Here is a 57,671-nt window from a genome sequence, read left to right on the forward strand (position 1 = left end):
GCGGGCCGACGACGATGACCGAACGGCCGGAGTAGTCGACTCGCTTGCCCAGCAGGTTCTGGCGGAACCGGCCCTGCTTGCCCTTCAGCATGTCGCTGAGGGACTTCAGGGGACGGTTGCCGGGACCAGTGACCGGACGGCCGCGGCGGCCGTTGTCGAACAGCGCGTCGACGGCCTCCTGGAGCATCCGCTTCTCGTTGTTCACGATGATCTCGGGTGCGCCGAGATCAAGGAGACGCTTGAGACGGTTGTTCCGGTTGATCACGCGACGGTACAGGTCGTTCAGGTCCGAGGTCGCGAACCGGCCACCGTCGAGCTGCACCATCGGGCGCAGGTCCGGCGGAATGACCGGGATGCAGTCCAGAACCATGCCGTTGGGCGAGTTACGCGTGTTCAGGAACGCGGACACGACCTTGAGACGCTTGAGCGCGCGGGCCTTCTTCTGGCCCTTGCCGCTGCGGATCGTCTCACGCAGGTTCTCGGCCTCAAGATCGAGGTCGAAGTTGGTCAGACGCTCCTGGATGGCCTGGGCACCCATGCCGCCCCGGAAGTAACGACCGAAGCGGTCGCGCATCTCGCGGTAGAGCAGCTCGTCGCCCTCAAGGTCCTGGACCTTGAGGTTCTTGAAGCGGCTCCAGACCTCGTCCAGACGGTCCAGCTCACGCTGGGCCCGGTCGCGGAGCTGGCGCATCTCGCGCTCGGCTCCCTCGCGGACCTTGCGGCGCTGGTCGCCCTTGGCGCCGGCGGCCTCCAGCTCGGTCAGGTCGTTCTCGAGCTTCTTCTGCCGGGCCTCGATGTCGGCGTCACGGCGCTGCTCGATGTGCTGCCGCTCGACGGAGATCTTCGCCTCAAGCGAGGGCAGGTCACGCTCACGCATTTCCTTGTCGACATGCGTGATCATGTAGGCCGCGAAGTAGATGACCTTCTCAAGGTCCTTCGGAGCCAGGTCGAGCAGGTATCCCAGGCGGGACGGGACGCCCTTGAAGTACCAGATGTGCGTGACGGGCGCGGCCAGCTCGATGTGGCCCATCCGCTCACGACGCACCTTGGCACGGGTCACCTCGACGCCACAGCGCTCACAGATGATGCCCTTGAAGCGGACGCGCTTGTACTTACCGCAGTAGCACTCCCAGTCCCGGGTCGGACCGAAGATCTTCTCGCAGAAGAGTCCGTCCTTCTCGGGCTTGAGGGTCCGGTAGTTGATGGTCTCGGGCTTCTTGACCTCGCCGTGCGACCACTGGCGGATATCGTCAGCCGTCGCGAGGCCGATCCGAAGCTCGTCGAAGAAGTTGACGTCCAGCACTTGTATTCCCCTCCTCAGCTTCTCGATCAGACCTCTTCGACACTGCTCGGCTCACGCCGAGACAGGTCGATGCCGAGCTCTTCCGCGGCGCGGAAGACGTCCTCGTCGGTGTCACGCATCTCGATGGACATGCCGTCGCTGGAGAGCACCTCGACGTTCAGGCACAGCGACTGCATTTCCTTGATGAGGACCTTGAACGACTCCGGAATACCCGGCTCGGGAATGTTCTCGCCCTTGACGATGGCCTCGTAGACCTTCACCCGGCCGAGAACGTCGTCGGACTTGATGGTCAGCAGCTCCTGCAGGGCGTAGGCGGCGCCGTACGCCTCCAGTGCCCACACCTCCATCTCACCGAAGCGCTGTCCACCGAACTGAGCCTTACCACCGAGCGGCTGCTGGGTGATCATGGAGTACGGACCGGTCGAACGCGCGTGGATCTTGTCGTCGACCAGGTGGAGCAGCTTCAGGATGTAGATGTAGCCGACCGAGATCTCGTGCGGGAACGGCTCGCCGGAGCGGCCGTCGAAGAGCTGGGCCTTCCCGTTCCCACCGACCATGCGCCCGCCGTCCCTGTTGACCAGGGTGCTGTCGAGCAGGCCGACGATCTCTTCCTCGTTGGCACCGTCGAACACCGGGGTGGCCATGTTGGTGCGCGGCTCGACCTCGGCGAAACCCTTGTCGCGCAGCCGCTCGGCCCACGCCTCCTGGACGCCCGAGATGTCCCATCCTCTGGCGGCGATCCATCCGAGGTGGGTCTCCAGGACCTGGCCGACGTTCATACGGCCGGGCACGCCCAGCGGGTTGAGGATGATGTCGACCGGCGTGCCGTCCTCAAGGAACGGCATGTCCTCGACCGGAAGGATCTTGGAGATGACGCCCTTGTTGCCGTGACGTCCGGCCAGCTTGTCCCCGTCGGTGATCTTACGCTTCTGGGCCACGTAGACGCGGACCAGCTCGTTGACACCCGGAGGAAGCTCGTCGCCCTCCTCACGGCTGAACACGCGGACGCCGATGACCTTGCCCTGCTCGCCGTGCGGCACCTTCAGGGAGGTGTCACGGACCTCGCGGGCCTTCTCGCCGAAGATCGCGCGGAGCAGGCGCTCCTCGGGGGTCAGCTCGGTCTCACCCTTGGGCGTGACCTTGCCGACGAGGATGTCACCGGGGACGACCTCGGCGCCGATGCGGATGATGCCGCGCTCGTCGAGGTCGGCCAGGACCTCCTCGGAGACGTTCGGGATGTCCCGGGTGATCTCCTCGGGGCCCAGCTTGGTGTCACGGGCGTCGACCTCGTGCTCCTCGATGTGGATCGAGGACAGGACGTCGTCCTGGACCAGACGCTGGGAGAGGATGATCGCGTCTTCGTAGTTGTGACCCTCCCATGGCATGAACGCCACGAGCAGGTTCTTGCCGAGCGCCATCTCGCCGGTGTCGGTGCAGGGACCGTCGGCGACGACCTGGTTCACCTCGATCCGGTCGCCTTCGGCGACGATCGGCTTCTGGTTGAAGCAGGTGCCCTGGTTGGAGCGCTTGAACTTGGCGACCCGGTAGGTCGTGCGCGTGCCGTCGTCGTTCATCACGGTGACGTAGTCGGCGGAGACCTCCTCGACCACGCCCGCCTTGTCGGCGGTGATGACGTCGCCGGCGTCGGTCGCGGCACGGTACTCCATGCCGGTGCCGACCAGCGGCGCCTCGCTCTTGAGCAGCGGCACCGACTGACGCTGCATGTTGGAGCCCATGAGCGCGCGGTTGGCGTCGTCGTGCTCGAGGAACGGGATCATCGCGGTCGCGACGGACACCATCTGGCGCGCCGACACGTCCATGTAGTCGACCTCGTTGGCCCGCAGGGACTCGAACTCGCCGCCCTTACGGCGGACGAGCACGCGGTCCTCGAGGAACGTGCCATCGTTGCCGATCGGCGTGTTCGCCTGGGCGATGACGTAACGGTCCTCCTCGTCCGCGGTGAGGTATTCGACCTGGTCGGTGACCCGGCCATCGGCGACCTTGCGGTACGGCGTCTCGACGAAGCCGAAGGAGTTGACCCGGCCGAAGGAGGCCAGCGAGCCGATCAGACCGATGTTCGGTCCTTCCGGCGTCTCGATCGGGCACATGCGGCCGTAGTGCGAGGGGTGGACGTCACGGACCTCGAAGCCGGCCCGCTCACGGGACAGACCACCGGGGCCCAGCGCGGACAGACGCCGCTTGTGCGTCAGGCCGGCCAGCGGGTTGGTCTGGTCCATGAACTGCGAGAGCTGGGAGGTTCCGAAGAACTCCTTGATCGACGCGACGACCGGACGGATGTTGATCAGGGTCTGCGGCGTGATCGCCTCGACGTCCTGGGTGGTCATCCGCTCGCGGACGACGCGCTCCATCCGGGCCAGGCCCAGGCGGACCTGGTTCTGGATGAGCTCGCCGACCGTGCGCAGGCGGCGGTTGCCGAAGTGGTCGATGTCGTCGGTCTCGACGACGGTCTCACCGTTCGCACCCGCCATCGAGGTCTCGCCGGCGTGCAGCTTGACGATGTACTCGATCGTGGCGACGATGTCCTCTTCGGTCAACGTCCCCTGCGTGATGTCGCTGTCGACACCGAGCTTCTTGTTAATCTTGTAGCGGCCGACCTTGGCGAGGTCGTAACGCTTGTGGTTGAAGTACAGGTTCTCCAGAAGCGTCTGCGCCGACTCCTTGGTCGGCGGCTCACCGGGACGCAGCTTGCGGTAGATGTCCAGCAGGGCGTCATCCTGGCCGGCCGTGTGATCCTTCTCCAGGGTGGCGCGCATGGACTCGTACTGTCCGAAACGCTCAAGGATCTGGTCGTTGGTCCACCCGAGCGCCTTCAGCAGGACCGTGACGGCCTGCTTGCGCTTGCGGTCGATACGGACGCCGACGCTGTCACGCTTGTCGATCTCAAACTCGAGCCAGGCACCCCGGGAGGGGATCACCTTGCAGCCGTAGAGGTCCTTGTCGGAGGTCTTGTCGACGCTGCGGTCGAAGTAGACACCCGGAGACCGGACCAGCTGGGAGACCACGACACGTTCGGTGCCGTTGATGATGAAAGTGCCCTTGCCGGTCATGAGCGGGAAGTCGCCCATGAAGACGGTCTGGCTCTTGATCTCACCAGTGGTGTTATTGATGAACTCCGCCGTGACGAACATCGGGGCGGAGTAGGTCATGTCCTTGTCTTTGCACTCATCGACTGAGTACTTGGGCGGCTCGAACCGGTGATCGCGGAACGACAGGGACATGGTCCCGGAGAAGTCCTCGATGGGACTGATCTCTTCGAAGATCTCTTCGAGACCCGACTGGGCCGGAACGTCCTTGCGCCCGGCCTGACGAGCCGCCTCGACCCGCCCCTTCCACTTCTCGTTGCCGAGCAACCAGTCGAAGGACTCGGTCTGGAGAGCGAGAAGATCAGGAACTTCGAGCGGCTCCTGAATCCGTGCGAAAGACACACGACGGGGACCAGCGGGTACGGTGGAGGCGTTGCGCGAGGCTGCCAACAGATGTCCTTCCGAGGGCTCGCGGCGGACTGACTACACGCACGCCAGACGACCATGCATCAGAGCACCAAAAGAAGCGGGTCGTCAAAGGGCAGCGCAAAGGGGCAGTGTAGCCGAACGGCACACGCCTGTCCACTTCAGTCTCGCTGCATGCTCCACGTTGGTCGCAGCATCTTCCTTCAGCGCCGAAACGTCAAGCCCGTGACTCGATATTTCGGCCGAGAAACGGCCGTGACACTGGGAGTTTTCCCACCGGGTGACCTGCGACACCATCAGCCCCAAGACGATACCCGCGCCCTGGTGTGGCTAACGCTCAGTCACATGGCAGATCGAACGCTAGCCGAGATCCGGCCGACGATCGACGCTGCCATGGCGGATATACCCAGGGGCACGCCAACCCCAAACGCGTTCTTTGCCAATAATTGGGTAAACCGCCACGCCGACTAGGCCGGCGGAGGGTCTCCGAGCAGAGTGGAGAGCTCCGCCACGAGCCAGCGCGTGTCCTTTTTGACCATGAGCATACGGGCCCGGTTCTGGCTGATCTGGCGCCGGGGCTCCTCCCCCGCGAGAGCCTTCACGGTGTCCGTGTTCATGAACAGCAGCACCTCGATCCGGCCGGACTCCGCCGACTCCACAGCCGCCCCGGCCACCGTCACCTGCCGCACCATGCGCTGCTCCTTGGCCCGCGGCCCCAGGGCCGTGACAAGCTGCCGGTAATGCTCGGTGAGGTCGCCGGTGGTGTATCCCCCGGCCCGTGCGAAATCTTGTTCGATCGTACGGTAGTCGTACGACAGCATGGCGGGGGCGACCAGTCGCGCCGCCGTCAACGCCTCCTGCATGGCGTGCTCGTCTCCACGCAGCCGGTTCAGGTCCGCGAGCATGACCCAGAGGGCGGCCGCGAGCGCGAACGTCACGGCGGTCAGCACCCCGGTCACCAGCAGGGAGACGCGCGTCACTAGACCAACTCCGCCTTCGAGACGAGCCAGACTCCTCCGGCTTTGGTCACTTCCATATTCCATTGGGAGAACTGCTCCCGTGGAGCCTTCTTGCTCCCGTCCTGACGTATCACCGCATCACCCACCACCATCACCCGGGCCGTGTTCCCCACCAGGGAGACAAGCCCGGCGGCACGGAGCGCGCCAGTCTGGAGGATCTTTTCCTTGATCGCGGTCTCTCTGAGCGTCCCGAGGTCGCCGGCGTACTTCGCTCGGGCCGCCCCCGTGGATGTGTCCAGAATGCGCTTGAGGTCCGCATCGACGCTCCAGTGGCTGACCGAGAGCAGAGCCACCGCGTGCGCCCCAGCCGCCCGGACAGCCGCCTCGCGGTCGTCGGCCGCGGCCTGGGCGTCACGCAGATCCCTGCCCACCCAGAAGGCGGCGGCCAGCAGCACCGCGATCAGCACGCCCAGCACCGGTCCTGCGATCCTCATCGGGCGAGGGTGCCGAGCAGCGTTCACCGCCATGCGTTTTCTCCCGTCGCACGGTCCCCGGCACGCCGGCCGGTGACCGCGTGGCGCCGACCGTTCGGGCCCATATGCCCCCGGTCGCCGGATCATAACCCGCCCCGCGGATCACCACAGGAGGCTTTCCGGAACCGTCTGCTCCTCGGTTTCCGGCACGGAGACCTCCGGGAGGCGCCCCCGGTGGGGGCGGGACGCGGATCTGCGGAAAGGCCGGACATGCAGAAAGAGCGGGCCACCGGCACCTGGTGGACCCGCTCTTCCTGGTGAAACGGATTACTTGACGGTGACCGTCGCGCCGGCGGCCTCGAGGGCGGCCTTGGCCTTCTCCGCCTGCTCCTTGTTGACCTTGCCGTCGAAGACGGGCTTCGGAGCGCCGTCCACGAGGTCCTTGGCCTCCTTGAGGCCCAGGCTCGTCAGGGCCCGGATCTCCTTGATGACCTGGATCTTCTTGTCGCCGGCGGCCTCGAGGATGACGTCGAACTCGTCCTGCTCCTCGACCTCTTCGGCGGCAGCGCCACCGGCGGCCGGGGCCGCGGCGACGGCGACCGGCGCGGCGGCCTTGACGTCGAAGGTCTCCTCGAAGAGCTTCACGAAGTCGGACAGCTCAAGGAGGGTCATCTCCTTGAAAGCGTCGAGCAGCTCGTCGGTGCTGAGCTTCGCCATGGTGGTTCCTCCGTATGGATCTAACGAACTAAGAATTGGGACCGCGGTATGTATGCGCTAATCCCCTACGACCGCTTGCGCGGACCTACTCGCCGGCCTCTTCGCGCTTGGCGCGCAGAGCCTCGGCCAGCTGAGCCATGTTGGTGGGCAGCGCGTTGAAGACGGCGGCCGCGTGGCCCTGCTTCGCCTTCAGAGCGCCGGCCAGCTTCGCGAGGAGAACCTCACGCGACTCAAGGTCGGCAAGCTTGCTGATCTCGGCCGGGGTCATCGACTTGCCGTCGACGACGCCACCCTTGATGACCAGGAGGGGATTGGCCTTGGCAAAGTCACGCAGACTCTTGGCAGCCTCGACCACGTCGCCGTTGACGAACGCGATCGCCGACGGACCCGCGAGCAGGTCGTCAAGCTGGTTGATCCCGGCCTCGTTGGCCGCGATCTTGGTCAGCGTGTTCTTCACCACGGCGAACTTCGCATTCTCACCGAGAGAAACGCGCAGCTGCTTGAGCTGAGCGACGGTGAGACCGCGGTACTCGGTCAGAACGGCAGCGCTAGAGCCTTCGAAGCTGCTCTTGAGCTCGGCTACAGCCGTTGCCTTTTCTGCCTTCGCCATGGGCCTCCTTCCAGATGTGCCGCCGGCAAAGGCCCATAAACGCGGACAAGCCCCGGCGCAGGCGCACGGGGCTTACATAGGGCTTAATCCCAATGAAAACTCACATCACACCTACGCGGGCCGTCCACTTATGTGGATCCTTGGGTCACCAAGCCATGAGGCCTGACGACGACCGGCGGTCTTCGGCGTTGACAGCATACGCCCTATCGGGCCGCATGCCAAATCGAGCAGAACGGCCCGTGCCCCCGGCCGGATGGCCGGGGGCACGGGCCGTGGCGGAGGTCAGTTTCCGCCGGCGCCCTTCGGCAGCTCGCCCACCTGCTCAGCGGGCGGAGCGGCGATCTGCACGGGCTCGTTGAAGCCCTTGAAGAACGCCGCCAGGTTGAACGTGGAACCATGCTCGGAGCCGCTCAGCGTCACCTTGCGGGGCAGACTCCCGGCGTCGGACCACAGGTCGAACTTCACATCCTTGACCCGGGAGAGCTGTTTCTGGAGCTGCTCGCGCTTGGCCGGGTCCATCGCCTGCGCGGCCTCGGCCACCGGGAAGGTGCCGCTGTAGTGGGTCGTCTCCACTCCGTCGACCGTCTCGGTGCCGACCGCCTGAACGTCCTTCGACGCCGTCAGCATCTTGACGGTTCCCGCGAGGTCGAACTGCTGGACCTGAGCCATGAAGTCCTTGACCTTGGCCTGCTCACCGGCACCGAGCTCGCTGAGCGACACCCTGGCCCAGGGCTTGGTCACACCCGCGAACGTGTTGAGCATCTCGGACTTCACGTAGACGGTGTCGTCGACCAGGATGGCCCGCGCTCCACCGGGCACGTTCTGCCCACCGAGGGTGATCGTGTCCAGCGTGATGTCGATCGCCAGCTGAGGCTTGCTCTGGTAGAGCATGCTGCCCTGGACCTTGCTCGCGCCCCTCTCCCCGCCGGTGGCGTCGATCATCAGGTCCGCCGAATAGGAGGTGACCTCCCCGGCCCGTTGCGCGCTCTGCTGCACCGCCTCGGCGGCGGCGAGCTTGATGTTTCCGAGGGAACCGGTGCTCTGCGCACCGCATCCCGTGACCGCGAGCAGAGCGGCCGCTCCTAGCGTCAGCGCGGGAGCCAATCGGCGCATCCGTCTCACCCCTTCCTCGTTATCCCCTGATGAACCTGAATGTCCCCCGATGAATCTGCCTACGACCCTACGCGGCGGTCAGCAGGGGCGCGTCCTGCGGAAGAACGAAGAAGGCCTCCACCGAATGGCCATTCGGTGGAGGCCTTCTTGAAAAGACGTCTGGTATCAGGCGTCAAGCTCGGCGGTCATTCCCCGCGTCACGTTCGGGTCGACCGGAATGCCGGGGCCCATGGACGTGGAGAAGACGACCTTCTTGAGGTAACGTCCCTTGGCCGCGGACGGCTTGAGACGCAGCACCTCGTCGATGGCGGCGGCGTAGTTCTCGATGAGCTGACGCTCACCGAACGACACCTTGCCGATGATGAAGTGCAGGTTCGCGTGCCGGTCGACACGGAACTCGATCTTGCCGCCCTTGATGTCGGTGACGGCCTTGCCGACCGCCGGGGTGACGGTGCCGGTCTTGGGGTTCGGCATCAGACCACGCGGACCGAGCACGCGGCCCAGACGGCCGACCTTGCCCATGAGGTCCGGGGTGGCGACGACGGCGTCGAAGTCGAGGCGGCCCTTGGCGACCTCGTCGATGAGCTCGTCGGCACCGACGATGTCGGCACCCGCGGCGCGGGCCTCCTCGGCACGGTCGCCGGTCGCGAAGACCAGGACCCGGGCGGTCTTACCGGTGCCGTGCGGGAGGTTGACGGTGCCACGCACCATCTGGTCCGCCTTGCGGGGGTCGACACCGAGGCGCAGAGCGACCTCGACGGTGGCGTCGAACTTGGTGACCGAGGTGTCCTTGGCCAGCTTGGCCGCCTGGGCCGGGCTGTAGAGGCTCTCGTTGTCGATCTTCTCCGCTGCGTTGCGGAAAGCTTTGCTGCGCTTCACTTGATCACTCCTGTGGATCCGAGTGTTCGTGGTGCGGGCCAGCGCCTGACCCCTCCACTTACTACGAAGGTGTGGTGACGGACACGCTCACTGCCTGCGTCCGCCTCCGGGCCCCTGAGCGGTCACGCGGATCGTGTCTCCGATCCACGCCGCCGCCGTCATGCCCGGCTCGCCGCTGACGGACTAGTCGGCGATCGTGATGCCCATCGACCGGGCGGTGCCGGCGATGATCTTCTCGGCCGCCTCGATGTCGTTGGCGTTGAGGTCCTGCATCTTGGTCTCGGCGATCTGGCGCAGCTGCTCCTTGGTGAGCTTGCCGACCTTGTCCTTCTGCGGGACGGGCGAGCCCTTCGCCACACCGGCAGCCTTCTTGATCAGCTCAGGCGCCGGAGGCGTCTTCGTGACGAAGGTGAAGCTGCGGTCCTCGAAGATGGTGATCTCAACGGGGATGATGTTGCCGCGCTGGGCCTCGGTGGCAGCGTTGTACTGCTTCACGAAGTCCATGATGTTGACGCCGTGCGGACCGAGGGCGGTACCGACCGGCGGAGCGGGCGTGGCCTGGCCAGCGGGAAGCTGGACCTTGACCAGTGCCGCAATCTTCTTCTTAGGAGGCATGGTTCTCTCCGGGTCCTAATCGGGGTGATGCGGCTCCCACGCAGACACGGGGAGCATGTCGGCAGGCCGCGCTTCGCGAAGCACGGCCGCCGAACGACTTAGTTTAAGCGATCCGGTCAGATCTTCGAGACCTGGTTGAACGAGAGCTCAACCGGGGTCTCACGACCGAAGATCGACACCAGCACCTTGAGCTTCTGCGACTCGGCGCTGATCTCGCTGACCGTGGCGGGCAGCGTGGCGAAGGGACCGTCCATGACCGTGACGGACTCGCCCACCTCGAAGTCGACGGTCGCGGCGGAGGCCTTGGCCGTCGACTTCTTGACTTCCTCGGACGGCTCCGGCGCGAGCAGCTTGGCGACCTCGTCGAGGCTCAGCGGGCTCGGCTTGTTCGACAGGCCGACGAAGCCGGTCACGCCGGGCGTGTTGCGCACCGCGGACCAGGACTCGTCGGTGAGATCCATCCGGACCAGCACGTAGCCCGGGAGCACCCGCTCCTTGACGAGCTGACGCTTGCCGCTCTTCACCTCGGTCACGTGGTGAGTGGGCACCTCGACCTGGAAGATGTAGTCCTCCATGTTGAGGGACTGCGTGCGGGTCTCGATGTTCGACTTCACGCGGTTCTCGTAGCCCGCGTAGGAGTGAATGACGTACCACTCGCCGAACTGGCTGCGCAGATGGCGCTTGAACTCCTCGACCGGGTCGACGTCGGGAAGGACGTCACCGTCCTCGTCCACCTCGCCGGCCGGGGCCTCGTCGGATCCGTCAGCGGTGTCGGCCGGGGCCTCGTCGGCCTCGGTTCCGGCGTCGACGTCAGCCTCGGTGGACTCGTCAGGCGAGCCCGCCGCAAAGTCGACGGCCTCTTCCGGCTCGCCCGCCCGCTCTTCGCGGGACTCGCCGACTGGCTGTGAAGACTCGGACACGGTGACTCATTCTCTTTCCGTCGATGGCTGTTGGACTTACAGCAGAACGATACGCCGGATGTCGGCTCAGGCTCCGCTGAAGATCCGCAGCACGCCCTCGGTGAGCACCGCGTCGAGCCCGGCCACGATCCCGACCATGATCAGAACAAAGACCAGGACGATGGTGGTGTAAGAAATAAGATTTTTGCGCGTGGGCCAGATGACCTTGCGCAGCTCAGCGACAACCTGTCGATAAAAGAGGGCGGGAGAAGTGCGTTTCGCCTTCTTCTCACCGCTCGGCTTGTCTGCGGTTTCGCCGCGCGTGTCGATCGCCACAGTCCTCACCTGATCTGTCGTATCCAACGCATGTCTGCGGCGCGCTAGACGCCCTGATGCGCGGACCGCTCCTCGCAGGGCACGAGGGACTCGAACCCCCAACCGCCGGTTTTGGAGACCGGTGCGCTACCAATTGCGCTAGTGCCCTAAGACATGAACCACCATACATCGGTTGGACCGATGTTTGTCCGTGACTCACGGTCTTGACCGCCGATTCACGCATACGGCGAGAAGACCATGCCGGAGTCTACGGGGGAATGGCCTCTACGTCGAACCAGCGGCGGATCGTCCCCCGTACTCCTCTTCAAGGCCGTCTTGCACGGCTTGCTCATAGCCTGTCCACATCCTGGATAAGCGGCGGAAACAACGCCACAGTTCTGTAACCATGGAGGCATGACCCGTCCTCGCATCTCAGCACGCATCTCCGCGATCTCCGAGTCCGCCACGCTCGCCGTGGACGCCAAGGCCAAGGCGATGAAGGCGGCGGGCCGCCCGGTCATCGGCTTCGGCGCCGGCGAGCCGGACTTCCCGACTCCCGACTACATCGTCGATGCGGCGGTCAAGGCGTGCCGGAACCCCAGGTTCCACAAGTACACGCCGGCCGGCGGCCTCCCGGAGCTGAAGCAGGCCATCGCCGACAAGACGCTCCGCGACTCCGGCTACCAGGTCGACGCCGCCCAGGTGCTGGTCACCAACGGCGGCAAGCAGGCCGTCTACGAGGCGTTCGCCACGCTGCTCGACCCGGGTGACGAGGTCCTGGTCGTGGCCCCCTACTGGACGACCTATCCCGAGGCCATCAAGCTGGCCGGCGGCGTCCAGGTCGATGTCGTGACCGACGAGACCACCGGCTATCTGGCCGGTGTCGAGCAGCTCGAAGCGGCCCGCACCGACCGCACCAAGGTCCTGCTGTTCGTCTCGCCGTCCAACCCGACCGGTGCGGTCTACACCCCCGAGCAGGTCGAGGAGATCGGCCGCTGGGCCGCCGAGCACGACCTGTGGGTCGTGACGGACGAGATCTACGAGCACCTCACGTACGGCGACGCGACCTTCGCGAGCATCGCCACCGTCGTCCCCGAGCTGGGCGACAAGGTCGTCGTCCTCAACGGCGTCGCCAAGACCTACGCGATGACCGGCTGGCGGGTGGGCTGGCTGATCGGCCCGAAGGACGTGGTCAAGGCCGCGACCAACATGCAGTCACACGCCACCTCCAACGTCTCCAACGTCGCTCAGGCCGCCGCCCTGGCCGCCGTCAGCGGCGATCTGTCGGCCGTGGCGAAGATGCGTGAGGCCTTCGACCGCCGCCGCCAGACCATGGTGCGGATGCTGAACGAGATCCCGGGCGTGTTGTGCCCGGAGCCGAAGGGCGCGTTCTACGCCTACCCGTCGGTCAAGGAGCTGCTGGGCAAGGACTTCGGCGGCAGGCGCCCGCAGACGTCCGCGGAGCTCGCCGAGCTCATCCTGGAGGAGGCCGAGGTCGCCCTCGTCCCCGGCGAGGCCTTCGGCACCCCGGGCTACTTCCGTCTCTCCTACGCCCTGGGCGACGAGGACCTCGTCGAGGGTGTCAGCCGGGTGGCCAAGTTCCTGGGCGGCACCCGCTAGCCGTGTACACGGCCACCCGCCGTACACATGTGGACAGAGAAGGTCCGGGGCCCCGAGCCCCGGACCTTCTTCCGTGTACGGCACGGCCCGCGGATCTCCATACAGGGCCGCCGGCCTCCGGACGGGCCCATCGGCCTCCGGACAGACAGGTCAGGGGAAGGTCTCCCGGAGCGCGTGTTCCACGGCGGAACTCAGGCTGGCCACGGATCCCAGCTCGGTCAGCCTGTCGAACTTCGCCCTGCCCATGCGGCCGCGCAGTCTCAGCTCGGACGTGCGCAGCAGGCTCGCGAGGAGGAGCGAGCGGCTGGACGGCACTCCGGTGCCGATCCGGGCGGTTTCGGACGCGCCGAGCAGGAAGGCGGCGAGCACGTCGTCCGCGTCGGCCTCGGCGACGATGGCGGCCACCTCCAGGCCCTCCAGCAGGGAGAAGGTGTCCCCGAACAGCCGGGCGCCGCGGAGGGAGTCGCGGACGGACTCGGCGGCCGCGCCGTTGTCGCCAAGGAGGTGCTCGGCCTGGCCCAGGAGGAGGTTCAGGCGGATGAGGGTCCACTCGTCGCCGCAGGAGTCGCAGAGGTCGCGCCCCTCGTGCAGGACGGACACGGCCTGCTGGAGGCTGCCCCCAAGCATCATGGCGGTGGCCACGACCGTGTAGGTGGGCAGGAAGCCGGGGAAGACGTTGCCGTCCGAGCGGTGCCGCGCCCGGGCGTGCTTGATGAGATGCAGGGCCTGGCCCACGTCGCCCCGCAGGACCGCCAGGTGGGCCTGGAACTGACTGACGTAGGCCGTGGCGTGTTCCAGGGAGTCCTCGGCGACGCACTCGGCGAGGGTGCGCTCCGCGCGTTCGAGATCACCGCGCTGGATCGACACCCAGGCGTGCACCCAGAGCGCCTTGATCCGCTCGGGGCCGGGGGTACGTTCCAGGTGCAGGCCACGCTGGAGCATGTCGTTGCCGGGGGCGTGCATGCCGCAGCATGCCCACAGGAACCACAGGTTGCCGACCAGGTCGAGGCCCTTGCGTCGCTCGTCGGGCCTGCGGTAGCAGTATTCGATGGCCTGGCGGATGTTGGCGCATTCGAGCACCAGCCTGCGATACCAGAAGAGTTGCCGGCACTGCCAGCCGGCCTCGGCCTGGGCGGACAGCTCAAGGAAGTGGTCGCGGTGACGCCGCCGCATCTCGCCGGTCTCGCCGAGGAGGTCCAGCCAGACCGCGCCGAACTCGCGGGCGGAGGCGGGCAGGCGGTAGCGGAAGCCGCACTCCCCGTCCTCGCCGACGAGGACGGACTTGTCGAGCAGGCCGAGCAGGGCGTCGAAGACCTGGTCGGCGGCGAGCCCCTCCGCGACGCAGACCTCCTTGGCGGCCTCCAGGTCGAACGTGCCGGAGAAAACCGAGGCCCGTGCCCACAGGATGCGCTCTTGCGGGTCGCACAGCTCGTGGCTCCAGCCGTAGGCGGCCCGCATGGAGCTGTGCCGCCAGGTGCCGGAGGTGGCCGTGAACACGTCGGCGGCGCCGGGGTCGGGATTGGCGGCGGCGAGCTCGATCGCCAGGGGCAGGTTGCCGAGCCGTCCGCACAGCTCCAGCGGGTCCATCTCGTCGAGTCTTCTGTCGGCGAGGGCGGTGAGCAGGTAGACGGCGTCAGCCGGAGGGAGTTCGCCGACCGGGTAGAGACGCTCGTCCGGGAGACCCAGCCGCTGCCTGCTGGTGGCCAGGATCCGCAGTCCCTCGACCGACCGCAGCAGGTCGATCAGGGTGCCCACCGCGCCGATGACCCGGTCGCAGGTGTCCAGGACGATCAGGGTCTGACGTGGGGCCAGCTCCTCGATCAAGGTCTCCAGGGCGGGCACGTCCGGCCGCCGGCGTGCGCCGATCGCGCCGGCGACCGTCTCCGCCAGGGAGGCGAGGTTTCCGGAGGCGTCGGACAGGTCGACGACGTGGACGTCTCCGGGAAACTCGTTTTCGAGGGTCCGGACCAGGCGCAGCGCCAGGCGGGTCTTGCCCACCCCGGCGGTACCGGTCAGGGTGACGTGGCGGGCGCTTTCGAGCAGGGCGGAGACCTCGGCCAGTTCCTTCTCTCTGCCGACGAAGACATCCGCTCTCATTGCAGCCCCAGCCTTGTACTGACTACAGGTGCCCCTACGGTCGCACGGCGGAGCGGTCAACTGAAACCCCGTTTGGCGATTTTCCTGAGTCAAGGCTTGAGTCGAGGACATATGCCGTGGTAGGGGGCATAGCATTTTTCAATTCGTTAAGACGCCGGAACCTAACGAATCCGGAGATCGGAGCCAACGTACCCCGGTTTCACCCCGGTGCGGCCCGTCCGGGTGGGCTGAGCCGTGCCGCGGACGCCGGAGGATCGTCGAGTTGGGACCAACAGTGACCGGGAAGCGCCGGCCGTGCGGCACCATATGGAAATGCCACGTCCCCTCAGCGAACTGCCCAAGGCTCACCTGCATCTGCACTTCACCGGTTCGATGCGGCACTCCACCCTGATCGAGCTCGCCCGGGAGCAGGGTCTGCACCTGCCGGACGCGCTGGAGGAGGATTGGCCGCCCAGGCTCCGGGCGACCGACGAGCGGGGCTGGTTCCGGTTCCAGCGGCTGTACGACATCGCGCGGACGGTCCTGCAGCGGGAGGACGACGTCTACCGGCTGGTGCGGGAGGCCGCCGAAGACGAGGCCGCTGAAGGGTCGCGCTGGCTGGAGATCCAGGTGGACCCGTCCGGGTACGCCCAGCGGTTCGGCGGGCTCACCCCGGCCCTGGAGCTGATGCTCGACGCCGCGCACAAGGCGGCCCGCCATGCGGGGATAGGGATCGCCGTCGTGGTGGCCGCCAACCGGACCCGGCATCCGCTGGACGCCAAGACACTGGCCCGTCTCGCCACGCACTACATGGACCAGGGCGTGGTCGGGTTCGGGCTCTCCAACGACGAGCGCCGTGGCCGGGCCCGTGACTTCGACGGGGCGTTCCGGCTCGCCAAGCGGGCCGGGCTGCTGGCCGTACCGCACGGCGGGGAACTGCTGGGTGCCGACAGCGTGGCCGAGTGCGTGAACGTGCTGGGTGCCGACCGGCTGGGGCACGGCGTGCGGGCGGCCGAGTCGCCGCGGCTGATGGAGCTCCTCGCCGAGCGGCAGATCGCGTGCGAGGTCTGTCCCACCTCCAACGTCGGGCTCGGCGTGGCGGAGAGGGCCGAGGACGTGCCGCTGCGGCGGCTGTTCGACGCCGGGGTGCCGATCGCACTGGGCGCCGACGACCCGTTGCTGTTCGGCGCGCGGTTGCTGCCGCAGTACGAGCTGGCCAGGCAGGTGTACGGCTTCGGCGACGCGGAGCTGGCCGAGCTGGCCAGGCAGTCGATCCGGGTGTCGGCGGCTCCGGAGCAGGTGCGCAGGGACCTGTTCAGGGGGATCGACGACTGGCTGGCCTCAGCGGGCTGAGCCGGCGATCTCCAGCGCCCGCTGGAGATCGCCGGCGCCCTCCAGCCGCAGGCCGACCTGTCCCCGCTGCCAGATGAGGGTGGGGGCGGCCGTGCGTGGGCGGACCGGGAGCTCGCCGCCGCCCGCGCGGGGCAGGTAGCTCAGGCCGTGGCGGGCCGGGATCCACCACCCCGGTGAGGTGCCCAGGACGACCTCCTCCGGCCAGTTCATCCCCAGTTCCTTGCGGAAGACGACCTGGAGCCTGCCGTCATACTCGTCCAGCCTGGCCTCCGGCCAGAGCAGCGACACCACCCGGCCGCCGTCGCTCACCCTGACGTCACGCGGATCGCCCAGCACGGCGGGGACGGAGATCGGGAACGCCACCTGCCGCCGGGCCTGCTCCAGGGTGACCCGGTGTTCTCCCGGGAGCGGCTCGGGCAGCCCGGACGGCAGCGGCCCGGGGCCGCCGATCTCCAGCTCGACCCCCGCGAACCGCAGGACCTCCATGACCGCTGCCCGTCCCACCGGGGTCCCCCCGAGGAGCAGGGCGACGAGGACCGCGACGGCGGAGACGATCGCCCGCCGCCGCAGGCGTACGGCGGGCCTCGGGCCGCCGGGCTCTCCTGACGCCCGCCGTACCGGCACGCGCGGGAGGCCGCCCGGGCGTCGCGTGGACGGTCCGGGCGCGGGGTGACGGTCCGCGGCGGGGAGGGAGTCGAGGCGGGCCCGTACGGCGCGCACCACCTCGGCGGGCGGCGGGGCGGGAATGTCGAGGTCTTCGCCGAGGGCGAGGAGCTGGGCTTCGAGATCGTCAGGCGAGGTCACGGCCCACCCCCTCACGCAGACGGCTCAGCCCGCGGAAGGTCCGCGACTTGACGGTGCCGGCCGGGAGATCGAGCACCTGGGCGGTCTCGGCCTCCGACAGCTGAAGGAAGTACCGGCAGACGACGACCTCACGTTCCCGCTCGGGGAGCGTACGCACCATGTCGAGGAGACGGGCGCGACGGTCGGTGGCGACGGCCACGTCCTCCGGGCCCGCCACCTCGGGGAGGTGCGGCTCGGTCAGTTTGACGGCCAGTTCGGCCCTGCGGCTGCGGGAACGGGTCAGATTGTGGGTCTCGTTGGCCACGATCCGCAGCAGCCAGGGGCGGAACGGCGCCTCCCTGCGGAAGGTGGCCAGGTGGCGGTATGCCTTGACGAACGCCTCCTGGACTACGTCCTCGGACTCGTCCGCGGCGCCGAGCATCACCGCGGTGCGGTGTGCGAGCGCGCTGTAGCGCGTGACCAGCGCCTCGTAGGCGGTCAGGTCACCGGCCAGGGAACGGGCGATCGCCTCGTCGTCGTCCGTCGGGGGCTCCTTCGCGGGTGTCGTAAGAGATTCCACCGCATGGAGGCGCCCCGGGGGAAGTCCCTCACGCGCCGGTTCTCAGCCGAGGGCGTAGGCCACCGCGGAGTCGGGCTCGTCGCGGTGTCCCTCGGCGAAGGCCGTGTCGTAGGTGTCGTCGCCGAGCAGTTGCCGTGCCGTGCGCTCGGCGACCGTCCTCGGCCCCGACATGCTCTCCGAGCCGAATCCCCGCAGCCCGAACATGGCCCGCAGCCGCGCTCCCGCGCCCTGGAGGTGGGCGGCGCGGTAGCCGTCTCCCTGGGCTGCGGCGATCACCGCGAGCTGGTCCACGGCCAGCGCCACACCGGTGGCGTCGCGGAGGCGCCAGGTGACGTCGAGCGACCGCCGGGCCGCCGCCGTGGCCTCGGCCATCCGGCCGAGACCGAGCTGGGCGATGGAGAGCACGTAGTCGCCGCAGGCGCGGGCCCTGTGCTCGCCACGGTCGTCGCGGTCGTCGCGGAGTCGCCGCATCTCCTGGATCAGGGAGACGGCCCTGGCGAACTCACCGCACCAGGTGGCCGCCATCGCCACGGTCACCAGGGCGAGCGGCTCGCCGGCGGTCGTGACGCCGGCTCCGCCGAAGTACCCGCGCGCGGGCTCGATGCCGGGCTCCGCCCTGCCGGTGGGGCCGGTGAGCGTGACCGGCGGTGTCTTCTCCAGGAGTTTCAGCAGTTCCCGTACCTCGCTCTCACGGCCGGTGAAGCCGCTCTTCTCCACGGTGAGGTTCCCGCGCCACCTTGGGACCTGTTCCATTGGTTCGCGCTCCTTCCACTCTCCGGAAATAGCACCCCATCAGGGTCACGGACCGGCTGGCCTCCCTCTTTCCGGGGGGTTTCCTTCTCCCTAAGTGCAAAACTCACCACTGTTTCAAGGCTGAACTTTCCACCGCACGCGGAGAAATTTCCGAATCGCTCCGGTTTGGTCCGTTGGGGCGGGCGGAGGTGGCGGAGGTCGTCACCCGGTCACGGGCTGCGGCCGTGGTCACGGGCTGCGGCCGTGGTCACGGTGGCGGCGGATCAAGGCATCCTCCTCGCCCAGCCGGCGCAGCCACTCCCTGCCGTAGTCGCGGATCGTGTCGAGCATCCGGTAGCGCGATCCCTCGGCGATCAGAATGGACCTGTCCACGAGTTTGAGCAGCGGAAGACCGGTCAGCCGCCCGTCGGCGCAGACCGCCCGCGCGTCTTCGGCGTCGAACCAGCCGTCGAAGACCGACAGCCGCGCCCAGAGCAGGCGCTCCTCCGCGGCGCAGAGCTCATGGCTCCAGCCGACCGCGGTGCGCAGGGTCTGGTGGCGTCCCAGCGGAGTACGGCTCCCGCCGACGAGCAGCCCGAAGCGGTCGTCCAGCCGTTCGGCGATCTGCTGCACCGACAGCGCCCGCAGCCGCCGGGCGGCGAGCTCGATGGCCAGCGGGATGCCGTCCAGCAGCCCGCAGACCTGTGCCACCGCCACCGGATCGAGGGTGAGCCCAGGCACCAGAGCGTGGGCCCGCTCGGTGAACAGCCGGACGGCGTCCGCCCCGGTGTCCCCGGCTCCGGGCACCTCCAGCGGCTCGATCGGCAGGACCCGCTCCCCGGGCAGGCCGAGCGGCTGGCGGCTGGTGGCGAGCACCCGCACGTGCGGGGCCTCAGGCAGCACCCGGCGCAGCAGCGCCGCGCAGGCGTCGACCAGATGGTCACAGGTGTCCAGGACCATCAGCAGCCGTCTGTCCGCGAGGAACTCGGCCAGCACCTCGGACTGGGAGCGCACCGACTGCTCGCGCAGGCCGAGCACCGCGGCGATGTCGTGGCCGATCAGGTCGCCGTTCTGCTCGGCGGAGAGCTCGACGACCCACACCCCGTCAGCGAAGGAGTCCTGGAGCCGGTCGGCCGTCCTGACGGCCAGCCGCGTCTTGCCCACGCCGGCGACCCCGGTGAGCGTCACCAGCGGTGACCGGCCGATCAGCACGGCGATCTCGTCGAGCTCCGCTTGTCGCCCGACGAGGCTGCTCGTCTCCGCCGGGATGTTCCCCCGGCGCGTCCGCGTCTCCGCCACCGTTCCAGCCTCTCCGCGTCAGGGGGCAAGCCAACCACGGAATCGGTAACGGAACGGATGGGGGTCCGCACCCTCGGTTACGGAATCTTCTCCCCCAGCGCATATTTCACAACGATGCCCAGGTCAAGGCCCTGTCCCTCGGCGAAGAGGGTGTCGAATTCTGCACTGCCGAGCGTCTGCACGGTCCGGGCCACGGCCCGGTCCCGGATCGAGGTGAAGATCGTCAAACCGGACCGCGACAGCCCCGAGGAGTCCCTGATGGCCTGGGCGGCGCCCAGCAGCCGTGCCCCCCTGCCCGCGTGTCCCTCCTCCGCCGCCACCCAGGCGATCATCTCGACGCAGGCGACGCTCAGGAGCAGGTCCTCGAAGAGCCGCGCCGAGGCGAGTGCCGCCCTGGCGTGGCGGAGCGCCCCGCGCGTCTCGCCCTTGACGTGCTCGGCCCAGGCCAAGGCGTACTCCATCTGGGCACGGCTCCACTCCTCCCCGTGGGCCTCGCAGAGCGCCTGTCCCTCGGCCAGCGTCTCCATGGTCTCCTCGGGCCTTCCCGCCCCCAGCAGGCCGAGCGCCGCCAGCGTGTAGCAGGGCAGCAGCCCGGACAGCACGCTGCCCTCGGCCATGTGCCAGGCCATGGCCTCGTCCAGCAGCTCGACGGCACGGGGGTAGTCGCGCCGTATGAGGGAGAGCAGGCCCTCCACCTGCACGACGTGGCCGGTGGCGCTCCCCTCGGGATCCTCGGCGCGGCACCGGTCAAGCCGTTGCCTCGCGGCGTCGAGGTCACCCTGGAGCGCGGCCACCCACGCGCAGACCCAGAGCGCCCTGATCCGCTCCGGGCCGCCCCCGGTGTCCATCCGCAGCGCCGTCTCCAGGTAGTGGCGGCCTTCGCGCAGCATGCCGCAGCAGACCCAGAGGAACCACAGGGTCCCCGCCAGGCCCAGACCCGCCCGGGACCACTCGGGATCGGCCAGGCACAGCTCGAAGACCCTGCGGAGGTTGCGCTGCTCGGCGCGCATCCGGCCGTACCACTCCACCTGCCTGCCGGGCCACTCGGCGACGCACCGTCTGGCCAGCTCGAGGTAGTGGTCGCGGTGGCGGCCCCGGACCGCGTCGGCCTCGCCCAGCCGGAACAGCCACTCGGCACCGAACTCCCTGACGGTGTCCAGCATGCGCAGCCGTACCCCGGCGGGGTGCTCCTCCCTCTGCACGAGGGACTTGTCGACCAGCCCGGTCAGCGCTTCGAGCACCTGCCCGGCCGGGAGCGGCCCGCCCGCGCAGACCCACTCGGCCGCCTCCAGGTCGAATCCCGCGGCGAACACCGAGAGCCGCGCCCACAGCAGGCGCTCGGCCGGGGTGCAGAGTTCGTGGCTCCAGCCCATCGCGGTACGGAGCGACCCGTGCCGCACCGGCCCGCCGCTCCCGGTCAGCAGGTGGTAACGGTCGTTCAGGCGCCGGGTGAGCACCGTGGGCGACATGGTGCGCAGCTGTACGGCCGCCATCTCGATCGCCAGCGGGATGCGGTCAAGCCTCTGACAGAGCTCGGCCAGGTCCGCCGCGCCGCCGCGCGCCCCGTGGACCGCGCCTGGATCACCCGCGTCGTCCGTGTCACCCGGCGGGCCCGCGCGGTCACACAGCAGGACCACCGCGTCCTCGACCGGGAGCGGCGGGACGAGGTAGACGTGCTCACCCGGCACACCGAGCGGCTGGCGGCCGGTGACCAGCACCCGGAGGTGGGGCGCAGCGCGCAACAGGGTGTCCACCAGCGAGGCCACCGCTTCCACCAGGTGCTCGCAGGTGTCGAGCACGAGTAGCGACCTGCGCGGGCCCAGCCACTCCGCCAGCACATCCTCCTGCCGGCGGGCGGACTGGTCGGCCAGGCCCATGCTGCCGGCCACGGTCTCCGCCAGGAGGTACGGATCGGTCAGGCAGGCGAGCTCGACGAGCCAGAGGCCGTCGGGAAACTCCTCCGCGGCCTCCTCGACCGCCCGTCTGGCCAGCCGCGTCTTCCCGACGCCGCCCAGCCCGGTGAGCGTGACCAGGCGGGACTCCCGCATCAGACGAGTCACCTGTGCGATCTCCGCGTGCCGGCCGATGAAGGTAGTTTCCATGGGGGTGCCCATGCTAGGCCGCGCCGGGTTGTTTGGGGGGTCTCTCCGGGGGAACGGCCACTAGACTCTGCCTGTCCACAGCCGTGGCCCCGCGGCGTCACGGCTCTCTGTTAGCGATCTGGACGGAACCGCATGTCTGGGTATGACCGTGTAGTGCAACCGGCGGCCGGAGACGAGGCCCTGGAGAACCACCTGGGTGGGGACGAGGCCAAGAACTACCGGCAGTACGAGCTCGACATGGTGGCCCCGCACGTGGGTCGCTCGATGCTGGAGATCGGCTCCGGCCTGGGCCATTTCGCCGAGGCGTTCCTGCCTCGCCTGGACCGGCTGGTGGTCAGCGACTTCGACCCCTACTGCGTGGAGCGGCTCCGCGAGCGCTTCACCGGCCGCGACGAGATCGACGTGCTGCAGTTCGGCCTGCCGACCGACATCCCGATCGGTGAGAAGGTCGACACCGTCGTGATGATGAACGTCCTGGAGCACATCGAGGAGGACGTCGAGGCCCTGCGCTCCCTCGCCAAGGTCACCGTCCCCGGTGGGCGGATCGTCATCTGGGTCCCCGGCTACATGCAGCTCTACGGAGACTTCGACCGCAAGGTCGGCCACGTCACCCGCTACTCCCCCGCCACCCTGCGCAGTACGGTCTCCAAGGCGGGCCTGGACATCGACGTGCTCAAGCCGATCAACTTCCTCGGCGGCATCGCGTGGTGGGCCGCCGTCCGCCGCGGTGGCGTCGGCTACCCCGATCCCCGCCTGGTCAAGATCTACGACCGCACGGTGGTCCCCGCCACCCGCTTCATCGAGCGCTTCGTCCGCCCGCCCTTCGGCCAGACCGTCTTCTGCGTGGCCCGGGTCCCGCGGTAGTCACCTACGCCCGGGGGCGCTCGTGCTGCCCCGCGGGGTGAGCCTGGCCGCCTCGTCCTCGACAGCGGAGACGTGCTCGCCGGCGATCAGGGCGAGGAGGCTGCGGGCGGCATGGGCGCCGTAGGCGGAGATGTCGCGGCTGAGCGCGGTCAGGGGGGGCCGCACGACCTGGGAGAGCGGTGAGTCGTCCCAGGCCACGATGGACAGGTCCGCGGGCACGTCGAACCGCATCTCCTGGGCGACCGACAGTCCGGCCACGGCCATGATGTCGTTGTCGTAGACGATCGCGGTCGGCCGGTCGGGGGAGCTGAGCAGGCGCCGGGTGGCCCGGGCGCCCTCCTCACCGGTGTAGTCGGTGTGCACGATGGTGTGGCCGGGCAGCCGGAGCTCGTCGCACACGGCGGTGAAGGCCTGGTCCCGCAGCACGGTGTGGACCAGTCTGGGCAGCCCCGCGACCCGGGCGATACCGCGGTGGCCGAGCGCCGCGAGGTATTCGACCGTCTCGCGGACGGCCGCGGCGTCGTCGGACCAGACGGGGGTCAGCGAGCCGGACTCCGACGGGTGCCCGACGACGACCGCCGGCATGCCGAGCGCCTCGATCGCGGCCACCCGGGGGTCGGCGAAGCGCAGGTCGACCAGGATCGCACCGTCCACGCGGCCCTCGCCCCACCAGCGCCGGTAGACCTCAATCTCCTGGTCCTGGTCGGCGACCACCTGCAGCATCAGCGCGTAGGACCGGGCGGACAGCTCGCCCTCGATGCCACTGATCAGCTCCATGAAGAACGGTTCCATGCCCAGTATCCGCGCCGGGCGGCACACGGCCAGGCCGACGGTGTGCGCCTGTGCCCCGTTGAGCGCCCTGGCCGCGCTGTTGGGGCGCCAGCCGATCTCCTCCGCGATGACCTTGATGGCGGCACGCGTCGTCTCCGACACCCCGGGGCGGCCGTTCAGCGCGTAGGAGACCGCCACCTTCGAGACCCCCGCCCGGCGGGCGATGTCCGCGATCGTTGGTCGTTTCACGGAGCCCCCTGGCTGAACCGGTTACTTCTCGATCTCGCCTACGCACTTTACTACGCGCCCGCGCCGAGGCGCGTAACCGCAGCTCCCCTCCGACACGTGACAGGAGTGATCTCCACCGGGCCCGGTTAAGGAACGTTCTCGGCGGGACGGTGCCATTGACACCGTTGTCAACAGCACCGTACGGTCTGTTCACTTACTCGGTTAAGCAACCCCTCCCCACCCCTCGGACAGCAGGAGGACACCGTCCTCACACTTCACCAAGCACCAAGGAGAACCCCTTGAGCACCTACCGTCCGCTGCACGACGGCTGGACTCTCACCGCCGTCTCGGAGGACGTCGGGATCGCCGGCGTCGCCGCCACCGTCCCCGGCTGCGTGCACACCGACCTGCTGGCCGCCGGGCTCATCGACGATCCCTACCTGAAGGACAACGAGACCCGGCTCGGCTGGATCGGCCACACCCGCTGGGCCTACGAGACCGTCTTCACCTGGACGGCGGACGGGCACGACCGCACCGACCTGGTCTGCCAGGGTCTCGACACCGCCGCCACGGTCATCCTCAACGGCGTCCAGGTCGCGGTCACGGCCAACCAGCACCGCCGATACCGCTTCCCGGTCCGGCATCTGCTGCGCGAGGGCGACAACACCCTCACCGTGCTCTTCGACTCCCCCTACGCCTACGCCGAGGCGCGGCGGACCGCGCTGGGGGACCGCCCGGGGGCGTACGACGAGCCGTACCAGTTCATCCGGAAGATGGCCTGCAACTTCGGCTGGGACTGGGGGCCCACCCTGGTCACCTCCGGCATCTGGCGGCCGATCGGGCTGGAGAGCTGGAGTGGCGCGCGGCTGGCCGAGGTACGCCCCGTGGTGACCGTGGACGGGCAGGACGGCCGGGTGGAGGCGCACGTCCGGATCGAGCGCGCCACCGAGGAGCCGCTCACGCTGACCGCCGAGGTGGCGGGGCTCTCCACGGAGGTACGGCTCGCCGCCGGACAGCGGGAGGCCGTTCTCACCCTCGCCGTACCCGGACCGGAGCTGTGGTGGCCCCGCGGGTACGGCGGGCAGTCCCGTTACGACCTCACCGTCCGCCTGGGTGAGGAGGAGTGGCGCGGACGGATCGGCTTCCGCACGGTCGACCTGGACCGCGAGGCGTTCACGCTCGCCGTCAACGGGGTGCCGGTGTTCGTCCGCGGTGTCAACTGGATCCCCGACGACTGCTTCCCCGCCCGGGTCACCCGCGACCGCCTGGCCGGGCGTTTCACGCAGGCGACCGGGGCGAACGTCAACCTGCTGCGGGTCTGGGGCGGCGGCCTGTACGAGAGCGACGACTTCTACGACCTGGCCGACGAACTCGGCCTGCTGGTCTGGCAGGACTTCCCCTTCGCCTGCGCCGCCTACCCCGAGGAGGAGCCCTTCCGCTCGGAGGTCACGGCCGAGGCCCGCCAGAACGTGACCAGACTGGCCAGCCATCCCAGCCTGGTGCTGTGGTGCGGCAACAACGAGAACATCGAGGGCCACGCCGACTGGGGCTGGCAGGAGAGACTGGAGGGACGGAGCTGGGGCTCCGGCTTCTACTACGACCTGCTGCCCTCGATCATCGCCGAGCTCGACCCCACCCGCCCCTACGTGCCCGGCAGTCCCTACTCCGGAGCACCCGATCTGCGGCCCAACGACCCGGACGCCGGCACCGTCCACATCTGGGACGTCTGGAACCGCGAGGACTACAGCCGCTACGCCGCCTACACACCCAGGTTCGTCGCCGAGTTCGGATTCCAGGCCCCACCCGCGTACGCCACCCTGCGCCGCGCCATCGGCGGTGAGCCGGCGTCCGACTCCCCGCTCATGCTCCATCACCAGAAGGCGATCGACGGCAACGCCAAGCTGCTGCGCGGCCTCGGCGACCATCTGCCCCAGCCGGAGACCTTCGACGACTGGCACTACCTGACCCAGCTCAACCAGGCCCGGGCGATCGCCTTCGGCATCGAACGGTTCCGGGCGCTGGCGCCGCACTGCATGGGCACGATCGTCTGGCAGCTCAACGACTGCTGGCCGGTCATCTCCTGGGCGGCGGTCGACGGCGACGCCAGGCGTAAACCTCTGTGGTACGCCCTGCGCCGCGTCTACGCCGACCGGCTGCTCACCGTCCAGGACGGCGTGGTCGCGGTGGTCAACGACAGCGACGAGCCGTGGCGGGGCGAGCTGTCCCTGGTACGGCGCGGCCTCGACGGCGAGCCGCTGGCCAAGGAGATCGTCACGGTCGAGGCGGCGGGCCGTACGGTGACGCGGATCCCCCTTCCCACCGGCGTGGCGGCCCCCGCCGATCCCGCGGCCGAACTGCTGGCCGTCCAGCTGGGCGAGCGGCAGGTCATCTCCTTCTTCGAGGAGGACACCCGGGTCGCCTTCCCGGTGGCCGGTTACGACGCCCGTGCCGAACCCGCCCCGGGCGGCTACCGTGTCACCGTGACCGCCACAACCGTTGTGCGTGAACTCGCGCTCTTCCCCGACCGGCTCGACCCGGCCGCCTCCGTCGACGACATGCTCCTCACCCTCCTCCCCGGGCAGAGCGTCACGTTCCACATCGCCACAGACCGGGACCTCGACCCGGCCGCCCTGGTCAGCGCCCCGGTACTGCGGTGCGTCAACGAGGCGCGGCCGTGACCGTGCTGGCCGTGGACATCGGCGGCACCAAGTTCGCCGCCGCCGCCGTCGAGACCGACGGAACCGTACGGGCCCGCGCCGAGGTGGCGCTGCGCGGTCGCGGACCGGCAGAGGAGACCCTGCTGGAGGTGGTCGGCCGGATCACCGCCCAGGTGCCCGCCGGCCGTCTCCACGGCGTCGGGATAGGGTCGGCGGGGCCGCTGGACCCGCGCGCCGGGACGGTCAGCCCGGTCAACATCCCCGGCTGGCGGGACTTCCCGCTGGTCGACGCCCTTGAGCGGATGCTGCCCGGGCGGCCCGTACGGCTGGCCGGCGACGCCCAGTGCATGGCACTGGGCGAGTGGTGGCTCGGACTTCCGGAGGGAAGGCCGTCCAGGGCGATGCTGGGCATGGTCGTCTCCACCGGTGTGGGCGGCGGTCTCGTCCTCGACGGCATGCCGTATCTCGGCCCGACCGGCAACGCCGGGCACATCGGCCATATCGTCGTCGACACGGGCGGCGACCCGTGCCCCTGCGGCGCCGTCGGATGTGTCGAGACCGTGGCCAGCGGCCCGAACATGGTCCGCTGGGCCCGCGCGAACGGCTGGGCAGGCGACGACGCCAAGGCCCTGGCCACGGACGCCCGCTCCGGCGACCCCGTCGCGCGCCAGGCCTTCCAGCGCGCCGCCGGCACGCTGGCCGTCGCCATCCTCACCACGTCCGCGCTGTTCGACCTCGACCACGTCGTCATCGGAGGGGGCGTGGCCGCCGCGGGAGCGATCCTGTTCGACCCGCTCGGGGAGGCGATCGCCGGGAACGCCGGTCTCGCCTTCCTGCGGCGCCTGCGCGTGGCCCCCACCTCCCTCGGGCGCGACGCCGGCCTGCTCGGCGCCGCCGCCCTGGTCCTGCGCCAGGAGCCCGGAGTGGCCGAACCGTCCGTACCGGACCTCGAGGCACCGGGCCGTGTCCTCTCCCAGGGCTGAAGCCCGGGCCTCCAGCTGGAAGGATTCAGATGATCAAGGATGTGGGCGCCGTGCCGACAGTGACGGCATCCGGCCGGGCAACCCGTGTCCGGCTTCTGAGCAACCCCGTCAAGGACTACGCGTGGGGATCCCGTAGCGACCTCGCCGCCCTCACCGGCAGGCCCGTGCCCGCCCCGGGCCCCGAGGCCGAGATGTGGCTCGGCACCCATCCCGCCGGACCTTCGCTGCTCGCCGGGGACGGCCGCTCGCTGGCCGACGTCGTCGGCGCGGACCCGCTCGGACAGCTCGGCCCGGCGACCGTCGCCCGGCACGGCGAGCGCCTGCCGTACCTGATGAAGCTCATCGCCGTCGCTCAGCCGCTGTCCCTCCAGGTGCACCCGTCCGCCGAGCAGGCCGCCGAGGGCCACGCCAGGGGTGTCTACGTCGACCCCTGGCCCAAGCCCGAACTGGTGTGCGCGCTCACACCGTTCACCGCGCTGGCCGGCTTCCGCTCTGCCGGACAGGCCGCGATGCTCCTCGCCCGGCTGTGCGTTCCCGCGCTGGAGGACGTGGTGTCGCTACTGGAGGCGGGCTCCCCCGTGGCGGCCCTGCGCGCGCTTCTCGAAAGGCCCGAGATGGTCGAGCAGGTCGTCTGGGCCGCCTCAGCCGTGCACCACCCCGACTACGACCTGGTCGTGCGGCTGGCGCGACGCCATCCCGGCGATCCCGCCTGCCTGGCCCCGCTCCTGCTGCGGCGGCACGACCTGGCTCCGGGAGAGGCGCTCTTCCTGGGCGCGGGCGTGCTCCACTGCTACCTCGACGGGTTCGGCGTGGAGATCATGGGCAGCTCCGACAACGTCGTGCGGGCAGGCCTCACCGCCAAGCCGGTCGACGTGGAGGAGCTCCTGCGTGTCCTCGATCCGGGCGCGATCCCGCTGCCGGTCGAAGCGCGCGACGGCGTGTACGTCACGCCGTCGCCGGAGTTCCGGCTCCGCCGCGTGGCCGTGGACGGCGAGGTGCCGCTGGACGGCGGCCTGCCCCGCATCCTGCTCTGCGTCGAGGGCAGGGTGCGGGCGGACACCCTCGACCTGCGCGCCGGAGAATCGGCGTTCGTCCCGGCCACGCATCCGCCGGTGACACTCAGCGGATACGGCCTCGTGTTCTGCGCCGAACCGGGACCGGCCGACCAGCCGGGGGTCAGAGCCGCTCGATGACGGTGACGTTGGCCTGGCCGCCGCCCTCGCACATCGTCTGCAGGCCGTACCTGCCGCCGGTGCGCTCCAGCTCGTGAAGGAGCTTGGTCATCAGGATCGCGCCGGTCCCGCCCAGCGGGTGCCCCAGGGCGATCGCGCCGCCGTTCGGGTTGACCTTGGCCGGATCGGCGCCGATTTCCTTGATCCACGCCAGCGGGACCGGGGCGAACGCCTCGTTGATCTCGGTGACGTCGATGTCGTCGATGGACAGGCCGGCCTTCTTCAGCGCCTTCCGGGTCGCCGGGATCGGCGCGGTCAGCATGTAGACCGGGTCGTCTCCGGTGAGGGTCAGGGTGACGATGCGCGCCCGAGGCGTCAGGCCGTGGTCGCGGACCGCCTGCTCGGAGGCGATCAGGAGTGCCCCGGAGCCGTCGGAGATCTGTGAGGAGGTGGCCGCCGTGATCCGGCCGTCCTCCCGCAGCGTCTTCAGCGACGCCATCTTCTCGAGTGTGGTGTCCGGACGCGGGCCCTCGTCGTCCTCGACGCCGTTGATCGGGGCGATCTGGTCCTTGAAGTAGCCGTTCGCGATGGCCTTGGCCGCCCGCTGGTGGCTCTCGTAGGCGAACCGCTCCATCTCCTCACGCGAGAGGTCCCACTTCTCACACATCAGTTCCGCGCCGCGGAACTGGGAGATCTCCTGCCTGCCGTACCGCTCGACCCACATGTCACCGAACGGGAAGGGCATGCCCTTCTCCATGGCCGCGGTGATGGAGGAGCCCATCGGCACGATGTTCATGGACTCCACTCCGGCGGCCACCACCAGGTCCTGGGTGCCGGACAGCACCCCCTGGGCCGCGAAGTGGATGGACTGCTGGGAGGAGCCGCACTGCCGGTCGATGGTCACCCCGGCGACGCTCTCGGGCAGGCCAGCCGAGAGCCACGCGTTCCGTGCGATGTCCATGCTCTGCGGGCCGAACTGCATGACGCAGCCCATGATGACGTCCTCCACCGCGGCCGGGTCGACGCCCGTGCGGTCGATGAGCGCCTTGAGGGTGTGCGCGGCCAGATCGGTGGGGTGGACGGTGGACAGGCCGCCCTTCTTCTTACCGACCGGAGTGCGGACCGCCCCGACGATGTACGCCTCTGCCACAGTGCCTCCCGCTGATAAAACCGAGCATTGTTCGGTTATTGGCAGGTTACCGCAGAGCCTCCCCCCGTGTCGTGCTCAGGAGGGCCGGATCGGCCCCGGAACGTCGAGGGCCTTCAGAACCGCGGTCCCGGGGAGGGCGGCCGTGTTCATTCCCTTCGCGTGCCCGTCATCGTCGCGTAGGCGATGACGTTGTCGGTGTAGTGTCCGGTCACGCGGTTGTAGGTGCCACCGCAGGTGATCAGGTGGAGCTGGGGGTTGGGCGACTCGCCGTACACCCGCTGTGTCGGGAAAACCGCCTTCTCCGCCTGTTCGAGCCCGCCCACGGTGAACACCGCGATGACGCCGTCCTTGCGGTGCACCTCGATGAGGTCGCCGTTGCGGATCTCGTCGAGGCGGCTGAAGACCGCACTCCCCGACCGCGTGTCCTTGTGCCCCAGCATGATCGCCGGCCCGGCCTCTCCGGCCGTGGGCCCCGAGCGGTACCAGCCGACCAGGTTCGGGTTGCCGATCGGCGGCACCTCGATCGCCCCCTGCTTGTCGAGCCCCACCGACCTGATCGGCGCGTTGACGCCGAGCCTCGGGATGACCAGGCGCACCGGGGTCGAGGGCTGCATGGCGGGGGCCGGCGGGATGCTCGGCAGGGGCGGCGGCGCCGTCGGGGCCGCCTGGAAGTAGAGGTCCGCCGGTGCGGTGACGTTCGCCTGGCTGCGGGGCGGCAGCGTGGTGCGCTGGTCGGCCAGGTCGTACTCCCCGGGATTGGCCAGCATGATCAGCAGGCCCACCACCACGGTGATCACCCCGGCGGCCCCCGCCAGGATGAGGACCGACCGCATCATCCGGCCGTCGTCGACCCGCCCCTCTGGCCACTCCTCGTACGGCTGGCCGTACTGCTGGTATCCCGGGTGCTGCTGGTAGGGCGGACGGACCGGTGCCGGCCTGTACGGCGGCACGGGTCCGCGTGGACGCCCCTGCGGCCCCCCGTTCTGGACGGGAGGCCGCGGCGGCCGGCCCTCGGGCGTCGGGGTGGTCATCCGTCCGTCCGGTCAGCCTCTGGTCGCGGTACGGCGCCGCAACACCAGCCCGCCGGCAGTGGCGCCCGCCACCATCAGCAGGCCACTGAGCATGATCACCCGCGCGTCCGGCCCGGCGTCCCCGCCGCCGCCCGTGGAGGCGCCACCGCCGGGAGTCTCGTCGATCTGCCGGGTCTTGGTGGGCTTGGCCGTCTTGGTCTGGGTGATGGTGATCGTCGGCGCCGGAGTGGTGGCGGTCTCCGTCGGGGTCGGGGTCGGGGTCTCCGTCGGGGTGGGCGAGGCGGAGACACTGGAGGAGCCCGAGGGCTGCACGGTGACCAGCAGAGCGGCGGCCGAAGCCTGGGCCTGGTCGGCGGTGCAGTCGTACAGGCCGGTGCCGGTCCCCGTGCCGGCTGCCGGGACGTGGGCGAGAGTGAAGGCGTCGGGCCGGACCCCGAAGACTCCGGTCGCGGTCGGCATCACCGTGACCAGCACGGTGGGGAACACCGTCATCGGCCCGCCGGGGACCACCGCCCCGGAGGTGGCCGTGGCCGTGGCCGCCCGGGTCTCCATGGGGGACGCCAGCGGCGAGCCTGTGATCACCGCTTCCGCGTCGACGGAGAGCCGGTCGCCCGAGGTGATGGCCGAGGGAGCGGTCAGGGCCGGCACCGGCGTGCCGATCTTCCACGTCACCACGACGGTGGAGTTGGGCGTTGGCGCGACGGCGGGACCGACCAGCTCCATCTGGAATGTGTGGGAGGCGCCGGCCGGGGTGCCTGCGGTCGGGGTGCAGGTGTAGGCGACAGGTTTCGGGCCCGCCGCCATGGAGGCGATCGCCGGGACAGCGCCGAAGAAGATGCCCCCACATGCTGCTGCGATGGCGGCTGTCTTGACCGCGACGCGCCGACGCGTCTTGGACTTCAGCACGGTGTCTCTTCCTTCCGGAGCGGTTGAGCGCTTTGAGCGTTTAGCTACGATCCCAGCCGATGGTCACGGTTAGGCATAGATCCTATTAACGGAGACCGTGAAATGCGCGTAACTCGGCAAAACGGGCACAAATTTCCTTCTATCCCGCTGGCTGCCGACGTCGCTCACCACCGAGGCGTGACCGCCCGCCCGCGGTCAGGGCCAGCGCCACGAAAAGGTACGGCATGGCGAAAATCATGAAGATCACACCGTGCCCGGTCACCGTCGAGGCCGCCGCGTAGCCGGTGTAGACGACAATGCCCGCCACCTCGGTACCCAGCCCGGCCAGCGAGGTCACCGTGGCACGGGCTGGACCCGTGATGCGGTCCTGAAGCCGGGCGTCGGCCAGCACGGTCGCCATCTGGAAGAGGCAGAAGGCCACCGCGATCGCGACGAAGCCCGCCGCGACGCCGCTGATCGCTCCCGCGCCGAGCGCCAGCGCTCCGAGGGCGAGAACTCAGGCGAACGCCCGGTCGGTGAAGCTCCGCCCGGTCGCCGCGAGCAGGCCGCCGAGCGCGACCCCCACCGAGACGAGAAGCACCAGGATCGGCACGGCGTACTCGGCGACCCCTGTGTCGGCCGCGAGCAGGGCGACGTACTCCTCCAGCGAGCCCCAGATCGCCGACACCACGGCCACCAGCAGTAGCGCTCGTCGTACCGGCCGGCTGGAGCGCATCTCCCGCAGGCCGTCCCGCAGGATGCCGGCGTAGGTGTGCGGCGACGCTCCCTCCTGGCTCTCCTCACCCTGGCCGGCCACGCGGTGCTCGGGGAAGGTCGTCGCGATGACCACGCAGAGCACGCAGGCCAGGATGCTGGCCATGCCGAGCAGCGGGTATCCGCCCACGGCCAACACGGGAGCGGCCGCGGCCGTGGCCACCATGACGGCGACGGTGCCGACCGCGCGGGCACGGCCCATGATCGCGGCGTAGCGGCCGGTGGCGTCCAGCCGTTCGAGCTCGGTGTAGACCAGCGCCTCCAGGGCACCTGACTGCAGGGCCCCCGACGTACCCCAGAGGACGAAACCGGCGGCGAACGCCCAGTAGGAGGGAACGGCGATCCACAGGGCGTAACCCACGGCGGTCAGGAGCGGCGCCAGGGCGAGGAGCAGCCGCCGGGAGACGGCGTCGGCCCACACCCCGGAGGGGACCTCCATGACCACGGAGCTGAGCGACCAGATCACGAACAGCGAGGAGATCTCGGCGGTCGACAGGCCGGTCTCCGCGAACAGCAGCGTGTAGACCGGGTAGAGCAGGATGAGATCGTTCAGGAACATGTAGGCGTAGAGCATCGCGGTCAGGCGCTCCGCGCCTGCGCCGGGCGCACGCAGAAAAGAGATCATCTGAGGTCCTTGTCGCGGAGGAGACGGTCCGGGCTCGGGATGCTCGGCATCTCCGGCGGCCCGCGACAGCGTGTCCCGCGTCGGCCTCTGGTGATGGATCAATGTCGCCAGGTCATGACGCCGACACTACCTTCGGCCTCCCTTGCCCAGCCAGGCTTTTCCGTGCGACAGCCGGGACCTGGGCCGATCTCGCGCGTCCCGGCCGGCGATCATGCGGGTGTCTCGGCTGGCCGGTCCCCGGAGATCAGTGATCGTGGAAGAGGCGGTCCCGTGTGGCACACGCGCTACCGGGGTTGTCGGCGAGCACTCCGTCCACGTGGAGCCGGTACAGCCGGTCGAGCCAGCCCGCCACGTTCCCGGGGGCGCGGGAGTAGGCCCGGGCGGTGGGGTCGCCCTCTCTGTAGTCCACCGGAAGCTTGCCGTTCTCGTCACGGACCGTCGAGACGTGCACCTGGAGCCCCTGCCGATGGGCGTCCTCGACGAGCGATGTGGCGGGCTCCGACCTCCCGTCGGGCCCGATCGGCACGACCCTCGTGCTGGTCACGCCGATGCCGTCGGCGTACTCGGCGATCCCCCGCAGGCCGTCCGGGGTGAGAAGGTCGTCGCAGGTCCGCCGGTCGCCGTCCTTCACCATGTCGTACGGCAGGCCGCTCCCCGCTCCGATGAGCTGGATGAGCCGCAGCCGCGTGACGGACCGCAACTGCTTGAGGCTGCTGGTCTCGAAGGACTGGATGAACACCGGGGCGCACTCGTCGTCCCAGCCGTGTCGCCGGAGGGTCTCCAGCAGCGGCCCCTCGATCGGCAGCCCGATCGAGGCGAAGTAGCTCGGATACTTGATCTCGGGATAGACGCCCACGCCGTACTTCTGCGCGAGCTCGACGATCTCCTCCAGCGTCGGGATCCGCGCCCGCCCGTCATAGACCGTGTTGCCCGGCCGCCGCCGGGGGAAACGCTCCCGGGTGCGGAGGGTGCGCAGCTCGTCGAGCGTGAAATCCTCGGTGAACCAGCCGGTCACCCGGCGACCGTTGATGGTCTTGGTCGTCCTGCGACCGGCGAACTCCGGACGTTCCTCGACATCGGTGGTCGCCGAGAGCTCGTTCTCGTGCCGGGCGACCAGCACGTGATCCTTGGTGGAGACCAGGTCCGGCTCGATGTAGTCGGCGCCCATCTGGATGGCGACCTCGTAGGCGGGAAGCGTGTGCTCGGGCCGGAAGGCACTGGCTCCACGGTGCGCGATGACGAGCGGCCGGCGGACGCTGCCCTCATCCCCGGCGGCCACCGGATAGGCCAGCCGAGCCAGACTCGGAGGTTGGGCCGGATCCGGGGATCGGGCCGGACCCGGAGGTTGGGTCAGGCTCCCCGGAAGCGGGCTCGCCGGTTGGGCCAGGCTCGCCGGTTGAGTCGGGCATGGTGATCGAGCCGAAATCACCACTGGAACTGGACGCGCGGACTGAACCGGATCCACTGACTGGGCCGAACTTGCCGGGTGGAAGGTGGCGATCGTCGCCCCTCCCAGGAGTACGACGAGCACGCTGAACGATATTTTCCCAATCATTCGGACGCACCCCCGCTTTCCCACTCTGCGGGGGGCACACTGGCACAAACGCTTCTACCCGTAGCGGCCCGGGGTTTAACGCAGGCGTATCCGCATGCCAGACGCGCGATCCCCGCCATCCTGAGGAATGGTGAACTCATCACACAATCGCCCCATCAGCCACAGTCCGAAGTCCCAGCCGGCTGAAGCTCGCGCACTACCGGCACCGCTTACCGGGCACGTCAAGGCTGCGAGCGACCCCGCATGGATCGCCATGGCCGCGACGACCGATCATGCCAAGAATCATACTGGTGACTCCTATGCAATCACCAAGTGATTGCGAATCAATACCAATTAGTCCTGGTTCGGAATGTCCAACGGCGCAACCGGAGGCCGGAACGCCCCCTCCATAGACCGCCACATACACCACGCCAATGCCGGGCTGGTGACTCTTCGTGATCAGTCGATTACATTAACCTTGTTGTGTTCCGTATCCGAACGAGGACAATCATGTACACCTTCATCCGTAACGCCGGAACCGTCGTGGCGGGCGCCGTCCTGGCCGGTGCCGGCCTGCTCGTTGGGCTCCCCGCGGCCAGCGCCCACGCCGCCTCGCTGAAGGCCACCCCGGCGGTCGCCTGCGCGCAGACGGCCACCGCCGCTGACTGGATCTGCTTCCTGCGTTACTGCGACCCCTACTACTGCTACTACGACTGCTATCCCACCGCAGCCGCCCATGCCAGGGGCGAGCAAGCCGCCGAGACCATCCGCGTTCCCAAGCCCGCAGGCGAGCCTCCCGCCCAGATCAGCAAACCCTGATCGGCGAGACCGTGAGGCGGGTGCGAGCAACGGCGTCGCCCACCTGACCCAGGGAGCCCGATGGCTCCCTCCCGAGACCTGGAGAACACGGAACGGAAGATCCCGTCACCCGCTCCGCCTCGCCCCTGCCTCGATCGGGGTCGGCCGACGCCGGTTTTCGATGGTCCGCAAACGGCAAAGCCCTGTTCATGCAGGTCTGGTAGCTCTTCCGGCAATGCCGGTAGAGGAGGAGGCTTAAATGAGGAGGTGTTGGTAATGGAATCGAAGCAGTGGGACGTGCAGATATTCATCAGCGAAGACGACAACGATGACGTCACCACGGCCAAGGCGGTGCTGACGTCGCCTGACGGCAAAAGACGGGAGAGCGTCGCATACGCACGACGCAATCCGATTGACCAGCCTGTTCCGTCGATCGGCGACGAACTCGCGGCAGGACGCGCCCTGGCGGATCTGGCCGGCAGGCTGATGAGGGAAGGCGCCGAGGAGGTCGCCCAGATGGCCGGGCAGGCGCCCGGGGGATGGTGAGCTTCCACTCACCCCAGGGGCCCCCAACGATATTTGCTGGGGGCCCGCACCATATGTGAGCGTGGGTCGATGTCATCCCACCAGGTCAGACCTCCGGTTCTCCGCCCGACCAGGCCGGCCCCTTGCCGGACCGGAGGGGCCGTGAGTCGTTCTTCGTCCATGAGGCCGGGACCCCCCGCTCGCTGGGATTCCAGCCGCCGTTCCGCTTGAACTTCCGGTCTCGGTGCCGCCCGGCGCCGAACCCCTCAGGCCGCTCGGACATCCAGCCCCTCTGACGCCCGGCACCCGAACCCTCCGGCCCATCGGACGTCCAACCCTTCTGACGCCCGGCACCCGAACCCTCCGGCCCGTCTGACATCCGGCCCCGCTGCCGCCTGCCCGTCGAACCCTCAGGCCCACCGGACATCCCCCCCTTTTGCCGCCCGGCACCCGAACCCCCAGGCCCGTTGGACGTCCGGCCCTTGTACCACCTGCCCCCCGAGCCACCGGGCCCATCGGACATCCGACCCCTCTGACGCCCGGCACCCGAACCCTCCGGCCCGTCTGACGCCCGGTCCCTACGCCGCCCGGCACCAAAACCCTCAGTCCCGTCGGACGCCACGCTTCTGTACTGCCCGGCTCTGTACTGCCCGGCACCGGAACTCTCAGGCCGCCCGGACGTCCAGCCCTTACGCCACTTGGCAATCCACGTCGAGGACCGGCCGTTGGCCGAGTCCGACCGCCTGCCCGTCCAGTTCATGGGTCGCTGGTCAACCGTACTCCGGTGCCGCTTGACCACCCAGCTCCCGGATCGATTGGCTGTCGGCTTCGTATGCTGGGCTGCGCCAACCGCCGCCACCCCTATGAGCAGCGCCATCACACCGGCCCGTACAACACTCACCTGAGCACACCCCCGTCTTCTGATCTTTCGGGGGGCTCACCTGTATAGGCGGTTCCCTACCCGTATTGAGCAGGCGGCTAACGATCAAAAACGGGCGTGGTCGCCTCTGTACAGGCGGTTCACGATGGTTCAGGGCGCATCCGAGGTTGATCACTGTTGAGAAGTACGGCACGGTACGGCGCGAAAAGCGCAGCGGTGGCGGTAGGACGTCCGTCGCCCGTACGCGGCAGACCGACCCCGCGCTTCACCGGGCACCGACTCGGCCCGGAACACCGCGCCGAGCTGCCGGACCACAGGCCGCGGGTCAGACGCGGCGGGTCTTCGACAGGGTCGCGTAGACGATGATGTTGTCGGTGTAGTGGTGGGTCTTACTGTTGTAGACACCACCGCAGGTGATCAGCCGCAGGGTGGCCTCGCCGGTGTTGCCGTAGACCCGCTTCGTCGGGAAGGCGCTCTTGCTGACCTGCTCGACGCCGTCGACCGTGAACTCCACGATGGTCCTGTCCGACCGGGACACCTTGATCGTGTCTCCGCGCTTGACCTCCTTCAGGCGGCTGAAAACGGCGGCCCCGCTCCGGGTGTTCACGTGCCCGAGAACCACCGAGGGCCCCTGCTGGCCGGGGACCGGCCCGTATTTGTACCAGCCCGCCTGGTTCGGCTTGCTCAACGGAGGGGTCTGGATCTCCTTCTTGCTGTCCACCCCCAGCGCCATCAGCGGAGCCAGCATACCGATCTTCGAAATGGCGATCCTGTACGGCTTCACGCCGACGCTCTTGAGCGGCTCCGGCGGCTGGACGACGGGCAGCGGCGGCGGCGCCGTGGGCGCGGCGGCCGTCAACGGCACATCCAGCCCACCCGGCCCGACCGACGACGGTAATGCCAGCGCCGGATCCTGCTGTTGCTGCTGACCTTGCTCTTGCTGCCCCGGCGGCTCGGTCGACGCCGGGCCGTTCTCCAGCGCCCTGGTGTCCGCCGCCTGCGAGATCGGAGCCCCGTAGGGCTCCTCGTCGGTCGCCGGAGTCAGGTAGGTGAGCAGCCCCGCCATGATCGCGGCGATCCCGCCCAGCGACCCGGCCACGAGCAGCACCGGGAGCATCATGCTCCCCTTCGGCTTGGGGGGATGGCCGGCGCCGTAAGGGTCGTGACCGTAGGGGTCGGGACCGCCCTGCGAAGGCCCTGGATACATCCGGCGCGCCTCCTTACCTAACCCCGGCCACGCACATACGCTGCCCGTCGCCTCATCAACGCCATCCCGCCCCATGCGCTTCCGAAGACCATAACGGCTCCGGCGCCGATCAGCCCGGCACCTGACGAGTGCCCGTCGGGGGCCTCACCGGTCTGCGCACCACCTGAGGGTGTCACGGCGACCTGAGGAGCGGTCGGCGTGGCCCTGGTGGGGGTCACGGTGGTCGTGACGGTCAGGGTAGGCGTGGGCGCCGAGGTGGTCGTGGACGACCCGTTCGGCGCCGTGGCCGTGACCGTGACAGTGGGACGGGGAGTCGGCGTCGTATTAGTGGGAGTCGGCGTGGGATCCTTCTCAACCTTCACCGAAACAACAGTTACCTGGTCAGGCTGTTCACAGGTCGTATCGAAAATCTCGGGCGGAGTTGCGTGCTCTTTATTGATCACGTTGAATCCGTCAACCAAAGCAAACGGGTGCGAATCTGTGATTTTGGCAGTGAACTTCGCCGTATATTCCCCGTAGGGAAGATTAGTCTTGCTCCACAGAGTCTCACCGCCGTGACGCTTACCCTTTTCTACCGGCTCAGCTTTGCTGTCGTTGGACTTTTTCGATGGCGAGAAAATCTCTGGGGTGTAGCCCTTCGGCACGTTGCCCTTGGAGTCAACGAGCTCGACCTCAATATCGCCGTATGCCTCATGACGCTCACCAACGTATTCAATACCGGTGCCTTCAAAATCAATCGAAACTGCAGCACCGTCTACCTTCGTGTAGTGCACGTCGTCTTGACGGTCACGCCCAGATCCGACCCATTCTTCCTTCGGCACCTGAGCGCTGTGGTTGGACTGATAAGTCCAATCCATCGCATAGGATACGGGCTTTTCTCTGCTTACAGGCGAGGCCGTGTCAGCATCGTTGAATTGCACCGTTGCCTTAGCCGGCGTGAATCCAATCTTCATCGCGCGGGGGGCGACCTTGATTTCACCCACTTCAGCACCTGTCATATAGGATCCTGAAGTGATCTTAGGCAACCCCAAAACGGTCTGCTTAGTCACATCGACGTCTGTCACCAACTCACCCTTAGATTCAAGGGTTCCCGTACCATCCCAAAGATTCGAGATGGCAACGACAGCGAGGACTGAAACCTTGGCACCCTTGATGTAAGCACCCGTTGGGCGAAATGGCGATTCATTCAGAATGGCCCAGTCAACCTTTAAAGGCTGGCCAAGAAGGACTTTATCCGGTATCGATACCTGTACCTTCAGGGTTTTTTCCTGGTCTCCGGTAAGAGGCCCCTTGCACAGGTAGTCGTAGTAATAATTATTACTATTAATCGTCTCTGCGAAGCCCCGCGAATTAGAGAGGGCGACCAGGGAACCAACCGCCAACCCCATGACTGACGCGGCAACTGCCGCCCGGAGTCCCGCTCCCCACCGAAACACCGCATACTCCGATCATCGGGGCTTGGCCGCAAAACTGGTCATCTAACTACAACTAGGCCCGGATCGTACCGCCCCGCGATCTCCTCCGGCAGGAGGATGACAAGACCCCCAGGAGACTGTGGCGGACTTGTGATCTGGGCCCCCGGGGAATCAAGAGCGGTAGTGGTGGCACCACAGGCAGGTGTACCTGGGGGTAACAGAATTGTATTCTGGTCTACGGAATCCTGTAGGAGGCAGTCAATGCAGCGAGACCTCTTCGAGGAGGAGCACCAGCTCTTCCGTGAGACCGTGCGCGAGTTCCTGGCCCGCGAAGTCGTGCCCTACCACGGACAGTGGGAGAAGGACGGCATCGTCCCCCGCCAGGTGTGGAAGAGCGCTGGCGAGATCGGGATGTTCGGCTTCGGGGTGCCTGAGGAGTTCGGCGGGGCCGGGATCACGGACTTCCGCTACAACGCCGTGATCGTCGAGGAGATCATCAGGATCGGCGCGAGCGGCCTGGGCTACTCGCTGCACAACGACGTGATGGCACCGTACTTCGTGAATCTCACCAACGACGAGCAGAAGGCCCGCTGGCTGCCCGGGTTCGTCAGCGGTGAGTTGATCACGGCCATCGCGATGACCGAGCCGGATGCGGGCAGCGACCTGCAGAGCATCAGGACCACGGCGGTGCGTGAGGGTGACCATTACGTCGTCAACGGTCAGAAGACCTTCATCACCAACGGCATCAACTCCGACCTGGTCGTCGTGGTCGCCAAGACCGACCCGGCCGCGGGCGCCCGCGGGATCTCGCTGCTCGTCGTCGAACGGGGCATGGAGGGCTTCAGCCGGGGCCGCAACCTGGAGAAGATCGGCATGCACGCCCAGGACACCGCGGAGCTGTTCTTCGAGAACGTCCGGGTCCCCGCGGCCAACCTGCTGGGCGAGGAAGAGGGCCAGGGCTTCTTCCAGCTCATGCGCAACCTCCCGCAGGAGCGGCTGTCGATCGCCGTGATGGCTGTGGCCGCGGCCGAGACCGTCCTGCAGACGACCATCGAATACTGCAGGAGCCGCAAGGCCTTCGGCCGGAGCATCGGCAGCTTCCAGAACACCCGCTTCGTCCTGGCGGAGCTGGACACCGAGGTGGATATCGCCCGCCACTACGTGGACAAGTGCATCCTGGCCCTCAATGCCAGGGAGCTCAGCGCCGTGGACGCCGCCAAGGCCAAGTGGTGGACCACCGAGCTGCAGACCAAGGTGATCGACCGCTGCCTCCAGCTGCACGGCGGCTACGGCTACATGATGGAGTATCCCGTCGCCAAGGCCTGGATCGACAGCCGCGTCCAGACCATCTACGGCGGCACCACGGAGATCATGAAGGAGATCATCGGCCGCTCCTTCGGCTTCTGAGGCTCCCAGGGCTTCTGGGGCCTCCGGTCACGGGGCCGCCGCGTCCGTGCCAGACGCGGTGAACGCGTCAAACGCCCCGGGCCCACTGAACCCACTGGGCCCACCAGATGCACCGGGCGCACCGGGCGTAGTGAACGCGGCCGGTGCGTGACCGGCCGCCGGAGCCGTCACTTCGGGATGAGCTCCTCGATCTGCTCGACCGTCCCGCCCCTGACCGTCACCTTGGCGTAGAGGGAGATGCCCGACTTGAGCGCCTTCTTCAGCTGCGCCGCCGTGCACCTGTGCGGGATCGCGCCCTGCTTGCAGATCTCCCCCTGCAGGTCGAGCACCACCGTGAACGGCGTGAGCGCGACCTTCCGTGCCGCCTCGCCCTCGGGTGCCACCGTGATCCAGCCCGTTCCCAGCGGCTGGACGTCTCCCCGCAGCACGCCGTCGGCTGCCAGAGCCACGGGCTTCGGGCTCGCCGACGCCGATGCCGATGCCGATGCCGACACTGATACCGATGCCTCGGGCTCCGTGGAAGCCACGGCGGAAGGCTCAGAAGGGTCAGAAGGGAGGGTGGGCTCCTCGGAGGGGGCCGGTTCGGGGATGGTCGCGGAAGCGCTGGGCTCCACCGGGGCCGCGGACGGGTCGCTCCCGCCCGAACAGGCGGAGAGACCAACGGCAAGGGCGGACACCAGCAGAATGCACGTTATCTTCAACGTTCTGTTCACGAGGCGCAACGATCTCATGAGTACGGCGTCGCGCTTACATCCCGCAGGATCGGCTCAGCCGACGCATACTGGTCACCGTAGGCTCTCCCGAAAGCGGTGGCGATGGACAGCGGACTGATCCTGCTGATCTTCCTGGCGTTCCTGTTCGCCTGGGGCCTCAACCGGGTCAGGCGTGCCCTGCGGTTCGGCCCGATCGCCTACATGGGCGTCATGGTCGTGTTTGTCCTCGTGATGCTCGCTCTCTGGGGCCAGACGTTCCGCTGACGCCCGCGCCGTAGACAGTGCAGCAACAATGCGAAGGTCTTGCAGTCGCCCACAGACACAAACGAGCCCCGCACATCTAGCCTGAGAGTGTCGAAGCTCAATCAGCGAGAGGCAGAGCCATGCCTGACGGTAGCGCGATAGATCTGCGTCCTGACATGACCATCGGCGAACGTCTCAAGGTCGCCCGCTCCTACGCAGATCTCAGCCAAGAAATCCTCGCCGAACGCGCTGGCGTCAGCATTGACACCATCCGCAAGCTCGAACAAGGCCAGCGCCAAGGCGCGCGGATCTCCACCCTCGGCGCACTGGCCCACGCGTTGGGCATCACCACCACGGCGCTCGCCGAGGGCGTCATCCCGCAGGAGGAACGCCGGAGCGACGAACTTCTGGCCATCCGTCGGACACTGATCCCTGCTAGCGACTTCCTCCCATCCGCTGATCATGACGAAGAGGACACCCCTCCGGACATTGCTGCGCTGCGTCGTTCGGTGGAGGACGCATGGGGCAGCTACCACGCCGCGGATTTCGTCACGCTCACCCGGACCGTGCCGCAACTGCTTACCGAGGCCCGAGTGGCTGCTCGCGAGTACACCAATGGTGAGGCGCAGAAGGCGAACGCCATCCTGGCGAAGGCATCGCAGCTCGGTGCGCACGTGCTCACGCGGAGCCAGATGGAGGACCTGGCACTGCATGGTCTCGACCGCGCTCGGACCGCTGCCGCCAACTCCGGTGATCCCTTGCTCAACGCCATGTTGAGCAACAGCGTGTCGTGGATTTTCATGCGTACCGGCAGGCTGAGCGACAGCGAGAACGTTGCCGTAGCCACGGCCGACAGCATCGAGCCGAAGTTCCGCAACTCCACGGCCAGCGAGGTCTCGGTGTACGGCGGGCTGCTGTTGTCAGCGATGACGGCCGCTGCCCGGCACCGGCGTTACGACACCGCCCGGGAACTGCTCAGCGTGGCACGTGCGGCCGCCGTCAGGATCGGAGAAGACTCAACCGACCGATGGACAAGCGTATTCGGACCCACTGCGGTCGCCATGCAGGCCGTCAGCGTCGAGACTGCGGCCGGCGAATGGGGGGCGGCGCTACGGCTCGCGCAGAAGGTCCCCCTGATGGGCAAGACGCCGGACAGTTGGAAAGTCTGGTTCCTGGTCGATGTCGCTCACGCTCAATCGCAGACCCACCGAGACACCGAAGCGGTGGAAACTCTCAAGACAGTCCGGCAGATCGCGCCGGACTGGTTGCGCCGGTCCGGTCTGGCCAAGGCCGTCATCCGAGAGATGCTGGAGCACCCTCGCCCACCTCGCGGAGTGAAAGCACTCGCGAAATTTATGGGCGTAGCCCACTAGTCGCCGGAAAATCCAGTGCTGTGACTAGTGGACTCTGTCCCTGTGGCGGTCCTCACATGACTCGTAGCGTCAACCTCGCCAGTGCAGTGACGAGGCAAACACGCTCCGAGTTGCTGAGGAATCCGCAATGCCCAATGAAATTGTCGCCATCCACCAGGTCATCGCACAGGGGACAGAGAGACTAGCCAAGACGCAGTCTTCTGCTGTACAGCGCGCCGAGGAACTGGTGCTCATGCTCGCCGGCAAGCACAAGATCTCCGCTGATGTTCACCAGCTCGCCTCTGGCAATGCGCTGGTGTCGGTGTACCGCGGGCTGCTGGTCTCCACCGACGGTGAGAACTTCAGGTGGACCAGCCCCGAACCGGATCACCGGAGCCGGCCTTCGCGCGCCTGCGCTACGGAGCCGGCCAGCGCCGCCGCCCGGATCGCCGAGCATTGCATGCTCCTGCGCAACCGCTACGCCGATGAGGTACTGCGCAGTCCGCTGCCGGCCGACGTGATCCCGGCTGACCATGTCTGCCCGGTCTGACGCCGACGCGGTGCTGGCCGCCGAACTCGTGCAGACCCACGCACCCACCTGGGTCGTCATCTGGTGCCCATACCAGCGGCGGTTCGACGCCTGGGAGTGCAGCGACCCGGCGCTCTGCCGTACCGCGCAGGGCCGCAGCGCCGCCGAACTGTGGGACAACATGCTGCACGCACACCCCGACCTCTGGCAGATCCCGCCGCACCCCACGGCGGCACGACCACCCGCCCCCCGTACGGCTGGTCACCCGGATCTGCCAGACGTGGTCCCGGGACGCCTCACCGGATGTCGCGCCCCCGCCGACCCGGCAGAACCCCGGGGCCACACCCCCTACCCACCCGCCCTCGAAACACCAAGGGAAGCCACATGAACGCCCCGCCCCAGTCCAGCGACACGGCGGCCGACCAACTCACCGCGCTGCAGCAGACCTACCCCGGCTACCGCATCAGCCACGACGCGGTCCTCGGCCACTGGACCGCCCTCCGGCGCGCACCCCTCACCCAGCGTGAACAGCAGGCCGACGTCAAATACCTGATTACCCGTCCCTCCCCCGAACGCCTCGGTTCCGCGCTGGCGACCCAGATCGAACTGACGCACACCCTCCGCGCCACCCACTCCTTCACCACCACCCCGCAGACCCACGACGACATGGCAAGACCTTTCGTGCGTTCACGACAGGTTGACGACAAAAAGGAGAGCGGTATCGATGAAACTGAGTGATCTTCTCGCCGGATACGACCATCAGGTGCTTCAGGGCGACCCAGAGTCGGTCGACGTCAGGGCCGGCGTCGCGTATGACTCGCGGCGGATGACCTCCGGATCGATGTACGTCGCCATGTGGGGTTCCCGCACGGACGGTCACCGGTTCGTGCGCGACGCCGTCGAACGCGGCGCAGTGGCGGTGATGATCGATCACCCGATCGCAGACAGCCTGCCACCACAGGTGTGTGTGGTTCAGGTGGCGGACACGCGCGCGACGGTCCCGGTGGTGGCCTCCAGGTACTTCGGTAATCCCGGGCGTGAGATGGACGTCGTGGCCGTCACCGGCACAAACGGTAAGACCTCGGTGTCCTACATGATGGAGGAGGCACTGCGCACCGGGGTGAAGACGCGGGCCGGGGTGATCGGTACCGATGGGTATCGCGTCGGCCACGAGCCGATCAAGATAGACAGGACGACCCCCACCACGCCGGAGTCGGTGGACCTGCAGCACATCCTGCGCTGTATGCGCGACCGGGGTGCGGGCACGGTGATCATGGAGGCGTCCTCGATGGCGCTGACACTGCACCGCGTTGACTGCACCGACATCAGTGTGGGCGTGTTCACCAACCTGACGCCCGATCACCTGGACAACCACGGCAGCATGGAGCAGTACAAGCAGGCCAAGCTGCTGCTGTTTCGGGGGATGTGCCGCCGAGCGGTTGTGAACGCCGACGACCCAGTCAGCACGGACATTGCCGCGTTGATGCCCGGCGCGGTGACGACGTTCGGCATCGACAGCGCGACGGCGGATTTCCGGGCGACCGACCTGGTGGTGGAGCCCACCGGCACACGATTCATCCTGCACCACAACGGCCACCAGGTAGAAGCAAAGGTGCCCATCCCCGGCAGGTTCGCGGTGCACAACGCCTTGGCCACGGTAGCGACCTGCCACCTGCTGGGCCATGACTTGGACCCTGTCCTCGATGCTCTGGCGTCGCTACCGCCGATCCCCGGCCGGTTCGAGACCTTCCAGACCCCCGGCGGCGTATCCGTGATCGTGGATTACGCCCACTCCCCCGATTCCCTGGAAAAGGTGTTGTCGACGATCCGCGGATTCGCCCGCCGTCGCGTCATCACTGTCTTCGGCTGTGGCGGGGATCGCGATAGGACCAAACGCGCGCCCATGGGCGAGATCGCCGGGAAACACTCGGGTTTCGTGGTGGTCACCAGCGACAATCCCCGCAGCGAAGACCCCGAGACCATCGTGGATCAGATCATTGCCGGAGTGGCTGCGACCGGCACCGAGCACGAGCGGATCACCGACCGCCAGGCGGCGATTCAGCGAGCGCTAGCCGTAGCCGAGCACGACGACATCGTGCTGATCGCAGGCAAGGGCGCTGAAAAATACCAGATCATCGGTGAGCTGACCGTCCACTTCGACGACATGGAGACCGTACGGAAACTGGCCGCAGGCCCGTCGGCCTCCTGACGGCACACCCGGCCCGCACGACGATACCCACGCCCTTTCGCGGCGGGAGCAGTTCCCTTCACCTCGTGCCTGCGGCGGCCCTTTAACCCATCGAAAGGGCCGCCGCCCCGGGCTCACGCCCCGCCGGACTGCCTGTCCCCCTCTCATCGGCTGGTTTTCCCAGCCCCTCCCCCTGGGACGTCCTGTGTTCCTTGACCATGCGCGCATTCTGATCATTGGATTAGGGATCAGCGGTGAATCCGCGGCGGCCCTGTGCGCCTCACGCGGATACGCGGTCACCGTTACCGATACGCGTGATGCCGACCAGTTGCGCCCGGAACTGGACCGGCTCGCCGGCTTCCCGATCTCTTACCACCTTGGCGTAGAGCCGCCCAGCTGTGCGGACTTCACGCTGATCATTCGCAGCCCGGGGGTACCGCGAGACCTGCCGGTGCTCATCGAGGCCCACGCCCGAGCCATCCCGATATGGAGTGAGATCGAACTCGCTCACACCATGTGCCTGTGCCCGAGCATCGCCATCACCGGGACGAACGGGAAAACGACCACGGCCACCCTGGCTGGGGAGCTGATGCGTGCCGCCGGCCGCACCACGCACGTGGTCGGCAACATCGGTGTGCCCTTCACCTCGGCGATCTCGGCCATCGACGACGGGGACGTCGCGGTCGTCGAGGTCAGCTCTGCGCAACTGGAGGACTGCTATGCCTTCCAACCCGCCACAGCGGTGCTGACCAACGTCCGGCCCGAACACATGGACCGCTACGTGTGGGACCAATACGTTGCCGCCAAGGCACGGATCGTACGCAACCACACCCCGGCGCACTCCACGGTCGTCAACTACGACGACGAGGTATGCCGGAAGATCGCCGAGCAGGCGCCAGGGCACCTCATGTACTTCAGCCTCCAGGCGCTGCCCGCCGACCTCGACGGGGTGTTCCTGGCTGGCGACCAGGTGGTGGCCCAGCACGTGCAAACACGCAGCGTCATATGTGCCCATCAAGAGCTGGGGGTGCCCGGCGCTACCGCCAACCTTCTGGCCATGATGGCGGTCGGGCTGCTGTGGAGTGTCCCGGTAGGGGTGATCCGCCGCGTCGCCACCGGGTACATGGGGCGCGAGCACGTCATCGAGCACGTCACCACCACCCAGGGAGTGGACTACTACAACGATTCCAAGGCGACGAACCCGTGGTCGACGCTGCACGCTCTGGGTGCCTTCCCTGACCGGCCGGTGGTGCTGATCACCGGCGGCAAAGACGACAAACGGGCCGACGTTGCCCCGCTGGTCGCCGGATTGGCCGGGCGGGTGCGTCACGTCATCACCCTGGGGCAGACCGGGCCGCGCATCACCGCCGCCGCATACGCGCGCGGCATCACCGCCGTCACTCAGGTCGGCACCCTCGCCGAGGCGGTCACCCTGGCCGCCGAGGTCGCTCAGGCCGGAGATGTGGTGTTGTTCAGCCCCGGGGCCAACAGCAAAGACATGTTCGTCGATCACCGCGCCCGCGGCGCCCTGTTCAAGCAGCACGTGCGGGAGCTCGTCACCCCTCCCGGCAGCGCACGGCTGTCGACGAGGTAACGGCATGGACGGGCCTGCACGTTTACGCGTCCACCTCGACGAGGCAGCCATACGCGACAACATCCAGACGGTGCGCCGCCTGATCACCCCTGCCACCACCGTGATGGGCGTCGTCAAGGCGAACGCCTACGGGCACGGGCTGGTCCTCACCGCCCGGCTGCTGACCCGCCACGGCGTTCAGCAGCTCGCCGTGGCCACCACCGGTGAGGCCTGCGCATTGCGGGACGCCGGACTCCAGGTGCCGATCACGGTCTTGTCGCCTCCTCCGTCCGCCGTGATGGTCGAACTGGCGGCGCGCGGTCTACGCCCCTCACTGTCCACGCTGGCCGCCGCCCGTGACCTCCACCGAGCCGGGGTGCGCCTCGGGCGGCCGGTGCCGGTCCACCTCGAAATCGACACCGGGCTGGGCCGGTTCGGCTGGGCCCCGACAGCGTCGAGCATCGCCCAGATCACCCACCTGGCCACACTGGATCACCTGGTGGTGTCCGGCATCTACACCCACCTGAGCAGCGAGCACCCCGACTCCTGCGCCGACCAGCTCCGGTTGTTCACGTGGATGTACACGAAAGCGGCCGCCGCGTTGGGCTACCGGCCGCCGCGACATGTGCTGGCCAGCTCGGGGCTGGCCGCTGGCCTGCACCGGCGCACCCGGTTGGAGATGGTGCGTCCCGGCGCCTTGCTGTACGGCCTGACCCCCTCCTACTCCCGTACGGCCTCGATGCTCTGTCTGCGGCCGGTGCTGTCGTTGACGTCCCACATTGAGCATCTGACGTGCGTGCCCTCAGGTACACCCATTGGGTATGGCGCCACCTACCGCACCACCGCCCCTACCGTCGTCGCCGTGGTTCCGGCAGGCTTCGCCGACGGTGTGCCCCGGCAACTCGCCGGCTCCGGCCGCGTCCTGATCTGCGGCCACTACGCCTCCGTCATCGGGTGCGTCGGCATGACGCACCTGACCATTGACGTCACCCACATCCCGCAGGTCGTGGTGGGCGAGGCCGTCATTTTGATCGGTGCCCACGGTGAACGCGCCATCGACGCGCAGGAATGGGCGCGCCTAGCCAAGACGATCAACAGCGACGTGCTCACCCGTATCGCGCCTACCATCTCACGCACCGTGACAACGCTGCCACACGCAGAACGGGAGCTTCCCGTATGACCCTCGCCCCATCGATCACCCTCGGCACCAAGGCACAGACTCTTCAGCGACTGCGCGGCGTACTGACCACCGCCACCATCGCCGATCAGGTGACCATCACCGTCGCCCAATGGCGTGGCGACCAGCAAGGATGTCTGCATACCATCCACCGCACCTTCCCCGCCGGGCAACTGATCGTGCGCAGCAGTGCGCCCGGAGAAGACAGCGCCGCCGATTCCGCCGCAGGCGTCTACACCAGCGTCTTGCACGTGCCCGCCGCAGCGCCCGACGCTCTCGCCCAGGCCGTCTTCGCCGTCGCCTCCAGCTACACCCGACGCCACGGCCAAGCCGTCGACGACTTCGAGATTCTGATCCAGCCGATGCTGTGTGAGGTGACCTTCAGCGGAGTCGCCCTCACCCGCGACCTGAATACGATGGCCCCCTACCTGGTGATCAATTACGACGAGGGCGAGCGCACCGACACCGTTACCAGTGGGATCGGAACTATTCCGCGCGTCGTACGCATCCACCGCCAGGCCCCCACCACGGGGCTAAAACCGCCGCTCGACGCCGTGGCCGCCACCGTCCGCGAACTAATCCATCTCACCGGCCGGCCAGAGTTGGACGTGGAATTCGCCGTCACCGCCGGACAGTTGTACGTGCTCCAGGTTCGCCCGCTCCCTGGTGCGGCCCACGACCACACCGCCGCTGACGCCCGGGTGGCCGCTGAGATCACTCAGGTCAAAGAAACTCTTCATGCCCGTAACCATCCCCGACACGGCCTCTACGGCACCCAGGACGTCTACAGCAACATGGCGGACTGGAACCCCGCCGAAATGATCGGCGCCCACCCCCGCCCTCTGGCACTGTCTTTGTATCAGCGCCTGATCACCGACCACGTGTGGCGTGACGCGCGGCGACTCCTCGGCTACCACAACCCGGCCCCCCACCATCTCATGGTCATCCTGGCCGGCCACCCGTACGTAGATCTTCGGGCGGACTTCAACTCCTACCTGCCCGCCGACCTGGATGACCAGCTCTGCCACAAGCTCGTCGACTGCTACCTTGCTCGCCTCGCACGCTGCCCCCAGGCACACGACAAGGTCGAGTTCCGCATCTGCCCCAGCGCCCTCGCCTTCGACTTCCCGCAGCACGCCGAGGCCCTGACCAATGCCGGTCTCACTCCCGGTGAGATCGGCCGGTTACGCGCCAGCCTGCTACATCTGACATCCCGCGTGGTGGACGACCACGGCGGTCAACTCGCCCAGATGCACCAGCTTATCGGTCAGCTCCCGGCCCGGCGCGCCCAGCTTCTGGCCCACATTCACGGAGAGCACCCGTTGTTCCTCGCGGACGCCCTGCTGGGGGACACGCTCCATCACGGCACCCTGCCCTTCGCCGTCGCCGTGCGCGGCACGTTCATCGCCACTGCCTTATGGCGCTCCCTACTCACCACCGGCGTCATCGACCAAACCCAGCATGACGCGTTGCTCGCCGACATCGAGACCGTGGCCACCCGCTTCGCTGATGATCTCGCCGTGTGCCGTCGCGGCCAGATGCCTCTGGAGGACTTCCTTGCCTGCTACGGCCATCTCAGGCCCGGTACCTACGACATCACCATTCCTTCCTACGCCGAAGCACCACACCTGTACCTCGCCGGTTCCCATGCCGCCCCCACTCAGCGGCCATCTACTACTACTCAGGTATTACCCATCAGCGTCATGCGGGACATCGACGCCCGGCTGACGCGCATCGGCTTCGACTTCACCGCCCAGAGGCTGCTGGACTTTGTCCGCCAAACTCACACCCACCGCGAGGCGTACAAGTTCCAGTTCACCGCGAACATCAGCCACGCGCTCACCCTCATCACAGCATTCGGCCGGCGGCACAACCTGGATACCGAGTGCCTGTCCTACCTCACCGTGGAAGACATCCTTGCCTGCGCCAACGCCACCATCACGGCCCACGACGTCGCCCGACTACGGCACCTCGCAGAAGATCGATGCCACACTCACGTGGCTCAGAGCCGCGTGCTCCTTCCCGACGTGATCACCAGCCGCCACGACATCGACATCCTCACCAGTCAGCACGCGCCGAACTTCATCACCAACAAGAAAGTCACTGCACCCGCCGTCCTCATCACTTGGCCCCAGCTCACTGAATCCACCGATCTGGCAGGGCGCATCGTCCTGACAGAAAACGCCGACCCGGGCTTCGAGTTCTTGTTCTGCCGAGGTATCGCCGGCCTCATCACCCGATACGGCGGAGCCGCCTCTCACATGGCCATCAGATGCACAGAAACAGGCATCCCAGCAGCGATCGGATGCGGGCAAAACACGTTCATCCACCTCGCCCGCGCGAACACCATCACCCTCGACTGCGCACAGCAACTGATCATTCCAATGACCTGAGATACCAGGACGTACCGTTCCGGTCGCGGCGAACATCCGCCGCTTCTTTCCCCTAACGATCTTCTGAATCGATGACAGACCTGTGACCCCGTACAGAGAACGCGGCTCTGGAGGCGCTGATGTCGGGGTCGACTACTCGGATCCCTCCACGAGGACTCTGGCGACCAGTTCGGGGTCGTCGCTCATCGGGAGGTGTCCGCAGCCCCGCAGCAACCTCACCCGATGGCCCGACCACCGGGCGGCCCGTACGGCCTGCCGCCGGAGCAGCAGGCGGTCGTGCTCTCCCCAGGCGATCGTGATCGGCACCTTGGGTGGGGCGGGGGGCATCATCCAGGCGAACGAGTCCAGGGTGTCGTCGAACCCCGGGGCGTCCCTGAGCGCCTGGCCGGCCGCGAGCAGTGCCTCGGTGGGGAGCCTGGACGGATGGGCCACCATCAGGCCCGCCATCGCCATCCGGCCCAGCGGGTTCTCCGCGGCGGCCGGCGCCCGCTCCGGCGGTGTCGCGCGGGCCGAGGCCCTGGCCGCCCGCAGCACGGTCCGTGCGTAGAGGAACTCTCCGCGGCTCCAGAACCCGGCTGGGGAGAGGGCGGTGGCCGTACGGACCACGCCCCGCGCAGCCAGCTCAAGGGCGACGTACCCGCCCAGGGAGTTGCCCGCCACGTGGGGGTCGCGCAGGCCGAGCATCGCGCAGAACGACTCGATCGCGTCGGCCAGGGTCTCCGCCGTGTACGGCGAGCCGGGCGGCAACGGCGGGGAGACACCGAAGCCGGGGAAGTCCACGGCGATCACGTCACGCCTGGCGGCGAGCCTGTCGAGCACCGGCAGCCACGCCTGCCAGTGGTGCCCGATTCCGTGCAGCAGGATCAGGGGCGGTCCAGCCCCTCGCCGTTCGAAGGCCAGTTCCATGTCCCGAGTCAAGCACCGATCAGGGCCATCTCCTACACCATTCCCCGGTGACATTTCGAGACCGGGGAGCGGTCTCGGCCGGACCGTCCCGCGGTCAGCGGGACTTGGTGGGGATCTCGAACCAGACCGCCTTGCCCTCCTTGGTGGGGCGTGAGCCCCAGCGCTTGGCGAGCTGGTCGACGAGGTAGAGGCCCCGGCCGCCCTCGTCGTTCTCCCCGGCGCTGCGGATGCGGGGAAGCCGCAGGTCCTGGTCGAAGACCTCGACCCAGACCGCCTCCCGGCCCCTGCGGAGCCGGAGCGTGAACTCCTTCTCGTTGACGATCTCGTCTTCGAAGTCCGGCAGGTCGTCCCAGGTCTCGTCGAAGGAGATCGGGGCGTCCATCATCAGCTCGCGGCGCGGGACGCTGGTGGTGGCGGCGTGCAGTACCACGTTCGTCACCACCTCGGAGACCAGCAGGCAGGCGAGCTCGGCGCGCTCCTCGGGGACGCTCCAGCCGGTGAACGCCTCCGCCGCCATCCGGCGGGCCTCCCCGACCATGATCGGCTGAGCCGGGAAGGTGCGCTCCTCCACTTCAAGGTCGTCAGGGGAGGACCGGACCACCAGGATGGCCATGTCATCGTCGATCTCACCCGGCACGGCGGTCGTCGCGGCGTGCGCGAGGCCCTCCACCGAGGCCTCGGAGATCTCGACGAGCCTGGTGCAGAGCAGCGCGAGCGTCTCCTCGTCGTCGGGCGCCCTGCCGTCGGCGTCGCGCACGGGACGGCGGTCGACGAGACCGTCGGTGTAGAGCAGCAGTGCCGCCCCCGGGGGCAGCGTCCGCGTCTCCTCCTTGTAGACCAGGTCGGCGTGGACGCCCTTGGCGCGGACGCCTAGCGGCTGGCCGACCTCCTTGATGTCGAGCTCGGCGCAGACGCCGTTCTCAAGCAGCAGCGGCGGGGCGTGACCGGCGTTGGCGAACGACAGCTGCCGCGACCAGGCGTCGTAGATGAGGTACTGGCAGGTGACGATGGGCGGGATGCTGATGTCCTCGCCGCTGTCGTCCTGCTCGGGGGTGGCGATGATGCGCGTCCACTCGTCGAGCCGGGCGAGGATCTCCGCGGGTGGCTTGTCGTCCTGGGCGAAGGCCCGCAGCGCGGCCCGGAGCTGGCCCATGACGGCGGCGGCCTTGGCACCCCGGCCTTCGACGTCGCCGATGACGATGCCGACCCGGCCCGCCGACAGGGGGATGACGTCGTACCAGTCGCCGCCGACCTGGGTCTGGATGCCCTGCCCGTGTGAGGCGAGCGGCGCCGCCGGGTAGTAGCGGACCGCGATCTCCAGCCCGTCGAGCTGGGGCAGCTCACGGGGGAGCAGGTATTTCTGAAAGGACTCGGCGGTGTGCCGTTCCTCCTCGAACAGCAGGGCGTTGTCCACGGCCAGGGCGACCCGGGTGGCGATGGCCCCCACGAAGTCGCGGTCGAAGGCGTCGTAGTGCGGGCTGCGCCGGTCGGTCAGGTTCGACAGGCCCAGGTACATCAGCCCGAGGGTCTCCCCGCGCACGCACAGCGGCGCCACGATGGCCGAGGTCATCCCGATCTCGGCCGCCAGACGGGTCTTGGTCTCGCCGGGACTGGGGTAGTTGGTCTGGGCGAAGTCCTCGACCAGGATCGTCTCCTGGCGGCGCAGCGCGATTTCGGCGTAGTGTCCCGTCGGATAACGGATCTCGGCGCCGAGCGGCGCCCAGGTGCCGGGCGGCGGGCTCCATCCGGGAACGTGGGTGGAGACTCTCCGGGTGAGCCGCTCCCCATCCATCAGCTCGATGAAGCAGTGGTCGGCGAACTGCGGGACGAGCATCTCGGCGACACGCTTGAGTGTCTCCTCGACGTAGAGGGAGCCGGCGAGTCGCTCGCCGATCCGTTCCAGCAGGCCGAACCGGTCCTTCTCCCGCTCGTTGCTGCGCATCGCCTCGCGGGCGGTGATGACGATGCCCGTCACCGATCCCGACGCGTGTCGCAGCGGCACGGCCTGGGCGCGGACGTAGACGATCGTCCCGTCACCGCGCCTGACGTCGAAGGTGCCCTCCCACACACCGCCCTTGAGCACGTGTTTGGCGAGCTCGACGGCGAGTGGGTGGTCCTTCTCCATGATCCCCAGGGAGAGTGACTGGTCTCGCGACCCCGGGAGCCCGGGACGGCCGAACAGCTTCTCCGCGAAGGGGTTCCAATAGAGGAGGTTGCTGAAGCGGTCGGTGACGACCACCGCCATCTCAGCATGATCAAGGACGGAACCGGCCGAAAGGTGGTCGGCGGTGTCCTGGGTGACATCCCCCCACCGTTTCATCCGGTGACCACCCCTCGGGGACGGGTGTGCGCAAAGCGAACCACGGTTGCTCCTGCTGCAGTCTCGGCCGGGGAGTGAAGGGGCTCCCGAGGGGGATCCAACCAAGCAGAGGGGCCTCGGTCAGCGTGTGGAGACGAAAACGTGCGCGGCGATGTCTCGCGGAAGCTCCGCAAGCCTGTTCTCCGCTCCGTCGTCACCTGTCACCCGCACACCGTCGTCGCTCGCCGCGAGCGTTACCTCGCGTCCGGGTTGTATCCCAACTTGCTTGAGTTTAAGCATCACAGCTGGATCGCTTTGCACTTGTTCGCTAATTCGCCGCACCACAACGGGTATATCTCTGGGTCCGGCCACGGCGGCCATCGACGGCAGGGACTCCCAGTCGCCTCCCTGGACGCCCTCGACCCCGAGTTCTTCCAGGCCCGGGATGGGGTTGCCGTGCGGGTCCTCGATCGGGTTGTTCAGCAGGCTGACCAGCCGGGCCTCCACGGATTCGGACATGACGTGCTCCCAGCGGCACGCCTCGATGTGCACCTCCTCCCAGGGGAGGCCGATCACCTGGGTGAGCAGGCATTCTGCGAGGCGGTGCTTGCGCATGACCCGTGTCGCGAGCGTGCGGCCCAGGTCGGTCATGGTCAGGTGCCGGTCGCCCTCGACCCTGACCAGGCCGTCGCGCTCCATGCGGGCGACCGTCTGGCTGACGGTGGGACCACTCTGCTGCAGCCGCTCGGCGATACGCGCACGCAGAGGGACGATTCCCTCCTCCTCCAACTCGAAGATCGTGCGGAGATACATCTCCGTGGTGTCGATTAGGCCGTGTGCGGTCAAGGCTCCTCCCGTCCTGTCTCGATGCCCTGTCCATCGCGCGCTGGTGCCGTGAAGCCGCGCGGGACCGGAAAGTCTTGGACCCTGACCCTATTGTGAGGTCCGTCCCCCATGACAAGAGCGCAAACACCGGCGGTTGTCGAATCCTTCCCGAGTCGTTCACCGCCCCCGTACCGCGGACCGGCGGCCCCTTGAGCCCCGGCCCCGTGGACTCTGAAGCCCCGGGCCCGCTCACCGGCTCCGTACGGCGGGCCGGTAGTCCCTGAACGCCGGTACGGCCAGGCCCACCACGAGCACCGCGACCGCGCAGGCGATCCCGCCGCCGATCCATGCCCCGGTGGCGCCGGACCAGGTCGCGGTGACCCCGGCACGCAGGTCCCCCAGCCGGGGGCCGCCGGCGACCACCACCAGGAACACGCCCTGCATCCGCCCGCGCATGTCGTCGGGCGCGTGGGTCTGCAGGATCGTCTGCCGCCACACCGAGGAGATCAGGTCGGCGGCTCCGCCGAAGGCCAGCAGCGCGACCATCAGCCAGAGCTGTCCCGCGAGCCCGGCGGCGGCGACGCTGAGCCCCCAGGCCGCGATCACGGATGTGATCGCCAGGCCCTGACGCTGGATCCGGCCCACCCAGCCCGACATCAGGCCACCGAGCACCGAGCCGATGGCCATGCTCGCCGACAGCCAGCCGAACGCGACCAGCGAGCCGCCGAACCGCTCGGCCACGATCTCCGGGAACAGCGCCCTGGGCAGCGCGAACCCCATGGCGATGAGGTCCACGACGAACGACATCATCACGACCGGGTGCCCCGCGACGTAGCGCAGGCCGTCCAGGACGGATCGTAGGCCGGGCCGGGTGATCTCGCCGATCGGCGTGATCCGCGGCAGCCGCAGGGCGGCGTAGAAACCCGCGCCGAACAGCAGTGCGTCGATCAGGTAGGCGGTGCCGAACCCGCCCTGGGCGAGCACGAGGCCGCCGATGAGCGGGCCGACGACGGAACCGACGCCGGACGCCAGATAGTTGAGCGTGTTGGCCGCCGGGATGAGCTCGGCGGGGACCAGCCGGGGGATGATCGAGCCCCGGGTCGGCCCGGTGATGGCGAACCCGGTGGCGTGCACGGCCACGGTGGCCAGCAGTAGGCCGACGTTGGTCATTCCCAGGGCGGCCTGGACGAGCAGCGCGAGCGTGGCGGTCCAGGCGATCAGCGCGCCGACCAGGAGCAGCCGGCGCCGGTCCACCGCGTCGGCGACGGCACCGCCCCAGAGCCCGAAGACCACCAGGGGGATCAGGTTGGCCGGGCCGAGCATGCCGACCCAGAAGGAGGAGCCGGTGATGGCGTAGATCTGGGCGCTGACGGCCACCGAGGTGAGCTGGAAGCCGATGAACGACACGCCTTGGCCCGCCCAGAGCCGCCGGTAGTCCGGGACCCCCAGCGGACGCGTGTCCATCGCAAGCCGCCCGACCAGATCCCCGAACCTCACGCTGTCCCCTTCGCTCGCCCGCCATACGCGGATATATCAGTAAAGGGCGGGCGGGCGCGTCAGGGGGCCAGGCGCTCGATGGTCCAGGAGTCCCCCGAACGGCGGTAGCGGAGGCGGTCGTGCATGCGGTCGAGCCGGCCCTGCCAGAACTCCACCTCCGCGGGCACGACCCGGAACCCGCCCCAGAAGTCCGGCACCGGCGGATCCTCCGGCCACCGCTCCGCCAGCTCCTCGTAGCGGGCGTCCAGCTCCTCTCTGGAGTGCACGACGGCCGACTGCCGGGACGCCCAGGCCCCGATCCGCGAGCCATACGGGCGGGACCGGAAGTAGACGGCCGACTCCTCGCGCGACAGCCGTACCACCGAACCCTCCACCCGCACCTGGCGGCGGATGGCGTGCCAGGGGAACAGCAGACCGGCCCGGGGGTTCTCGGTGAGGTCCCGGCCCTTGCGCGACTCGTAGTTGGTGTAGAAGACGAACCCGTTCTCGTCGTAGCCCTTGAGCAACACGGTTCTGGCCGTCGGCCGCCCTCCGGCGGAGGCGGTCGCGACCACCATCGCGTTCGGCTCGGGAAGCCCGGCGTCCACGGCCTCGCCGAACCAGACGGCGAACTGCGACACGGGATCGGGTGCGACTTCGGCCTCCAGCAACGGCAGGCCCTGATAGGTGCGGCGGAGCCCCGCCAGGGATGGCGGGGGCGAAGTGGCGTCCACGGGAAGGTATTCTCCCGTGCTTGACGGAAAAGATGCGCACCGCCCCCACCTGGGACGATCGCGTTCCGACGGGTCCGGCGGCACACCGCCGAGCCTCGCAGGGTTGAATATGACCCGCCGGTATCTCGACATCAAGGCTTTGACTTCAAGAAAGGGAGGCGGCCGACAATGTCCGACTTCAAACCCGGGCTCGAAGGCGTAGTAGCTTTCGAGACGGAGATCGCGGAACCGGACAAAGAAGGGGGCGCCCTTCGCTACCGGGGCGTCGACATCGAAGAGCTGGTCGGCCGCGTTCCCTTCGGGAACGTGTGGGGCCTGCTTGTCGACAACACGTTCCAGCCGGGTCTCCCCCCGGCAGAGCCGTACCCCGTTCCCGTCCATTCCGGTGACATCCGCGTCGACGTGCAGAGCGCGCTGGCCATGCTGGCCCCCGTGTACGGTTTCAAGCCGCTGCTCGAC

51 protein-coding genes and 1 tRNA gene (2 of these 52 only partly in view) are annotated in these 57,671 nt (G+C 68.3%); 19 read left to right on the forward strand and 33 right to left on the reverse strand.

The features are described from left to right. The 12 genes from ACIN94_RS12440 to ACIN94_RS12495 form a co-directional block, all read right to left on the reverse strand. Positions 1-1,303, reverse strand: partial view of a DNA-directed RNA polymerase subunit beta' gene (locus ACIN94_RS12440; RefSeq protein WP_400703737.1) — the beginning only. The gene continues 2,585 nt to the left of window position 1, outside the view; 1,303 of the gene's 3,888 nt are visible here — the first part of the coding sequence; its start codon is at positions 1,301-1,303; its stop codon lies off the left edge, out of view. A gap of 26 nt (positions 1,304-1,329) precedes the next feature. Further along, positions 1,330-4,797, reverse strand: coding sequence for a DNA-directed RNA polymerase subunit beta (rpoB, locus tag ACIN94_RS12445; protein ID WP_400703740.1), 3,468 nt, complete (start codon positions 4,795-4,797; stop codon positions 1,330-1,332). A gap of 443 nt (positions 4,798-5,240) precedes the next feature. Beyond that, entirely contained in the window at positions 5,241-5,753 is a 513-nt protein-coding gene (locus ACIN94_RS12450) for a hypothetical protein (RefSeq protein ID WP_400703743.1), read from the reverse strand. Then, complete coding sequence (locus tag ACIN94_RS12455; protein WP_400703746.1) at positions 5,753-6,226, reverse strand: hypothetical protein; 474 nt, start codon at positions 6,224-6,226, stop codon at positions 5,753-5,755. The genes ACIN94_RS12450 and ACIN94_RS12455 overlap by 1 nt, the downstream gene beginning before the upstream one ends. Positions 6,227-6,532: 306 nt before the next feature. Beyond that, positions 6,533-6,922, reverse strand: a complete 390-nt coding sequence (gene rplL, locus ACIN94_RS12460; protein WP_400703749.1) for a 50S ribosomal protein L7/L12 — start codon at positions 6,920-6,922, stop codon at positions 6,533-6,535. A gap of 85 nt (positions 6,923-7,007) precedes the next feature. Then, the gene (rplJ, locus tag ACIN94_RS12465; RefSeq protein ID WP_306859651.1) at positions 7,008-7,532 is read right to left on the reverse strand and encodes a 50S ribosomal protein L10; all 525 of its coding nucleotides are present in this window, start codon (positions 7,530-7,532) and stop codon (positions 7,008-7,010) included. 282 nt (positions 7,533-7,814) lie between these two features. After that, a complete protein-coding gene (locus ACIN94_RS12470) occupies positions 7,815-8,645 on the reverse strand; it encodes an LppX_LprAFG lipoprotein (RefSeq protein WP_400703753.1) in 831 nt (276 codons plus the stop codon). Between the two features lie 165 nt (positions 8,646-8,810). Then, positions 8,811-9,524 (reverse strand): 50S ribosomal protein L1, encoded by a 714-nt coding sequence (gene rplA / locus ACIN94_RS12475; protein ID WP_400703756.1) that lies wholly within the window; start codon positions 9,522-9,524, stop codon positions 8,811-8,813. A 183-nt stretch (positions 9,525-9,707) separates the two neighbouring features. Next, the gene (rplK, locus tag ACIN94_RS12480; RefSeq protein ID WP_366282419.1) at positions 9,708-10,139 is read right to left on the reverse strand and encodes a 50S ribosomal protein L11; all 432 of its coding nucleotides are present in this window, start codon (positions 10,137-10,139) and stop codon (positions 9,708-9,710) included. A gap of 116 nt (positions 10,140-10,255) precedes the next feature. Continuing rightward, positions 10,256-11,059, reverse strand: coding sequence for a transcription termination/antitermination protein NusG (gene nusG, locus ACIN94_RS12485; protein WP_400703760.1), 804 nt, complete (start codon positions 11,057-11,059; stop codon positions 10,256-10,258). Between the two features lie 66 nt (positions 11,060-11,125). Next, the gene (gene secE / locus ACIN94_RS12490) at positions 11,126-11,374 is read right to left on the reverse strand and encodes a preprotein translocase subunit SecE (protein ID WP_400703763.1); all 249 of its coding nucleotides are present in this window, start codon (positions 11,372-11,374) and stop codon (positions 11,126-11,128) included. 75 nt (positions 11,375-11,449) lie between these two features. Next, a tRNA-Trp gene (locus tag ACIN94_RS12495) sits at positions 11,450-11,522 on the reverse strand. Between the two features lie 245 nt (positions 11,523-11,767). Here ACIN94_RS12495 and ACIN94_RS12500 point away from each other — a divergent pair. After that, positions 11,768-12,973, forward strand: a complete 1,206-nt coding sequence (locus ACIN94_RS12500; protein WP_400703766.1) for a pyridoxal phosphate-dependent aminotransferase — start codon at positions 11,768-11,770, stop codon at positions 12,971-12,973. A 150-nt stretch (positions 12,974-13,123) separates the two neighbouring features. On the opposite strand, the gene ACIN94_RS12505 is transcribed toward ACIN94_RS12500, so the two are convergent. Continuing rightward, positions 13,124-15,070, reverse strand: a complete 1,947-nt coding sequence (locus ACIN94_RS12505; protein WP_400703769.1) for an ATP-binding protein — start codon at positions 15,068-15,070, stop codon at positions 13,124-13,126. A 306-nt stretch (positions 15,071-15,376) separates the two neighbouring features. Here ACIN94_RS12505 and ACIN94_RS12510 point away from each other — a divergent pair, with 306 nt between their 5' ends. Beyond that, a complete protein-coding gene (locus tag ACIN94_RS12510) occupies positions 15,377-16,402 on the forward strand; it encodes an adenosine deaminase (RefSeq protein ID WP_400703772.1) in 1,026 nt (341 codons plus the stop codon). On the opposite strand, the gene ACIN94_RS12515 is transcribed toward ACIN94_RS12510, so the two are convergent. The 5 genes from ACIN94_RS12515 to ACIN94_RS12535 form a co-directional block, all read right to left on the reverse strand. Continuing rightward, entirely contained in the window at positions 16,391-17,206 is an 816-nt protein-coding gene (locus ACIN94_RS12515) for a hypothetical protein (protein ID WP_400703775.1), read from the reverse strand. The two genes, ACIN94_RS12510 and ACIN94_RS12515, sit on opposite strands and share 12 nt — an antisense overlap. Beyond that, a complete protein-coding gene (locus ACIN94_RS12520; protein WP_400703778.1) occupies positions 17,193-17,765 on the reverse strand; it encodes an RNA polymerase sigma factor in 573 nt (190 codons plus the stop codon). The genes ACIN94_RS12515 and ACIN94_RS12520 overlap by 14 nt, the downstream gene beginning before the upstream one ends. A gap of 42 nt (positions 17,766-17,807) precedes the next feature. Continuing rightward, a complete protein-coding gene (locus ACIN94_RS12525) occupies positions 17,808-18,518 on the reverse strand; it encodes a hypothetical protein (protein WP_400703781.1) in 711 nt (236 codons plus the stop codon). Positions 18,519-18,746: 228 nt separating this feature from the next. Then, positions 18,747-19,796: an ATP-binding protein gene (locus ACIN94_RS12530; protein ID WP_400703784.1), complete on the reverse strand. Its 1,050-nt coding sequence runs from the start codon at positions 19,794-19,796 to the stop codon at positions 18,747-18,749. 77 nt (positions 19,797-19,873) lie between these two features. Further along, on the reverse strand, positions 19,874-21,898 hold the full coding sequence (locus ACIN94_RS12535; protein ID WP_400703787.1) for an ATP-binding protein: 2,025 nt from the start codon (positions 21,896-21,898) through the stop codon (positions 19,874-19,876). 153 nt (positions 21,899-22,051) lie between these two features. On the opposite strand from ACIN94_RS12535, the gene ACIN94_RS12540 reads away from it, so the two are divergent. Next, positions 22,052-22,762, forward strand: a complete 711-nt coding sequence (locus ACIN94_RS12540) for a class I SAM-dependent methyltransferase (RefSeq protein WP_400703790.1) — start codon at positions 22,052-22,054, stop codon at positions 22,760-22,762. Here ACIN94_RS12540 and ACIN94_RS12545 read toward each other — a convergent pair whose 3' ends face one another. Beyond that, a complete protein-coding gene (locus tag ACIN94_RS12545) occupies positions 22,763-23,782 on the reverse strand; it encodes a LacI family DNA-binding transcriptional regulator (protein ID WP_400703793.1) in 1,020 nt (339 codons plus the stop codon). Between the two features lie 278 nt (positions 23,783-24,060). Between ACIN94_RS12545 and ACIN94_RS12550 the strand changes: the two genes are divergently transcribed. The 3 genes from ACIN94_RS12550 to manA are packed head-to-tail and all read left to right on the forward strand — an operon-like array spanning position 24,061 to position 28,594. Beyond that, on the forward strand, positions 24,061-26,439 hold the full coding sequence (locus ACIN94_RS12550; RefSeq protein ID WP_400703796.1) for a glycoside hydrolase family 2 protein: 2,379 nt from the start codon (positions 24,061-24,063) through the stop codon (positions 26,437-26,439). Then, a complete protein-coding gene (locus ACIN94_RS12555; RefSeq protein WP_400703799.1) occupies positions 26,436-27,401 on the forward strand; it encodes an ROK family protein in 966 nt (321 codons plus the stop codon). Before ACIN94_RS12550 ends, ACIN94_RS12555 begins: the two co-directional genes overlap by 4 nt. Positions 27,402-27,430: 29 nt before the next feature. Further along, positions 27,431-28,594, forward strand: coding sequence for a mannose-6-phosphate isomerase, class I (gene manA, locus ACIN94_RS12560; RefSeq protein ID WP_400703802.1), 1,164 nt, complete (start codon positions 27,431-27,433; stop codon positions 28,592-28,594). Here the strand turns inward: manA and ACIN94_RS12565 are convergent. The 6 genes from ACIN94_RS12565 to ACIN94_RS12590 form a co-directional block, all read right to left on the reverse strand. Beyond that, a complete protein-coding gene (locus tag ACIN94_RS12565; RefSeq protein WP_400703805.1) occupies positions 28,578-29,723 on the reverse strand; it encodes an acetyl-CoA C-acetyltransferase in 1,146 nt (381 codons plus the stop codon). The two genes, manA and ACIN94_RS12565, sit on opposite strands and share 17 nt — an antisense overlap. Positions 29,724-29,869: 146 nt before the next feature. Continuing rightward, positions 29,870-30,673 carry a class F sortase gene (locus ACIN94_RS12570; protein ID WP_400703808.1) on the reverse strand — a complete coding sequence of 268 codons (804 nt, stop codon included), beginning with the start codon at positions 30,671-30,673 and terminating at the stop codon, positions 29,870-29,872. 93 nt (positions 30,674-30,766) lie between these two features. Further along, positions 30,767-31,660 carry a hypothetical protein gene (locus ACIN94_RS12575; protein ID WP_400703811.1) on the reverse strand — a complete coding sequence of 298 codons (894 nt, stop codon included), beginning with the start codon at positions 31,658-31,660 and terminating at the stop codon, positions 30,767-30,769. 139 nt (positions 31,661-31,799) lie between these two features. Further along, on the reverse strand, positions 31,800-32,060 hold the full coding sequence (locus ACIN94_RS12580; protein ID WP_400703814.1) for a hypothetical protein: 261 nt from the start codon (positions 32,058-32,060) through the stop codon (positions 31,800-31,802). Between the two features lie 96 nt (positions 32,061-32,156). Beyond that, complete coding sequence (locus ACIN94_RS12585) at positions 32,157-33,038, reverse strand: MFS transporter (protein ID WP_400703817.1); 882 nt, start codon at positions 33,036-33,038, stop codon at positions 32,157-32,159. A 244-nt stretch (positions 33,039-33,282) separates the two neighbouring features. Further along, entirely contained in the window at positions 33,283-34,317 is a 1,035-nt protein-coding gene (locus ACIN94_RS12590; protein WP_400703820.1) for a glycerophosphodiester phosphodiesterase family protein, read from the reverse strand. Positions 34,318-35,082: 765 nt separating this feature from the next. Here ACIN94_RS12590 and ACIN94_RS12595 point away from each other — a divergent pair. Both ACIN94_RS12595 and ACIN94_RS12600 read left to right on the forward strand, forming a co-directional pair. Continuing rightward, positions 35,083-35,391 carry a hypothetical protein gene (locus ACIN94_RS12595; protein WP_400703823.1) on the forward strand — a complete coding sequence of 103 codons (309 nt, stop codon included), beginning with the start codon at positions 35,083-35,085 and terminating at the stop codon, positions 35,389-35,391. Positions 35,392-35,646: 255 nt separating this feature from the next. After that, complete coding sequence (locus ACIN94_RS12600; RefSeq protein WP_400703826.1) at positions 35,647-35,916, forward strand: DUF1876 domain-containing protein; 270 nt, start codon at positions 35,647-35,649, stop codon at positions 35,914-35,916. A gap of 1,184 nt (positions 35,917-37,100) precedes the next feature. Here the strand turns inward: ACIN94_RS12600 and ACIN94_RS12605 are convergent. Both ACIN94_RS12605 and ACIN94_RS12610 read right to left on the reverse strand, forming a co-directional pair. Then, positions 37,101-37,982, reverse strand: a complete 882-nt coding sequence (locus ACIN94_RS12605; RefSeq protein ID WP_400703829.1) for a class F sortase — start codon at positions 37,980-37,982, stop codon at positions 37,101-37,103. A 17-nt stretch (positions 37,983-37,999) separates the two neighbouring features. Continuing rightward, positions 38,000-39,370 carry a hypothetical protein gene (locus ACIN94_RS12610; protein ID WP_400703832.1) on the reverse strand — a complete coding sequence of 457 codons (1,371 nt, stop codon included), beginning with the start codon at positions 39,368-39,370 and terminating at the stop codon, positions 38,000-38,002. 288 nt (positions 39,371-39,658) lie between these two features. Here ACIN94_RS12610 and ACIN94_RS12615 point away from each other — a divergent pair, with 288 nt between their 5' ends. Then, a complete protein-coding gene (locus ACIN94_RS12615) occupies positions 39,659-40,804 on the forward strand; it encodes an acyl-CoA dehydrogenase family protein (RefSeq protein ID WP_400703835.1) in 1,146 nt (381 codons plus the stop codon). Positions 40,805-40,971: 167 nt separating this feature from the next. Here the strand turns inward: ACIN94_RS12615 and ACIN94_RS12620 are convergent, their stop codons facing one another. Further along, positions 40,972-41,253, reverse strand: coding sequence for a hypothetical protein (locus tag ACIN94_RS12620; protein WP_400703838.1), 282 nt, complete (start codon positions 41,251-41,253; stop codon positions 40,972-40,974). Between the two features lie 366 nt (positions 41,254-41,619). Between ACIN94_RS12620 and ACIN94_RS12625 the strand changes: the two genes are divergently transcribed. From ACIN94_RS12625 to ACIN94_RS12665, 9 genes are all read left to right on the forward strand, one after another. Further along, positions 41,620-41,781 carry a hypothetical protein gene (locus tag ACIN94_RS12625; RefSeq protein ID WP_400703841.1) on the forward strand — a complete coding sequence of 54 codons (162 nt, stop codon included), beginning with the start codon at positions 41,620-41,622 and terminating at the stop codon, positions 41,779-41,781. A gap of 155 nt (positions 41,782-41,936) precedes the next feature. Next, complete coding sequence (locus ACIN94_RS12630) at positions 41,937-43,133, forward strand: helix-turn-helix domain-containing protein (protein WP_400703844.1); 1,197 nt, start codon at positions 41,937-41,939, stop codon at positions 43,131-43,133. Positions 43,134-43,260: 127 nt separating this feature from the next. Further along, on the forward strand, positions 43,261-43,662 hold the full coding sequence (locus tag ACIN94_RS12635; protein WP_400703847.1) for a hypothetical protein: 402 nt from the start codon (positions 43,261-43,263) through the stop codon (positions 43,660-43,662). After that, positions 43,646-44,029 carry a hypothetical protein gene (locus ACIN94_RS12640; RefSeq protein WP_400703850.1) on the forward strand — a complete coding sequence of 128 codons (384 nt, stop codon included), beginning with the start codon at positions 43,646-43,648 and terminating at the stop codon, positions 44,027-44,029. The genes ACIN94_RS12635 and ACIN94_RS12640 overlap by 17 nt, the downstream gene beginning before the upstream one ends. Then, the gene (locus tag ACIN94_RS12645; RefSeq protein WP_400703853.1) at positions 44,026-44,379 is read left to right on the forward strand and encodes a hypothetical protein; all 354 of its coding nucleotides are present in this window, start codon (positions 44,026-44,028) and stop codon (positions 44,377-44,379) included. Before ACIN94_RS12640 ends, ACIN94_RS12645 begins: the two co-directional genes overlap by 4 nt. Continuing rightward, positions 44,366-45,850: a UDP-N-acetylmuramoyl-L-alanyl-D-glutamate--2,6-diaminopimelate ligase gene (locus tag ACIN94_RS12650; protein WP_400703856.1), complete on the forward strand. Its 1,485-nt coding sequence runs from the start codon at positions 44,366-44,368 to the stop codon at positions 45,848-45,850. Before ACIN94_RS12645 ends, ACIN94_RS12650 begins: the two co-directional genes overlap by 14 nt. A gap of 184 nt (positions 45,851-46,034) precedes the next feature. After that, positions 46,035-47,423, forward strand: coding sequence for a UDP-N-acetylmuramoyl-L-alanine--D-glutamate ligase (gene murD, locus ACIN94_RS12655; RefSeq protein WP_400703859.1), 1,389 nt, complete (start codon positions 46,035-46,037; stop codon positions 47,421-47,423). Positions 47,424-47,427: 4 nt separating this feature from the next. After that, complete coding sequence (alr, locus tag ACIN94_RS12660) at positions 47,428-48,582, forward strand: alanine racemase (protein ID WP_400703862.1); 1,155 nt, start codon at positions 47,428-47,430, stop codon at positions 48,580-48,582. After that, positions 48,579-50,972 (forward strand): PEP-utilizing enzyme, encoded by a 2,394-nt coding sequence (locus ACIN94_RS12665; protein ID WP_400703865.1) that lies wholly within the window; start codon positions 48,579-48,581, stop codon positions 50,970-50,972. The genes alr and ACIN94_RS12665 overlap by 4 nt, the downstream gene beginning before the upstream one ends. 132 nt (positions 50,973-51,104) lie before the next feature. On the opposite strand, the gene ACIN94_RS12670 is transcribed toward ACIN94_RS12665, so the two are convergent. From ACIN94_RS12670 to pdxH, 5 genes are all read right to left on the reverse strand, one after another. Continuing rightward, on the reverse strand, positions 51,105-51,878 hold the full coding sequence (locus tag ACIN94_RS12670) for an alpha/beta fold hydrolase (protein WP_400703868.1): 774 nt from the start codon (positions 51,876-51,878) through the stop codon (positions 51,105-51,107). A 94-nt stretch (positions 51,879-51,972) separates the two neighbouring features. After that, positions 51,973-54,198 carry a SpoIIE family protein phosphatase gene (locus ACIN94_RS12675; RefSeq protein WP_400703871.1) on the reverse strand — a complete coding sequence of 742 codons (2,226 nt, stop codon included), beginning with the start codon at positions 54,196-54,198 and terminating at the stop codon, positions 51,973-51,975. A gap of 120 nt (positions 54,199-54,318) precedes the next feature. Beyond that, complete coding sequence (locus tag ACIN94_RS12680) at positions 54,319-55,023, reverse strand: metal-dependent transcriptional regulator (protein WP_400703874.1); 705 nt, start codon at positions 55,021-55,023, stop codon at positions 54,319-54,321. A 228-nt stretch (positions 55,024-55,251) separates the two neighbouring features. Further along, entirely contained in the window at positions 55,252-56,499 is a 1,248-nt protein-coding gene (locus tag ACIN94_RS12685; protein WP_400703877.1) for an MFS transporter, read from the reverse strand. 59 nt (positions 56,500-56,558) lie between these two features. After that, positions 56,559-57,212, reverse strand: coding sequence for a pyridoxamine 5'-phosphate oxidase (gene pdxH / locus ACIN94_RS12690; RefSeq protein ID WP_400703880.1), 654 nt, complete (start codon positions 57,210-57,212; stop codon positions 56,559-56,561). A 168-nt stretch (positions 57,213-57,380) separates the two neighbouring features. Between pdxH and ACIN94_RS12695 the strand changes: the two genes are divergently transcribed. Beyond that, a protein-coding gene (locus ACIN94_RS12695; RefSeq protein ID WP_400703883.1) for a citrate synthase 2 crosses the window boundary here: on the forward strand, positions 57,381-57,671 show its start. It continues 816 nt past the right edge of the window; 291 of the gene's 1,107 nt are visible here — the first part of the coding sequence; the start codon lies at positions 57,381-57,383; its stop codon lies beyond the right edge, outside the window.

The sequence above is a fragment of the Streptosporangium sp. NPDC087985 genome, from assembly GCF_044741965.1.
Lineage (GTDB): Bacteria > Actinomycetota > Actinomycetes > Streptosporangiales > Streptosporangiaceae > Streptosporangium.

Excerpts from the sequence above, each read along its gene's own strand:
- ACIN94_RS12455 (WP_400703746.1), bottom strand. The coding sequence starts at position 6,226 with ATGAGGATCGCAGGACCGGTGCTGGGCGTGCTGATCGCGGTGCTGCTG.
- rplL (WP_400703749.1), bottom strand. The coding sequence starts at position 6,922 with ATGGCGAAGCTCAGCACCGACGAGCTGCTCGACGCTTTCAAGGAGATG.
- rplJ (WP_306859651.1), bottom strand. The coding sequence starts at position 7,532 with ATGGCGAAGGCAGAAAAGGCAACGGCTGTAGCCGAGCTCAAGAGCAGC.
- ACIN94_RS12470 (WP_400703753.1), bottom strand. The coding sequence starts at position 8,645 with ATGCGCCGATTGGCTCCCGCGCTGACGCTAGGAGCGGCCGCTCTGCTC.
- rplK (WP_366282419.1), bottom strand. The coding sequence starts at position 10,139 with ATGCCTCCTAAGAAGAAGATTGCGGCACTGGTCAAGGTCCAGCTTCCC.
- ACIN94_RS12500 (WP_400703766.1), top strand. The coding sequence starts at position 11,768 with ATGACCCGTCCTCGCATCTCAGCACGCATCTCCGCGATCTCCGAGTCC.
- ACIN94_RS12505 (WP_400703769.1), bottom strand. The coding sequence starts at position 15,070 with ATGAGAGCGGATGTCTTCGTCGGCAGAGAGAAGGAACTGGCCGAGGTC.
- ACIN94_RS12510 (WP_400703772.1), top strand. The coding sequence starts at position 15,377 with ATGGAAATGCCACGTCCCCTCAGCGAACTGCCCAAGGCTCACCTGCAT.
- ACIN94_RS12525 (WP_400703781.1), bottom strand. The coding sequence starts at position 18,518 with ATGGAACAGGTCCCAAGGTGGCGCGGGAACCTCACCGTGGAGAAGAGC.
- ACIN94_RS12535 (WP_400703787.1), bottom strand. The coding sequence starts at position 21,898 with ATGGAAACTACCTTCATCGGCCGGCACGCGGAGATCGCACAGGTGACT.
- manA (WP_400703802.1), top strand. The coding sequence starts at position 27,431 with ATGATCAAGGATGTGGGCGCCGTGCCGACAGTGACGGCATCCGGCCGG.
- ACIN94_RS12580 (WP_400703814.1), bottom strand. The coding sequence starts at position 32,060 with ATGGCGACCGTGCTGGCCGACGCCCGGCTTCAGGACCGCATCACGGGT.
- ACIN94_RS12585 (WP_400703817.1), bottom strand. The coding sequence starts at position 33,038 with ATGATCTCTTTTCTGCGTGCGCCCGGCGCAGGCGCGGAGCGCCTGACC.
- ACIN94_RS12595 (WP_400703823.1), top strand. The coding sequence starts at position 35,083 with ATGTACACCTTCATCCGTAACGCCGGAACCGTCGTGGCGGGCGCCGTC.
- ACIN94_RS12600 (WP_400703826.1), top strand. The coding sequence starts at position 35,647 with ATGGAATCGAAGCAGTGGGACGTGCAGATATTCATCAGCGAAGACGAC.
- ACIN94_RS12605 (WP_400703829.1), bottom strand. The coding sequence starts at position 37,982 with ATGTATCCAGGGCCTTCGCAGGGCGGTCCCGACCCCTACGGTCACGAC.
- ACIN94_RS12610 (WP_400703832.1), bottom strand. The coding sequence starts at position 39,370 with ATGGGGTTGGCGGTTGGTTCCCTGGTCGCCCTCTCTAATTCGCGGGGC.
- ACIN94_RS12615 (WP_400703835.1), top strand. The coding sequence starts at position 39,659 with ATGCAGCGAGACCTCTTCGAGGAGGAGCACCAGCTCTTCCGTGAGACC.
- ACIN94_RS12625 (WP_400703841.1), top strand. The coding sequence starts at position 41,620 with ATGGACAGCGGACTGATCCTGCTGATCTTCCTGGCGTTCCTGTTCGCC.
- ACIN94_RS12630 (WP_400703844.1), top strand. The coding sequence starts at position 41,937 with ATGACCATCGGCGAACGTCTCAAGGTCGCCCGCTCCTACGCAGATCTC.
- ACIN94_RS12635 (WP_400703847.1), top strand. The coding sequence starts at position 43,261 with ATGCCCAATGAAATTGTCGCCATCCACCAGGTCATCGCACAGGGGACA.
- ACIN94_RS12640 (WP_400703850.1), top strand. The coding sequence starts at position 43,646 with ATGTCTGCCCGGTCTGACGCCGACGCGGTGCTGGCCGCCGAACTCGTG.
- ACIN94_RS12645 (WP_400703853.1), top strand. The coding sequence starts at position 44,026 with ATGAACGCCCCGCCCCAGTCCAGCGACACGGCGGCCGACCAACTCACC.
- ACIN94_RS12650 (WP_400703856.1), top strand. The coding sequence starts at position 44,366 with ATGAAACTGAGTGATCTTCTCGCCGGATACGACCATCAGGTGCTTCAG.
- alr (WP_400703862.1), top strand. The coding sequence starts at position 47,428 with ATGGACGGGCCTGCACGTTTACGCGTCCACCTCGACGAGGCAGCCATA.
- ACIN94_RS12665 (WP_400703865.1), top strand. The coding sequence starts at position 48,579 with ATGACCCTCGCCCCATCGATCACCCTCGGCACCAAGGCACAGACTCTT.
- ACIN94_RS12670 (WP_400703868.1), bottom strand. The coding sequence starts at position 51,878 with ATGGAACTGGCCTTCGAACGGCGAGGGGCTGGACCGCCCCTGATCCTG.
- ACIN94_RS12675 (WP_400703871.1), bottom strand. The coding sequence starts at position 54,198 with ATGAAACGGTGGGGGGATGTCACCCAGGACACCGCCGACCACCTTTCG.